The following is a 44,843-nucleotide window of genomic DNA, read 5'->3' on the forward strand; positions in this document are numbered from 1 at the left end:
TCATGGGCGGCTATATCGCCGCGTCGACGGCGCTTTGCGATTTCATCCGCTCGTTCGCCTCCGGCTTCATCTTCACCACGTCGCTGCCGCCGGCGCTGGTGGCGGGCGCTGTCGCCTCGATCCAGCATCTGAAGGTCAGCCAGTTCGAGCGTGCCCGCCATCAGGATCGGGTGCGCCGGCTGCGGGCGCAGCTCGATGCCAACGGCATTCCGCACATGCCGAACCCGAGCCATGTCGTGCCAGTCATGGTCGGCGACGCGGCCAAGTGCAAGTGGATATCGGACCTGCTGCTGGATGCCGGCGTCTATGTGCAGCCGATCAACTATCCGACCGTGCCGAAGAAGACCGAGCGGCTGCGCATCACGCCGACACCGCTGCATTCGGATGGCGATATCGAGCAGCTCGTCGGTGCGCTGCACGCCCTCTGGTCGCGTTGTGCGCTCGCTAGGGCCGTCGCGTAAGAGACGGCTTTCCAAGGTCTGCCGTGCCGGATTCGACGGGCACGGCTTCCGCCCGAAAATCGACATGCAATTCATTGCGGAAGCGTTGGTGTTAAGCCAGCTTCCGCAATGATTTTTACGACGATGCCGTCAGCCGCGGCTTCCCAGGGCCAGGCGGCATGCGAGGCCGGCAAAGACCGTCGCCAGCAGATATTGCGGCAGCTTCGGAATACGCTTGATCGCCGAAAGCCGGCCCCGGATGTGGCTGCCGAGCAGGATGACGGAACCGTTCACAAAAAAGCCGATGCCGTTCAGGATAGTGGCGAGCAGCGCCATCTGCAGGATCATCGATCCGCCGGGATCGACGAATTGCGGGAAGAGGGCGAGCACGAACAAGGCCATCTTCGGATTCAGCAGGTTGGTCGCAAGGCCCTCGCTGAAGATGTGCCGGCCCGAAAGCCGCTTGAGCCCGGCCGAGGGCGCGAAGGCGGAGCCCTGCGAACGCAGGGTTTTGATCGCCAGATAGAGCAGATAGGCGCAACCGGCCCAACGCACGATTTCATAGGCAACAGGAACGGTCAGGAACAGCCGCGACAACCCGAGTGCCGCGGCCATGGCATGGCAATAGGTTCCGAGCGCAATGCCGGCATAGGTGAGGAAACCGGCGGACCGGCCCTGGCTGACGCTGCGCGAGGCGATGAGAAGCATGTCGGGGCCGGGCGTGGCGGTGAGCACCAGCGCCGCAGCGGCGAAAAGAATGAGGGTGGAGAAGTCCGGCATAGTGATTCCCTTGAAAGTGAGGCCGGAATTCCTCCCTATCACGATCGCCGGAAATGGCAACCGGCTATTCGCGGGGCGAGCCGGACGTGCCGATCGGTGATCGCTTTATGTCGGTCATTGCTTACGCTGCCTTGTCGCGCTGGGCGATGAGGACGGCCGCGCGGCTGCGCGCTTCGGCATCCGTGGCGAAGACGGCATCCATGCTTTCGGCACTGCCGGTCGCGATCATCTCGTCCATGACGGCTTCGGCGATATCGGCCATTTCGAGGAAGCCGATGCGGCCATCCACGAAGGCATGGAAGGCGATCTCTTCGGCGGCATTCATGATCGCGCCCTGCAGGCCGCCACGCTCCAGTGCGGTGCGGGCAAGGCGCAATGCCGGGAAGCGGATCTCGTCCGGCGCCTCGAAATCGAGCCGCGCGAGCTTGGCGAAATCCAGCCGGTCGACGCTGAGCCTGGTGCGGGCGGGGTAGGTGAGCGCATAGCCGATCGCCGTGCGCATGTCGGGACAGCCGAGCTGCGCCAGCACCGAGCCGTCCGTATAGCCGACCATGGAGTGAATGACGGATTGCGGGTGGACGACGACTTCGATCTGATCCGGCCGCACGTTGAAAAGGTGCTTGGCCTCGATCATCTCAAGCGCCTTGTTGAACATCGAGGCGCTGCCAATGGAGATCTTGAAGCCCATCGACCAGTTGGGGTGGGCGCGCGCGGTGGCGGGCGTGACATTGGCCATCTGCTCGCGCGTCCAGGTGCGGAAGGGGCCGCCGGAGGCGGTGAGGATGATGCGCTCAACCGCATGCTGCTGGTCGTCTTCCAGCGCCTGGAAGATGGCGCTGTGTTCGCTGTCGACCGGGATCAGCCGGCCGCCGCCTTCGGCAACGGCGCGCACGAAGAGATCACCCGCGGAAACGAGGCATTCCTTGTTGGCAAGGGCGATATCGGCGCCGCGGCGGGCGGCCGCCAGCGTCGGCGCAAGGCCGGCCGTGCCGACGATCGCCGCCATCACCCACTCCGAGGGCAGGGAGGCGGCTTCGATCAGGGCATTCTTGCCCGCGCCGACCGCGATGCCCGACCCGGCCAAGGTATCCTTCAGATCCTGATAGCGCTCTTCGTTGGCGGTGACGGCCAAAGTTGCACCGCAGGCCCTGGCCTGCTCGGCCAACAGCTGGATATTGTCATGCCCGGTGATCGCGGCGATATCGAAGGCGTCACGTCCGCCCAGTTGGGCAATGACGTCGAGCGTATTCTGGCCGATGGAGCCGGTCGAACCCAATATCGTCAGGCGACGACGCGCCGTGCTGCCGGTGTTCATTCAGGTATCCGCATTTGCTGCTGCTTTCCCCCAAGGCTCTACAGGGGATTGCGTGGAGCGGCAAGTCCGCCGCTGGTGCAACCTCATTCCACCGCCGTTGCGCGCCAAAGGCGAACTCACTGATTTGACGATATTTTCGGTCTTTATTGAACCAAATGCGCCGTGCCGCGTTTTCTGACCACTCGAATGCGGAGGGCGACGGATGGTTTTCAAGGCGGCGACGTTCCACGGCGCGGAACTTTATCTGGAAAGCGAGCAGACCAGGCGCTCGGCGCTCGAATCCGCCGTTGCCAATGCGCTTGCCGTTGCCGGCGGAATCGATGCGTCCGACGTCAAGGTCACCGCCGCCGGCCAGGAAATCCGCCTGGATGGCTCGGTGGCGACCCAGCAGGAGGTGAGCCGGGCAACTGCCGTTGCCGAGTCGATCCGTGGTGTCAGGCTGGTCAGGAACAGGATTGCGGTGGGGTGATCTATCGGTTTTCAGCCCATGTTCATGCTGCAGGCGATACGCATTGCCGGTGCATCGCATTTTAGAGGCAAGCGCATGAAAAAGCTCATGATGGCCGTCGCCCTGATGGGCATTCTTTCGGCTGCAGCGGACGCATCCGCACAAAACCATCCCGCCACATTTCGAGAAATTGCCACCGATCCGGCCGCCGCTTCGGCTTTCAGAGCGATGACCGAGGGTCATCGGTTGCCGGACTGGACCCACGGCAAGACCGTCGAATCCCCAAGCCATGAGATCATGTTCGACGGACGGAAGGTCTATGTGCTGAGCGCCTGCAAGCAGCATGACTGCGGCTCGGAACAGATCGCTGTGCTCTACGACCCCGACGGGAAGATCATGTATGGCCTGCTGCTGGTTGCCGATCAGAAAAGCAGAACGGAAAAGCTGACCTGGCTGAACATCGGCGGCGGCAAGGAATCGATCGACGGCAGGACCATTCTCTACGCGGCGCTGACGGGCAGCCTGGAGAACCATCCGGATGCGTTCGATTATAAATAAGATGTCCGGCGGAAGGCCAATTTGAAGGTGAGGGATGGTGATCTCGACGCGATTCGAACGCGTGACCCCCAGATTAGGAATCTGGTGCTCTATCCTGCTGAGCTACGAGACCACTTGCGTTGATCCATACAAAAGCGCGGGCAGGAAGCCAAGCCCTTTTGCGTTGCAGTGACAATCTGGTTTCATCGTTTCCCGCGCTCCGGCAAGGTGCGCGGGAAATGAGGCACGGAGGCCTCAGGCGTTGAGGCGCTGTTCGGCAAGCCGTACCCAATAGGAAATGCCGTGGGCGATGGCTTCGTCGTTGAAGTCGTAGGCCGGGTTGTGCAGGCCTGCCGTGTCGCCGTTGCCGACGAAGATGAAGGCGCCGGGGCGGGCGAGCAGCATGTAGGAGAAGTCCTCGCCGCCCATCATCGGGTCGATATCCGGAATGACGTTGCCAGCGCCGGCGATTTCCTCGGCGACGGCGATCGCGTGATCGGTCTCGTCGGCATGGTTGAAGGTGACCGGGTAGTTGCGCTGGAATTCGATCTCGGCTTCCGCGCCGTGGCTGGCGGCGATGCCGGATACGATCTGCTTGAAGCGCTGTTCGGCGAGATCGCGCATTTCGGGATCGAGCGTGCGCACCGTACCGGCGAAGCTCGCATCGTTGGGGATGACGTTGTGCGCGTTGCCGGCATTGAACTTGGTGACGGAGACGACGACCGATTTCAGCGGATTGGCGCTGCGCGAGGCGACGAGCTGCAGGTTGGAGATGATCTGCGCGCCGATGGCGATCGGGTCGATCGTCTTGTGCGGCATGGCGGCATGGCCGCCGAGCCCCTTGATGGAGACGGTGAATTCGTCCGTCGCCGCCATGATCGGGCCCTTGCGGATGGCGAAATGGCCGACGGGCAGGCCGGGCATATTGTGCATGCCATAGACCTCGGCGATCTGGAAGCGCTCCATCATGCCGTCCTTGACCATGGCGTCGCCGCCGGCGCCGCCCTCTTCGGCCGGCTGGAAGATGACGGCGATGTTGCCGTTGAAGTTACGGTTCTCGGCGAGATATTTCGCGGCGCCCAAAAGCATGGCGGTGTGGCCGTCATGGCCGCAGGCATGCATCTTGCCGGGCGTTTCGGAAGCATAGGGCTTGCCGGTAATCTCGGTCAGCGGCAGGGCGTCCATGTCGGCGCGCAGGCCGACCGTGCGACCTTCGCCCTTGCCGCGGATCAGGCCGACGACGCCGGTGCGGCCGATGCCGGTCACCACCTCGTCGACGCCGAAGGAGCGCAATTTCTCGGCCACGAAGGCGGCGGTATTCTCAACCGCATAGAGAAGTTCGGGATGCGCATGGATATGGCGGCGCCACTCGGTCACTTCGCCCTGGAGTTCTGCGGCTCTGTTCAAGATCGGCATGCTGATGTTCCTGCTGCTCAATATCGGTTCTGGTTCAACTCACGGATCCGTCGCACGGCTTCGGCCAGCTCAATGAGGCCTTTGCGGCGTGCCGTCGGGAAATAAAGTCGTCAATCGCCTTTGCCTTCTCCTAGCCATATAGGTTAAATAGACGAAGCTTTCGAGAAAATTCCGGACTTCTGAAGGATAGATCGTGCCGACGAAGCAGAATCGTTTGTATGCCGCCCTGCGGCTCGTTCCTATGGCCGCAGCAGCATCCATGCTTTTCCTGTCGACCGCGCAGACGGCCGGAGCCAATCCGCATATTCTCGTCGATGTCAGCACCGGGCGCGTGCTCGACCAGCAGGAGGCGTTTCGCCGCTGGTATCCCGCCTCGCTGACCAAGCTGATGACGACCTATGTGACGTTCCGGGCCATCCAGTCCGGCCAGATCACGCTCGACACGCCCGTCGTGATGTCGAAGCTTGCATCGGCCCAGCCGCCGGCGAAGATGTACTTCAAGCCGGGCCAGAAGATGACGCTGGACAACGCGCTCAAGATGATGCTGGTCAAATCGGCAAACGATCTCGCCATGGCCGTCGGCGAAACCGTCGGCGGTTCGCAACAGAGCTTCGTGGCGCGGATGAATGCGGAAGCCGCCCGTCTCGGCATGCGCGATTCGCATTTCATCAATCCGAACGGCTTGCCCGGCAAGGGGCAGTATACGACCGCGCGCGATCTCGCCATTCTGAGCGTGGCGCTCCGCCGCGAATTTCCGCAATATGCCGGCTACTTCTCGCTGGAAGGCTTCACGAACGGCGTGAAGCAGGTGCCGAACATCAACATGCTCATCGGCCGCTTCGACGGCGCCGACGGCATGAAGACCGGCTTCATCTGCGCGGCCGGCTTCAACCAGATCGCCTCGGCAACCCGCAACGGCCGCACGCTGATCTCGGTCGTCCTCGGGACGGACAGCCTCGCGGCGCGCGCCGACGATTCCGCCAATTTCCTGGAAAAGGGCTTCCAGAACCAGCTTTCCGGCCGCGACACGCTGGCGACCCTTCGCCCCGATGCGCCGATCACGAGCGATGTCGCCGATGTCACCGCCGACATCTGCAGCGCCAAGGGCGCGCAGGCGCGCAGCGAGACCCGCGATCCGTTCGGCCGCACCAAGGTGCAGTCGCCCTATATTCATGAAATGGATCACGAACCGAATTTCGTCTATGCCGGCCTGATCGGCGGCCAGGATATCGCGACTGCCGCCAAGGGCGACAAGGACGATGCCGCGGCCAAGGGCGACAAGGCGATCAAGGGCGACAAGATCGCCGTGTCCGGCAGCGCCTCCAATGTGCCGATCCCGATGCCGCGTCCCACTTTCTGATATCGGATCTTACCCATGAGCGTTTCGCAGCAAAGAGTTCCGGTTGCCATCCTGACCGGCTTTCTCGGGGCGGGAAAATCGACCCTGCTCAACCGCATCCTCAAGGACGAGGCCATGCGCGAGGCGGCCGTCATCATCAACGAGTTCGGCGATGTCGGCATAGACCATCTGCTGGTGGAAAGCTCCGGCGATTCCATCATCGAGCTTTCCGATGGCTGCCTGTGCTGCACGGTGCGCGGCGAACTGGTGGATACGCTGGCGAACCTGATGGACGCCATGCAGACCGGCCGTATCCGGCCGCTGAAGCGCGTCGTCATCGAAACGACCGGCCTTGCCGATCCCGCGCCCGTCATGCAGTCGATCATGGGCAATCCGATCATCGCCGCCAATTTCGACCTGGACGGCGTCGTCACGGTGGTCGACGCGGTCAACGGCCTGCAGACGCTCGACAACCATGAAGAGGCGCGCAAGCAGGTGGCGGTTGCCGACAGGCTGATCGTGTCCAAGACTGGGATTGCTGGCGCCGCGCCCGAGGGCCTGCTCGAAAGCCGGCTGAGGGCGCTCAATCCGCGCGCGCAGATCTTGAATGCCGACAGTGACGAGGCCGGCCGGGCCGCCATTCTCATCAACGGTCTCTATGATCCGGCGTCGAAGATCGCCGATGTCGGCCGCTGGCTGCAGGATGAGCTGGAGGCCGACGATCACCACCATCACCATGACGACCACGATCATCAACATCACGATCACCATCATGGCGATCACGGGCACCATCATCATCACGGACACCACCACGGCCACCGGCACCAGCACGCCCATGACGTGAACCGTCATGACGGATCGATCCGGTCGTTCTCGATCGTGGAAACCCAGCCGATCGATCCGATGGCGCTGGAGATGTTCATCGATCTGCTGCGTTCGGCCCATGGCGAAAAGCTGCTGCGCATGAAGGCGATCGTTGCCGTGTCCGACCGGCCCGAGCGCCCCGTCGTGCTGCATGGCGTGCAGAACATCTTCCATCCGCCGGTGCGGCTGCCGGCCTGGCCCGATCCCGAGGACCGGCGCACGCGCATGGTGATCATCACCAAGGATCTGACGGAGGATTTCGTAAAGGGCCTGTTCGACGCCTTCCTCAGCAAGCCGCGCGTCGATACGCCGGATCGTGCGGCGCTGCAGGACAATCCGCTCGCCGTGCCGGGGATGAGGTTTTAGGGGCTTGGGGATGCCTCGCCATCGGGCGATGAGCGTTGCCGGAGAAATGCTGTCATTTTCTCATGGTCTTTCAATTCGCCGTAGGCCGCCTTGTCCGTTTTGAAGAAACGAATGATCGGCGGCTTTTCGTGAAGCTGGCCGGCGGGCATGGATTATCCTCTCTCCTTGGGGAGAGGGCATGGTGAGGGGGCTCACGCCGAGCGCGGACTATTTTGCCCTTCAAAGAATTTCAATTTGCCGTGCCTCCCCCTCATCCGCCCTTCGGGCACCTTCTCCCCAAGGGGAGAAGGCGGAATGCGGGCTTTCTTATCCCTTGCGGATCACGAAGCGATGGCCGCTTTCCGTCTTCTCGCTGGCGAGAAGCGTATGGCCTTTTTCATTGCAGAGATGCGGGATGTCGATGACGGCAAGCGGGTCGGTCGTCTCGACCGTCAAGGTCGCGCCGCTCGTCATGCCGCGCAGGCGCTTTTCGGTCTTGATCGCCGGATAGGGGCACTTCAGCCCGCGCAGATCGTAGATCTCGGTATCCGCGTTATTCACTCTTGGCCCAGAACTTCCAGAAAGGCGGCTTCTTGGCTTCGGTCTGTGCTGTCTCGACAGCCGGGCTCGGCGCATAGGCGAGCGGATTGAGGCCCGGATTCATCGGATTTGCCATCGGGATCGGCACATTTGCCGGAATGTTGGCGGCGACGACAGGGCCGGCGGGCTGCTGTCCAGCCATTGCCGGAGTTGCCGCTGCCGGATTGGCAGCCGCAGGGGTCGCCGTTGCCAGGCGAATGCTTGCCGTCGACGGATTGGTGCTCGGGCTGAGCACCGTACCGCCGCGCGCGACCTGCTGTGCCGACTGGTTGGACATCATCGCCTCGAGATCGGCGACCTTCATCATCTTGCCGGCGGCAAGAGCGGTGCCGGTCGGTGCATAGGCGAGATCGTGGCCCTTGCGCTGCTTGGCGACCACCGCCTTGCGCTCGGCTTCGGTCGGGTCGTACCACGCCATGTCGTCGTACTTCTTCATGGCGACGGCATAATCGGCCTGGTATTGCTTGTCATAGGTCGAAAGCGCCACCTGCAGGGCGGGCGGCGTGGTCATCACCGGGCATTTTCCGCCGGCGTTGAACGGGCCGCTGGCCTGCTGGTTGAAGACGTATTTCTTCTCGCAGACCTCGACCTCAGGCGGTCGCTTGGTGACTTCGAAATTGTCGTAGCCGACCTTCAGCATCTTCCAGAAGTCGATGTTGGGGCTGAGGCGGTGCTTCCACATGTTTTCCGCAGTCATGCGGAAGGGAAAAGCCTCGAGCTGGATGGCCTTCTGGCCGCCCTTGAAGGCGTCGCGGGCGAAGGCGTAGATTTCCAGCACCTGCTGGTCGGTCATCGAATAGCAGCCGGACGAGGAGCAGGCGCCATGGATCATCAGATTGGCGCCGGAGCGGCCGTTGGCGGCGTCGTAGCGGTTCGGGAAACCGGTGTTGATGGCGAGATAATATTTCGAATTCGGGTTCAGGTTGGCCGGCGTCAGCATGTAGAAGCCTTCCGGTGCCTGCCGGTCGCCTTCCTTGACCTTCGGGCCGAGACGGCCGGACCAGGCGCAGATCTTGTAGTCCGCGATGACTTCGAAGCGGTTGCTCTGGTTCGCCTTCAGGATCTCCATCGCACCTTCTTCCTTGAAGATGCGGATCATGATCGGCGAATTGCGGTCCATGCCTTTCTGGGCCATGTCCGCCAGGATATGGCTCGGAAGCGGCTGCTCGACCTTGTTTTTGACCGTCGACAGGTCGACCGACGCTGTATCCAGCGCGTCGTTGCAGCCGGCGAGGGTCAGCGCCATCAAAGAGACGTAGGCAAGGTGACGGATGCGCATTCTGACTTGGCCCATAAATGCGAAGAGTGGCAGCTCGATCTGTTTCGCCACTCCCCTCGAAGCATGAAACGGAATCATAGACGGTTTATACTTGAAAATTCCTTACCAGCCTATGACGTGCCCGCGGCGCGTCGGCAAGCTTTTCTTTCCCATAAAAGCTTCGATAACGGAAATGTGGCCAAGGTTTGGCCTCATTCCCGTTTTTCGCGATCACATTTTCTGAATGCGCCTCTGAGGAGCAGCTATCCGGCCGAAGCCGGACTGCGGCCGTATCGGCTCACCTTTGACCGCAGTCGCAAGGTGCGAGGCGGCCTGCCGGGGCCGACGGATAACCTAGAGATTGCGACCCATGGAAAGGAATTTCTGGCGCCGGTCGTTGCGCAGCTGTTCGCCCGAACGGCTGGAAAGCTCGCCGAGCGCGTTGGCAATCGTGTCGCCGGCCGAAGCGATGACCGTCGCGGGATCGCGATGCGCGCCGCCCAGGGGCTCGGGGATGATGCCGTCGATGATGCCGAGGCCCTTCAGGTCTTCGGCCGTTATCTTCATGTTGGTCGCGGCTTCCTTGGCGCGGGTGGAATCGCGCCACAGGATCGAGGCCGCACCTTCGGGCGAAATCACGCTGTAGATCGAATGTTCGAGCATGTAGACGCGGTTGCCGACGGCAATCGCGATGGCGCCGCCGGAACCGCCTTCACCGATGACGATGGAGACGATCGGCACTTTCACGCCGAGACACATTTCGGTGGAGCGAGCGATCGCCTCCGCCTGACCGCGCTCTTCCGCACCCACGCCCGGATAGGCGCCGGCCGTGTCGACCAGCGTGATGACCGGCAGCTGGAAGCGATCGGCCATTTCGAGGATGCGGATCGCCTTGCGATATCCTTCCGGCCGGGCGCTGCCGAAGTTGTGCTTCAGGCGGCTCTTGGTGTCGTTGCCCTTTTCCTGGCCGATGAGGGCGACGGGCTGGCCGCGGAAGCGGGCAAAACCGGCCTGGATGGCGGCATCCTCGGAAAATGTGCGGTCGCCGGCGAGCGGCGTGAATTCGGTGAACAGCGTACTGGCATAGTCGACGAAATGCGGGCGCTGCGGATGGCGCGCGACCTGCGTCTTCTGCCAGGCATTGAGCTTGGAATAGATATCGACGGTCGCCTCGCGCACGCGGACTTCAAGCCGGCTGACTTCGTCCGATGTGTCGATGCTTTCGTCTTCGCTCGCCAGTTTCTTGAGCTCGTGAATCTTGCCTTCGAGATCCGAGATGGGTTTTTCGAAGTCCAGATAATTGTGCATGAGGTGCGTTTCCGATCCTTTTGCCCGTGACGAGAGACGGCGGCTTTAGCCTGTATGCCGGTCCTAATCCTGTTTTTTTGCCTGTTTGGCAAGGGGGTGATGCGTCTGGACCAGCTGATGAAGGCGTTCTTCCAGTACATGTGTGTAGATTTGCGTGGTCGAAATGTCCGAATGGCCGAGAAGTTCCTGCACCACGCGCAAGTCCGCCCCGTTGGCGAGAAGATGGCTGGCGAAGGCATGGCGCATCACATGCGGCGAGATCATCGAAGGCGTCAGGCCGGCCCGGATCGCAAGATCCTTGAGGTCGCGCGCGAAGACCTGGCGCGGCAGGTAGCCCTGTTTGGACGCGGCGGGGAAAAGCCATGGGCTTTCGGGGGCGGGATGCCTGGCGCTTGCCGCAACCTCGGCCTGCAGCCGTCCGTAGGCTTTCAGGGCTGAAATGGCCGATTGCGATAGCGGCACCAGCCGTTCCTTGTTTCCCTTGCCGCGGATAATCAGGAAACGCCCTTCCTGATCCAGCACCTTTGCCGGCAACGAAACGAGCTCGCTGACACGCATGCCCGTGGCGTAGAGCATTTCCAGAAGCACCAGCATGCGCTGGCGCTGCAATCGATCCGGCCCTTCGGGCGCGGCCTCCTGCTCGGCCTGGGTGAGGAGCCTCGTCACTTCCTCGACGCCCATGGTCTTTGGAAGGGCACGGCCTTTCTTGGGCGCGTCGAGGATTCCGGTGGGATCGTCCGTGCGCAGGCCTTCGGCATAGAGGAATTTGTAGAACTGCCGCATGGCGGAAAGCCGCCGCGCCTGGGACGATGGCTTAAAGCCCTGGCTCGACAGGCTGGAAAGATAGGCGCCAAGATCGTTCGGTCCCGCTTCGGTCAGGCGGACGCCGCGCCCGGACAGAAAGGAATGGAGATCGTCGAGATCGCGCTCGTAGGATTGCAGCGTGTTGACCGCCGCGCCGCGCTCGGCGCTCATCATCTCCAGAAAGGCTTCCAGATGCGCTCGGCTCAGATCCCTCGCGCCGGCTTTTACGGTCGTGGCTTGTGCGCTCATGGTTTCAGCGAGCCGGTTGTTGGCGGATTGATGCGTTCGGGCGGAATGCGGATCGTCACGTCGCGCGGCTGCGGATCGACGAAGAGGACGAGCGCCCACATCGCTCCATATATCGATCCGGCGATGACCGCGCAGATGACAAGGAAGCGAAACAGTGTCGGCATTCGAAAACTCTCCTTCTCTCGTCCGTTGGCCCGGCGATGCGCTACAATTATGTCCTTCAAGGGTTAGCTGAAGGATATTGCAGACATGTTTACGCCGCGGCGTCTTGACGCTACCGGCGCATTTGACGATACCGTTTCCAAAGAAATTGTGAATGGGCCGATGAGTGAACACGTTCTGACTCTTGCCGAAAGCCTGAAAGACCGGGCGCGTGACGCGCTGGGTCAGCGCAATCTCGTTCTGGTCGGGCTGATGGGTGCGGGAAAATCTTCGATCGGCCGGCTTCTCGCTCAGCAGCTCGGCATTCCCTTCGTCGATACGGATGTCGAGATCGAGCGCGTCTCGCGCATGACGATCACCGAATTGTTCGCCGCCTATGGCGAGCAGGAGTTCCGGGCGCTGGAAACGCGCGTTATCAAGCGGCTGCTGCGCGGCGGCCCGCGCGTGGTCTCGACGGGCGGCGGCGCCTTCATCAACGACAGCACGCGCATGCATGTCAAGCGCGGCAGCCTCTCCGTCTGGCTCAAGGCCGATCTCGACGTGCTCTGGGACCGGGTCAACAAGCGTGACACGCGTCCGCTGCTCAAGACCGAGAATCCGAAGCAGACCCTCGAGAACCTGATGAATGCGCGCTATCCGACCTATGCGGAAGCCGATCTCACGGTTCTCTCCCGCGATGTGGGCAAGGAGGTCATGGTCAAGGAAGTCCTTGCCGCCATCGCCGAGGGAAATACAGCAGAAAGCAAAGCACCATGAATGCGATCACACCGGCCACCGCGGAACGTCTCGTGCGCGTGCCTCTCGGCGAGCGCGCCTACGACATCCTGATCGGCCCCGGCCTGATCGCCCGCGCAGGGCGCGAGATCGCCGCGCGGCTGAAGGGGCGAAGGGCTGCCGTCATCACGGATGAAAACGTCGGCCCGCTTTATCTCGACTCCCTGGTCGCGAGCCTTGAAGCCGAGGGTATCCAGGCATCCAGCCTCGTGTTGCCGGCCGGCGAGAAGACCAAGAGCTTCGAGCATCTCATGACCGTCTGCGATGCGGTGCTGACCGCGCGCGTGGAGCGCAACGACGCGGTGATCGCGCTCGGCGGCGGCGTCATCGGCGATCTCGCCGGCTTTGCCGCCGGGATCGTGCGCCGCGGCGTTCGTTTCGTCCAGGTTCCGACATCGCTGCTGGCGCAGGTGGATTCGTCGGTCGGCGGCAAGACCGGCATCAACACCCATCACGGCAAGAACCTGGTCGGCGTCTTCCATCAGCCGGATCTCGTGCTCGCCGATATCGATGTGCTGAATACGCTCAGCGAGCGGGAGTTCCGCGCCGGTTACGCCGAAGTCGCCAAATACGGCCTGATCGACAAGCCGGATTTTTTCGCCTGGCTCGAGGCCAACTGGAGGCAAGTCTTTGCCGGCGGCGCGGCGCGCATCGAGGCGATCGCGGCAAGCTGCCAGGCAAAATCCGATGTGGTCGTTGCCGATGAGCGTGAGAACGGGCCGCGGGCGCTCCTCAATCTCGGCCACACCTTCGGCCACGCGCTGGAAGCGGCCACCGCTTACGACAGCCGCAGGCTGGTGCATGGCGAAGGCGTGGCTATCGGCATGGTGCTGGCGCATGAATTCTCCGCGCGCCTCAATCTCGCAAGCCCGGATGATGCGAAGCGCGTCGAGGCGCATCTGCAGGCCGTGGGCCTGCCGACGCGAATGGGCGACATCCCCGGCGATCTGCCGCCGGCCGAAACGCTGATGGACGCCATTGCCCAGGACAAGAAGGTCAAGAGCGGCAAGCTCACCTTCATCCTCACGCACGGTATCGGCCAGTCCTTCGTCGCCGACGATGTGCCGTCTTCCGAAGTCTTGAGCTTCCTGAAGGAAAAGCATCCCTGATGACGGTCGAGGGCACGCTGGCTGTATTGTTCGAATATTGGCCCGAGATCGCCTCGATCGTCGTGCTCGTGCTGCTGTCGGCATTCTTCTCCGGTTCGGAAACGGCGCTGACCGCCGTTTCCCGAACCCGAATTCACACGCTTGAGGCCAATGGCGACGAAAATGCCGGGGTCGTGCGCCGGCTGATCGAGCGCCGGGACCGGCTGATCGGCACCTTGCTCATCGGCAACAACCTCGCGAACATCCTTGCCTCTTCGCTTGCGACCAGCGTGTTCCTCGGCCTGTTCGGCAATTCCGGCGTGGTAGTGGCGACGGCTGCGATGACGGTCATCCTCGTCATCTTCGCCGAAGTGCTGCCGAAAAGCTGGGCGATTTCGACGCCGGATCGCTTTGCGCTCAACGTGGCTGCGCCGGTGCGGCTGTTTGTCGCCATCGTCGGGCCGGTATCGAGTTTCGTCAACGCCATCGTCCGCTGGATCCTCGGCCTGTTCGGCATCAACCTCTCCAAGGAGGTGTCGATGCTGTCGGCGCACGAGGAGCTTCGCGGCGCCGTGGACCTGCTTCACCGCGAGGGATCGGTGGTCAAGGCCGACCGCGACCGTCTGGGCGGCGTGCTCGACCTCGGCGAGCTGGAGCTGTCCGACATCATGGTTCATCGCACGGCGATGCGCGCCATCAATGCCGACGATCCGCCGGAGGTGGTGGTGCGCGCCATCCTCGACAGCCCCTATACGCGCATGCCGCTCTGGCGCGGCTCGATCGACAACATCATCGGCGTCGTCCATGCCAAGGATCTGCTGAGAGCGCTGGCGGAGCCCGATGTCGAGCCGGAAAATCTCGATATCGTCAAGATCGCGCAGAAACCATGGTTCGTGCCCGACAGCACCAATCTGGAAGACCAGCTCAATGCCTTCCTGCGCCGCAAGCAGCACTTTGCCGTCGTCGTCGACGAATATGGCGAAGTGCAGGGTATCGTCACGCTGGAAGACATTCTGGAGGAGATCGTCGGAGACATCGCCGACGAACACGATCTCGATATCCAGGGCGTTCGGCAGGAGGCCGATGGTTCGATCGTCGTCGACGGCGTCGTACCGATTCGCGACCTCAACCGCGCGCTCGACTGGGATCTGCCCGACGAGGAGGCGACGACGATTGCCGGTCTTGTCATCCACGAATCGATGACCATCCCGGAAGAGCGTCAGGCATTCACCTTCTATGGGAAACGCTTCATCGTCATGAAGCGGGAAAAGAACCGCATCACCAAGCTGCGCATTCGCCCCGCCGAGGCGGAAGAGATCAAGCCCGAATAAGTTCCGTCTTCTGCAGGGTCACCAGCGCACCGCTTCGCCCGGCGCCGCAGGCTCCACGGCAAGCGCATGCAGGCCGGCATCCAGCTCCGGCTTCAGCAACTCGTTGATTGCCCGGTGGCGCGCAAGGCGCGGCATGCCGGTAAATTTGGCGGAAACGATGCGAATTCTTATATGGGTCTCGCCGGTTCCGGTCATGTCGGGCTGATGGCCGGCATGCAGGTGGCTTTCATTGATGACGGCGAGGCGCTCGGGCGCGAAAGCCTGGTTGAGCTTCGTCTCGATGCGGGATTTAAGTGTCGTTTCCATGTTCCCGCGTCGATCTCCGTTGCGAAAAAAAGGTTCTCACAAAGCCTGCAACATTCCCATTTGTCAATTCTTGTTGTGGGCCAATCGAGGCCCCATAATTAGGCCATCATGGGACTTGATTCAAAATATTTCGATCGCATCCGTACCCGCCGCAAACGCCCGCAGGAGCCCGAGCAGGGGCCGCCGACGTGCCAATGGGACGGCTGCGACAAGCACGGTACGCATCGCGCTCCTGTCGGGCGCAATGCGGAAGGGCAGTTCTTTTTGTTCTGCTTCGAGCACGTCAAGGAATACAACAAGGGCTACAACTATTTCTCCGGCCTCTCGGATGGAGAGATTGCGCGCTACCAGAAGGAAGCCATCACCGGCCATCGTCCGACCTGGACGGTCGGTGTCAACAAGGCCGCCAAGAACAGCCCGCTCCATTCCGACGTCCGCTCCGGCGCCTATTCCCGCGTCCGCGATCCTTTCGGCTTCGTCAAGGAAGGGGAGGGACAGGGTCGGGGACCGCGTTTCCCGCAGCAGCGCAAGCTGAAAACGCTCGAAGCGAAAGCGTTCGACACCATGGGGCTTGGCGCTGCCGCCACGGCGCCCGAAATCAAGCGCCGGTACAAGGAATTGGTCAAAATGCACCATCCTGACGCCAATGGCGGCGATCGCGGCTCCGAGGAGCGCTTCCGCGCGGTCATCCAGGCCTATCAATTATTGAAACAGAACGGTTTTTGTTAATTCCTGTCCTTGCTCTCCGCCTTCAATCAGGTATGGTCCAAATCGGCTGAAGCCGCGGGCAACCGCGGCAGGGTGCGCATTTGGCTGGCTGCACCTCGGCCAACTTTCCGGACGCGGCGTTTCTTGTCCGGGACTCTGTTCAAGGATGCTCGCAAGCGATCATTTCATCGCGCCGAGATTTTGCTTTAGTCCCGGAGAAGTATCGCCGCTGTTCCGACCGAACGGATGCGGGCAACAAAGCTGCGGCGTTTCGGATAACACGGCTGAGATTGATATGGCTGGGTGAGAGCACCCGCCCTGGAGACATGATGAGCAAGATTGACCTTGATATTTCCGAAGTTCCCGACACCACCGTTTCGGTCCGTGACGTTTTCGGCATTGATTCCGACATTCGCGTTCCCGCCTACAGCCAGGGCGGCGCTTACGTACCAGACCTGGATACGGACTATCTCTTCGACCGCGAGACCACGCTCGCCATCCTCGCCGGCTTTGCGCACAACCGCCGCGTGATGATCTCGGGCTATCACGGCACCGGCAAATCCTCTCACATCGAGCAGGTGGCCGCACGCCTCAACTGGCCCTGCGTTCGTATCAACCTCGACAGCCATGTCAGCCGTATCGATCTCGTCGGCAAGGACGCGATCGTCGTCAAGGATGGCCTGCAGGTCACCGAGTTCAAGGACGGCATCCTGCCCTGGGCCTACCAGCACAATGTCGCGCTCGTCTTCGACGAATACGACGCCGGCCGCCCGGACGTGATGTTCGTCATCCAGCGCGTGCTGGAATCCTCGGGCCGCCTGACCCTGCTCGACCAGAGCCGCGTCATCCGTCCTCACCCGGCTTTCCGCCTGTTCGCGACCGCCAACACCATCGGTCTCGGCGATACCACGGGCCTCTACCACGGCACGCAGCAGATCAACCAGGCCCAGATGGACCGCTGGTCGATCGTGACGACGCTGAACTACCTGCCGCACAACAACGAAGTCGATATCGTTCTGGCGAAGGTGAAGTCCTTCCGCACCGACAAGGGCCGCGACACGGTCTCGAAGATGGTGCGCGTTGCCGACCTGACGCGCGCGGCCTTCATGAACGGCGATCTGTCGACCGTCATGAGCCCGCGTACCGTCATCACCTGGGCCGAGAATGCGGAGATCTTCGGCGATGTCGCCTTTGCTTTCCGCGTCACCTTCCTCAACAAGTGTGACGAGCTGGAGCGGCCGCTGGTCGCCGAGCACTATCAGCGCGCCTTCGGTGTCGAGCTGAAGGAAAGTGCCGCCAACATCGTGCTCGAAGCCTAAGGAAGAGCCGACACATCATGTCAGGTCGCGGAGATAATTCCAGAGCGAAGCCGGGTGCCCCGGTGGACATGGAGCCGTTGCGCCGGGCGATCACCGGCTGTGTCCGCTCGATCGCCGGCGACGCCGAGGTCGAGGTGGCCTTCGCCAATGAACGCCCGGGGATGACCGGCGAGCGCATCCGCTTGCCGGAGCTTTCGAAGCGGCCGACGATGCATGAGCTGGCGGTGACGCGCGGCCTCGGCGATTCGATGGCGCTGCGGCTGGCCTGTCACGACGCCCGTGTCCATGCCGTCATGGCGCCTCAGGGCGCCGATGCCCGCAGCATCTTCGATGCCGTCGAGCAGGCGCGCGTCGAATCGATCGGTTCGCTGCGCATGAGCGGCGTTGCCGCCAACATCAGCTCGATGAATACGGAAAAATATGCCAAGGCAAATTTTTCCGGCATCGAACGGCGTGAAGACGCGCCGATCGGTGAAGCCATGGCCATGATCGTGCGCGAGAAGCTGACCGGCCAGAAGCCGCCGGAAAGCGCCGGCAAGGTGCTGGACCTGTGGCGTCCCTTCATCGAGGAAAAGGCTGGCGGCGACCTCGACAACCTGCTTTCGACCATCAACGACCAGCAGAGCTTTGCCCGCGTCGTCCGCAATATGCTGACGGCCATGGAAATGGCCGAGGAATATGGCGACGAGCAATCCGAGCCCGACAGCGAGGAACAGCCGAGCGAAGAGGACAAGCCGAACGGCGAAGATCAGGATAACGACGAGGCCAACCAGGACGAAGGCTCCGATGCCGCTCCTGCCGAAGACAGCGAAGCCTCGGACGAGCAGATGGAGGATGGCGCGACCGAAGACGGCGGTGAGATCTCCGACGAGGACATGAGCGAGGAAGGCGAGGAGGACTCGGAAACGCCGGGCGAGACCCGCCGTCCGAATACGCCTTTCGCCGATTTCAACGAGAAGGTCGATTATCACGTCTATACGGAGGAGTTCGACGAGACCACGACGGCGCAGGAACTGTGCGACGTGGCTGAGCTCGAACGCCTGCGCGCCTTCCTCGACAAGCAGCTCGCGCATCTGCAGGGTGCGGTGGGACGACTTGCCAACCGTTTGCAACGCCGCCTGATGGCGCAGCAGAACCGCTCCTGGGACTTCGACCTGGAAGAGGGCTATCTCGATCCGGCACGCCTGCCGCGCCTGATCATCGACCCGACGCAGGCGTTGTCCTTCAAGATGGAGCGCGATACGCAGTTCCGCGATACGGTCGTGACGCTGCTGATCGACAATTCCGGCTCGATGCGCGGACGGCCGATTACGGTTGCCGCTTCCTGCGCCGATATCCTGGCGCGTACGCTGGAGCGTTGCGGCGTGAAGGTCGAAATCCTCGGCTTCACCACCAAGGCCTGGAAGGGCGGGCAGGCGCGCGAGAAGTGGCTTGCCAGCGGCAAGCCGCAAACGCCGGGCCGGCTGAACGACCTGCGCCACATCATCTACAAGTCGGCAGACGAGCCCTACAGACGGTCTCGCAGCAACCTCGGACTGATGATGCGCGAAGGCCTGCTCAAGGAGAATATCGACGGCGAGGCGCTCATCTGGGCGCATAACCGTCTCCTTGGACGCCGCGAGCAACGCCGTATCCTGATGATGATCTCGGACGGTGCTCCGGTCGATGACTCCACGCTGTCGGTCAATCCGGGCAACTATCTGGAGCGGCACCTGCGCGCCGTGATCGATCAGATCGAGACCCGCTCGCCCGTCGAACTGCTGGCCATCGGTATCGGCCATGACGTGACGCGCTACTATCGCCGCGCCGTCACCATCGTCGATGCCGACGAATTGGCCGGAGCGATGACGGAGCAGCTCGCCTCGCTTTTCGAGGATCAGACGAGCATGCCGCGCTCGCGCATGCGCCGCGCGAGCTGAGCCCGCCGCGGCTCTTTTCGGCATCGGTCCCGCGGCCGGTGCCTTCTTCGCCTGGAGGCCCGGGTCGTCGGACCCTGCCGATTGCCGGGAACTATGCGTGCCTGCTGGCCGTGTTCGCCGGCCTGCTGACCGGCTGCAACTTCGGAAATGACGTGGATGCGGGCGGTCCGGCAGCTATCCAGGCCAGGATCATTTCCACTTTCAGACCGGGCTCCGATCAGACGCGCTTCGGTGCGCTGGAGTTTCTCGGCGGCCTGGAGCTCAGTTCGGACAATTCGCTTCTTGGCGCCATCTCCGCGGTCCGGTTTCGCCCTGACCAGCGGCATTTCATCTCCGTGCTGGATACCGGCCACTGGCTGACAGGCGCGATCGAACGTGACGACAATGGCCGGCTGAAGGGCATCAGCGATGCGCGAATCATGCCGATGATCGACCGCGACGGCAGCACCGATGCCGGCAAGGGATCGATGGATGCGGAGGGGCTGGCGCTGCGCGGCGATCATGTCCTTGTCAGCTACGAGCAATATCATCGCGTCGATGTCTATCCCGATCCCGGCTTCGAGATTTCACCGCCGGACGGCACCATGCCCCTGCCGATCCCGAGATGGCAGCTGCGCGCCAACCGCAGCCTCGAGGCGCTGATGATCGCGCCGCAATCGAGCCCGCTCGCGGGGGGTGCCGTCATCGTCGCGGAAGATAGCCTGGACGATGACGGCAATATGCTCGCCGCTGTTCTGGATGGGCCGCTACAGGGTCGCTTCACCGTTCGGCACTATGGCGGTTTCGATGTCAGCGACGGCGTTTTTCTGCCGGACGGGGACCTGCTGCTGCTGGAGCGCCGTTTCGGGCTGATGCACGGCCTTGGCGTGCGTATCCGCCGAATAGCCGGCGCGGATATCAAGCCGGACGCGGTCGTGGACGGCAAGGTGATCTTCGAGGCCAGCTCCAGGGACCAGATCGACAATATGGAAGGCATAGATGTCTTCCGGGCCGGCGACGGCTCCCTTCACCTCGTCCTGGTCTCGGATGACAATCACTCGATCCTGCAGCGCAGCCTGATGCTGGAATTCAAGCTGCATGATGAGAGCGTCGTGAGCCAGAATTAGAAGCGGCAGGGGTCGATTCCGCCTGCCGCCGTTCTCTCGTATTCAGGAATGCTCTTCCGCCGTAGGCGGCGCTGCGGACTATCGGCTTCTCAGGCCGTGGGTGCCTGCGACATCGGCTTCAGCATGTTCATCAACGCGCCATAGGGCAGCAGCATGACGAGGCCGACGGTCACCTTGACCGAGAAATCGCCGATTGCCCAGGAAATCCAGCGCGGTGCCGTCGTCGAGAACACACCGAGGATCGGAGCCCATTCGATCGCGAAGGGATCGTTCGGCCCGAAGAAGACGAAGAGGGGGGCGAAGGCGAAGGAGAAGAAGATCAGCGTGTCCAGCATCGAGCCGATCAGCGAGCCGAACAGCGGCGCGCGCCACCAGGCCATGCGGCGCAGGCGGTTGAAGACCGAGATATCGAGGAGCTGGCCGGCGAGATAGGCGGAACCGGAGGCGATCGCGATGCGCGGCTGTGCCGTATAGAAGGACAGCGCGACGCCGACGACGAAGCCGGCAAACACGACCTTGCGCGCGGCCTTCGGGCCGAACTGGCGGTTTGTCAGATCGGTGATGAGGAAGGCGACCGGGTAGGTGAAGGCGCCCCAGGTGAGGATATCCGCGAGATTGATGCCGGCGATCGTCGCCTGCAGCGGATACTGCACGAGGATATTGGAGGCGACGACGACCAGCGTCATCAGCAAGACGTAGATAAGGGTATGACGTGCTGTCAGCATTTTTTTATCCTGGGAGATGCCACCAGTTGAAGAAACCGGACATGGAAAAAGGCTTGTCCGGATACGATCCGTGCAAGCCTCTTAAGCCCGTATGACGTCGCTAAGTGCTATCGCTTAAGCAGCGACGACGGCAGCTTCAGCAGACTTCTTGACGATCTGACGACGCAGCAGGCGAGCGCGCATGCTGAGTTCGTTTTCGCTTGCCTTGATGAGGAAGGCGTCGAGACCGCCGCGATGTTCGACCGAGCGAAGCGCTGCAGCGGAAACGCGCAGACGATAGCGCTGGCCGAGAACGTCGGAGATCAGCGTGACCTGGCAGAGGTTCGGCAGGAACCGACGCTTGGTCTTGTTGTTGGCGTGGCTAACGTTGTTGCCCACGAGGACGGCCTTGCCGGTCAATTCGCACATGCGGGACATGGTACACCTACTTTTGTTTTTCTCGGCCACTGAATAAGCATCCCGAGCAAAACCCGGCGTGCAATCCAACAGGCCATAATTGGAAAGTTGCGGTTCTATAGTCAGAGCGGCCGGCCACGTCAAGCCAAACCTTGTGTTTTCCCGCAATTCCGTCAAAAAGCTGCTGTTCTCTGGCGCTCGCAGCGGGCGAGTAAAGCACTATATATCTTGCCTGATCCTCGTTGAAGGCCTTGATCATGGTTCAAATTCGCAAGTGGCTTGTTATTTCAGCGATCGTTGCGTCGATGCCGTCGGTGGCATTGGCCGACGTGCTGCGGCATGAAACGCGCTATCGCGTTTCGCTGGCTGGCCTGCCGATCGCCAGAGCGGATTTCAAGACAGAGGTCACCGGCAAGCAATTCACCATCCGAGGCGATATCACCTCCGCGGGTCTTGCCGATCTTGTCACCTCCATCGATGCCAGGACTGACGTGACCGGCGTCGTCGATGAAAACAGGCTGCAGGCGACTCACTACTCGCTGTTCTACAAGAGCGGCAAGAAAGAACGCACCTACGATGTCGCCTATACCAACGGCAATGTGACGTCGAATACGATCACGCCGGAGCCGAAGCGGCCGGACAGCTGGATCCCGCTTTCCGAAGGGGACCTGAAGTCGGTGCTCGATCCGATTTCGGGCATGATCTTTCCGATCACGCCCAACCTCAACCTCTGCAACCAGACGCTGGCCGTCTTCGATGGTGAGATGCGCATGGATCTGAAATTGTCGCCGAAGGGATCGCACCCGTTCTCGACCGATGGCTTCAAGGGCAAGACCATTGCCTGCGCGGTGCGCTTCACGCCGAAGAGCGGCTACAAGGGCACGCGCAAGGATTATCTCTATCTCGCCAAGAGCGACAACATGGAGATCTGGTTTGCCAAGGCCGATGCCATGAATGTATATGCTCCGGTCTACGTTCGCATTCCCACGCAATACGGGACGGTGACGATCACGGCCGTAAAATACGGCAGCTAGCGGATGGAGGGCGTCCGCAGCGATACGCTGGGGGCAGGGGTGAAATTTCGCGCGACATTGACGGGCTTCTCGGCCATCGTGATGTGGTCGTTTCTGGCGCTTCTGACGGTGGCGTCCGGCAGGATGCAGCCGTTTCAGCTGCTTGCCATCTGCTTCGCCATCGGCAGCATTCCCGGCATCGTCGTGCTCCTGCTGAGGCCGGAGCGCTTACAGCTGCTGCGCCAGCCCGCAAAGGTCTGGATAACAGGCATTGTCGGCCTGTTCGGCTATCACTTCCTCTATTTCACGGCGCTGCGGCATGCGCCGGCGGTGGAAGCGGGGCTGATCGCCTATCTCTGGCCGTTGCTGATCGTCGTCGGCTCCGCGCTCCTGCCCGGCGAGCGGCTTCGCTGGTATCATATCCTCGGCGCCTTGATGGGGCTGGCGGGTACGGTTCTGATCGTCGGCCGCAACGGCTTCCATTTCGAGGGCGCCTATGCCGTCGGTTACGGCGCGGCTTTCCTCTGCGCCTTCACCTGGTCCGGCTACTCGCTGATCACGCGCCGCTTCGAGGCCGTTTCCACCGACGTCGTCACCATATTCTGCCTCGTCACGGCCATTCTCTCCCTCTTCTGCCACCTTGGGCTGGAAGAAACGATCTGGCCGGAGAGCCTGACGCAATGGATCGCCGTACTCGGTCTCGGCCTTTTCCCCGTTGGCGCCGCCTTCTATGCGTGGGATTACGGCGTCAAGAACGGCGACATTCAGATTCTCGGCGCGGCGAGCTATGCCGCACCGCTGTTGTCGACATTGATCCTGACGCTGTTCGGCTTTGCCGAGCCGAGCTGGGGCATCGCGCTTGCCTGCCTGCTCGTCACCGGCGGCGCCGTGCTGGCCGCGCACCGCATGATCCTGCGCCGGGGCGATACCGAACAGGCGCAGGCCGAAGCGGCGGAATAGCTCCGCCGCCATCGATGCCAGCCATTCCCGACGTTATTTCTTGAAGACCTTTTCCAGGAAGGCCGCGAGCGATGGCCTCCAGACGTCCATCTCGTGCTGGAGATCCGGATATTCGTGATATTCGTGCTTGATTTTCTTCTCTTCCAGCGTCGCCTTGAGGCCTGCCACATCCTTGCCGACCACCTGGTCGTTGCTCCCGACCGTTACCGTGAAGTTGTGGAGTGCCTTGTTGATCTTGGCTGGCTCGTTCAGCACGGCGTCCACGGTCTTGTTGGGTACGGTCGTCGTGCTGACGCCGCTGAAGGTTGCGACCCAGCCGAAGGTGTCCAGATGCGAAAGACCGGAGACGAGGGCCTGATACCCGCCCTGTGACAGGCCGGCGACGGCCCGGCCCTCGGCGTCGTTCCGCACTCGGTAATGCTTCTTCATATACGGGATGAGATCATCGGTCAGCTCGCGATCGGCCGCTTCGGCATTCGCGGGATAGAAATTCGCGCGGCGATCGGCGGCGGGGAAATTCTCGGCGATCGCGTCCGGCACATCGGTCTCCGTATCGGGGATGACGACGATCATCGGCTCGATCTTCTTCTCGGCAAGGAGATTGTCGAGGATCTGCGGCGCGCGGCCCTGCCCGACCCAGGAACCGACCGTATCGCCGAAGCCGTGGTAGAGATAGAGCACGGGCAGCGGCTTGGAGGAATCGGTGTAGCCGGGCGGGGTGTAGACATACATCTGCCGTTCCGAAGCAAGCGCCTTGGAATGCAGGGTCACCAGCCGCAGGTCGCCATGCGGCACATTGCGGATATCGAGAATGCCGCCGGGCACGAGGACGAGACTGGTGTTGACCTGCCGCTGCGGTTTGGGTGCGTTGGTGCCGGTGTCGATGCTGCGGAAGCCGTCGACGTTGAAGTAATACTCGTAGAGATCGGGTTTCAACACCTCTGTCCTGACGCTCCAGGTGCCATCGTCACCCTTTTGCATGGCCATGGGATCACGCGAGCCGAGAGCGACGGAGACCGCCTTTGCCGTCGGCGCATAAAGGCGGAACGTGATCGACCCGTCCTTTTCGACCGACGTTACGAAGTTTTTCAAGGGCCGGTCTGCCGGCGGCGAGGCCGGTGCGTCAAGGGCGAGGACAGGGGCGCTCATGACACAGCCTGCCGCGACGAGCAAAGGAAACAACACGCGCACGAAGAAACCTCCTCCAGTTGAATCAATTCTCTCTCTCCCCGTGTAAAGCTGAGACAGCGCAGAGCTTTTTCAAGGCTGCCGTTCCGCGCCGTCTGGCCGCATCCTGCGTGATGTCAATGAAAGGCAAGGAGGCTCAGCCGGAAGCAGGCTTCCAGTCCGGCGGGGCCATTTCGAAGCTCGAAAATTCGAAGCCGGGCGCGACCGTGCAGCCGACGAGTGTGAACTCGCCGAGGCTTTCGGCCGATTGCCACCAGTTGGCCGGAATGACGGCCTGCGGGCGCTCGCCCCTTGCCAGATCCGTGCCGAGAACGAGCCTTTCGCTGGCCGTGCCATCGGCCGAGCGATGCAAGGCGAGGGGCGCGCCGGCATAGTAATGCCAGACCTCGGCTGCGTCGTGTACCCGGTGCCAATGCGAGCGCTCGCCGGCCTCAAGCAGATAGTAGATCGCGGTGGAATTGCCGCGTGCTCCGCCACTCTCATCGCGAAAGGTCTGCACGTACCAGCCGCCTTCCGGATGCCGCTGCATGGAAAGCGTTTCGATAATCTCTTTCGCCTGCATCAGAAATTGTCCTTGCGCTTGCGGATCTCGGCGAAGACCTCGTCATTGCCGCGGCTTTCCATCAGCAGGTGGCGGCGGATGGCGGGATCGGCGGCGCGCAGGAACGGGTTCGTCTCCTTCTCAAGCGCCAGCGTCGTCGGGATGGTGAACTTGCCTGCCGCCCTCAGCGCCTCGATATCGGCGGCGCGTACCTTCAGCCGCTCATTGTCGGGATCGATGGTCAGCGCGAAGCGGGCGTTGGAGAGCGTATATTCGTGGCCGAAGTAGACAGCCGTTTCGTCCGGCAGGACGGCAAGCTTCTGCAGCGAGGCCCACATATCCGCCGGCGTGCGCTCGAACAGGCGGCCGCAGCCGAGCGCAAACAGGGTGTCGGCGGCGAAGAGCAGCTTGTCGTCGACGAAGTGGTAGCAGACATGGCCGGCCGTGTGGCCGGGCGTCTCGATGACGTTGACCGTATGGCCGGCGAATTCGAAGGTATCGCCGTCGCCGACGGCGCGATCGAGGCCGGGAATGGCGACGGCCTCGTTGATGGGGCCGATGATCTCGCAGCCGAACTGTTCCTTCAGCGCCAGATTGCCCTCGACGTGATCGGTGTGATGATGGGTCGTCAGGATGTGGCTGAGCGTCCAGCCGCGACGATCTGCCGCCTTCAGGATCGCATCCGCATCCGGTGCGTCGATCGATGCCGTCAACCCGGTCTCGGGATCATGGACCAAGACGCCGTAGTTGTCGGAACGGCAGATAAATATCTCTAATTCCAATGGTTTCATGATCGAAATCGTCCTCGTCTTTTGGGTTGGTACAGAATGTAAGCCGTTCGGCCTTGAAGTCCAACGCTCGGCTGATAACATTTGTTTCGATGCACGCCGATATTGTCGATCTCCGTCAGTTCTATCATTCCGAGCTCGGTCGCTTGGCGGAGCAGTCGATTGCCATGGCGCTTTCCTCCATTTGGGCGCGCATGCCGGAGGAGCGTCTTGTCGGCCTCGGCTATGCCGTTCCCTATCTCGATCGCTTCCGCGCCGATACCGAACGCACCTTCGCCTTCATGCCGGCGGGGCAGGGCGCGGTGAACTGGCCGCTGGGCTCGGCATCGTCGACGGCCCTGATCTTCGACGAGGAGCTGCCTTTGCCCGACAGTTCGATCGACCGTGTGCTGATGGTGCATTCGCTGGAATTCGCCGAAAGCCCGCGCGAGACGCTGAAGGAGCTTTGGCGCGTGCTGGCGCCGGGCGGGCGGCTCGTCATCGCCGTGCCGAACCGACGCGGCGTCTGGGCGCGCATGGAGCATACGCCGTTCGGTTCCGGCCGGCCCTATTCGCGCGGCCAGCTGACCTCGCTGCTGCGGGAGACCAATTTCACGCCGGGCGCAACGGCCGAGGCGCTGTTCTTTCCGCCCTCGAAGCTGCGCACGGTGCTGCGCTTGCGCCGCGCCTTCGAGCGGGTCGGCCGCACCCTGTGGCCGGCCTTCTCGGGCGTCATCATCGTCGAGGCGCAGAAGCGGCTCTATCAGGGGCTGCCCGTTGCCGTTCGCGCCTCGCGCCGCGTCTTCGTGCCGGTGCTTGCGCCGCGCGGCATACCGACGACGCGCGATGGGGCCTGATACGATCGGCAAGGCCCTGACACTCGACAAATTTGTCAATCCGCATTAATGCGACGGGGTGTTTCAAGCCGGAATTTTCCGGCCCTTCGCAAGGTCGATCCCATGAGCATGGAAATGAGCAAGCCCGTCCCGCGTCCCGGCATTCTCGATATCGCTGCCTATGTGCCGGGCAAGGAGCATGCGCCGGGCGTTGCGCGCGTGTTCAAGCTCTCCTCGAACGAGACGCCGCTCGGCGCCAGCCCCAAGGCCATCGAAGCCTTCCGCAATGCCGCCGGACAGCTCGAGCGCTATCCGGACGGGCAGGCCAAGGAGCTGCGCCAGGCGATCGCCGACGTGCATGGGCTGAACGTCGCCAACATCCTGTGCGGCAACGGCTCGGACGAGCTGCTGGGCCTTCTTTGCCACACCTATCTCGGCGCCGGTGACGAAGGCATCATCACCGAGCACGGCTTCCTGGTCTACAAGATCCAGATCATGGCCGCCGGCGCGACGCCGGTGACGGTCAAGGAAAAGGATTGCACCGTCGATATCGACGCCATCCTCGCCGCCGTCACCGAGAAGACCAGGATGGTCTTCATTGCCAATCCCGGCAATCCGACGGGGACCTATGTGCCGGTCAGCGAGATCCGCCGCCTGCATGCGAGCCTGCCGAAGCACGTCATCCTCGTGCTCGACGCCGCCTATGCCGAATATGTCCGCCGTAACGACTACGAGGCCGGCCTGGAGCTTGTTTCCGCCAACCAGAACGTCGTCATGACCCGCACCTTCTCGAAGGTCTATGGTCTTGCTGCCCTTCGCATCGGCTGGATGTATGGCCCGGTCGACATCATCGATGCGATCAACCGCATCCGTGGCCCGTTCAACATGAACTCGGCGGCCATCGTTGCCGGAGCGGCCGCCATTCGCGACCAGGCCTTCACGGAAAAGGCCGTTGCCTACAACACGCTCTGGATCGACAGGATGACGGCTGCGCTCGAAGCCATCGGCCTCACGGTGACGCCATCGGTCGCGAACTTCGTTCTGATCCATTTCCCCGATAGCGACGGCAAGCGCGCGGCCGAGGCCGATGATTTCCTCACGAGCCGGGGCTACATCGTCCGGGCCGTGCGGGCCTATGGCTTCGCGAATTCGCTGCGCATGAGCATCGGCACCGAAGAGGCCAATCTCGGCTTCATCGACGCCCTGACGGAATTTATGGGGCGCAAGGCATGAGCACCATCCAGTTCGACCGTATCGCACTGATCGGCATCGGCCTCATCGGCTCCTCCATTGCCCACGACATCAAGCGGTTGGGCCTTGCCAAGGACGTGGTGATCTCGACGCGCAGCGCCGAGACGCTGAAGCGGGCCGAAGAGCTGCAGCTCGGCGACCGCTATACGCCATCGTCGGCCGAAGCGGTCAAGGACGCCGATCTTGTCATCGTCTCTGTACCTGTGGGTGCCTCGGAGAGCGTCGCCAGGGAAATCGCCGCTCATCTGAAACCGGGCGTCATCGTCACCGACGTCGGATCGACGAAAGCCTCGGTCATTGCGCAGATGCAGCCGCATATGCCGTCCAACGTGCATTTCATTCCAGGCCACCCGCTGGCGGGTACGGAAAAGTCCGGCCCGGATGCCGGCTTTCCGGGGCTGTTCAAGGGACGCTGGTGCATCTTCACGCCGGTTCCCGGCACCGACCAGGCCGCGATCAAGACGCTGCGCGCTTTCTGGGAAACCCTGGGCTCCCGCGTCGACGAGATGGACCCCGAGCACCACGACAAGGTGCTGGCGATCGTCTCGCACCTGCCGCATCTCATCGCCTACAACATCGTCGGCACCGCCGACGACCTGGAGACGGTGACCGAGTCGGAAGTCATCAAATATTCCGCGTCCGGTTTCCGCGATTTCACTCGCCTGGCCGCCTCCGATCCGACCATGTGGCGCGACGTGTGCCTGCACAATCGCGATGCCATACTGGAGATGCTGGCGCGTTTCTCGGAAGACCTTGCATCGCTGCAGCGTGCCATCCGCTGGGGCGAAGGCGACAAGATCTTCGAACTGTTCACCCGTACCCGCGCCATCCGCCGCTCGATCGTCGAGGCCGGCCAGGACGTCGATGCGCCGGATTTCGGCCGCCATGCCCTGGATACGAAGGAATAGGCATTCCTGTGCGACGGAGGGGCGCCGATGACCGTCAGACGCGGGCGCTTCGAGGACTTGCCGTGGCTCGTTGAGCACGATGACGCAGGCGAGGGCTGGATCGCACGCTGCATCCAGCACGGCGAATATTTCGTCGCCGAGCGGGATGGCGAATGCGTCGGCTTCCTGCGGTTCAGCCGCTTCTGGGGCAAGATACCCTATATGGACATGATCCGCGTGCTGCCTTCCCATCAGCGCGCCGGCGTGGGAACGACCCTTTTTCGAGCCTGGGAGAGCGCCATGATCGAAGAGGGTGCGCAGCACTTGATGACATCAAGCGAATGGGCGGAAGCCGAGCCTCAGGCCTGGCATCGCCGCAACGGCTTCCAGGCCGCCGGCAGCATCGATTTTCGCATTGTCCAGCCGAGCCCGGAGATATTCTTCCTGAAGGACATCTCCGGCGCGCGCAAAGGATAGGCTCTCAGATCGGCGGAATCTTGCCGAGCGGAATGAAGCCGCTGAGCGAGAGGCGGCCGCGATCGGCGGTCAGGTCGACGGAGACCTTGTCCGCGCCGCCGGCAAGCGCCTTCAGCATTTTCGTGGCTGTCTTGATGATGCTCTTGGCGGCGGGAAGCGTGGCGGTCAGGCTATCGCCCCAGGGGCCGATCTGATTGATCTCCAGTTTGAACTGGCCGGACAGAAAACCCTCATCGTCGAAATTGAACGGACCGGAAAGCGTCATGATGCGGCCATCGCCGATATCGATGACGGCCTGGTGCAGCACGCCCGCGGCGCCGCGAAGCCCTTCGCGATCGCTGCCATCGAGCAGGCCGGCCTTGCCTGATAGAGTCACGCTGGCACTGCTCGATGCCGTCGGCAGGGTCTGGGGAAAATCCTTGATCACGGCATTGGCATTTTCGATGCCGATGGCGAAATCCAGATCGCTGCCGTTCTGGCTGGCATGCATTTCGGTATGGGCGGCCGTCACATTCATGCTCTGGCCGGTGAAGGAGGAGACGATGCCCGCTTTCAGCCCGTCGATGGCGGTCTCGCTCTGCGCGACGCCGCGGCCCTTGGCGACGAGGTTCGATTGCAGATCGGTCCACTCCGCCGACACCGACAGGCCCGCGGCCGTCCGCAATTCGGCCGGAGATTTCAGGCTCCAGCTGACGTGGTTGGGCTGGAAGACCGGCGCCGAGGCGCTGAGCATGTCGAAATTGGCGGAGACGCCCTGTGTCTGATTGTCGACCGTCACCGTGTCGCAGGTCAGGCCGATGGAGAAGGGAAAGCCGTTGAAGGCCATGTTCTCGCACTTGCCGGCAACGCCGGCGCTGTTCTGCTGGCCGAGCGCCTTCAAGACATTGGCCCTGACGAAACCGGTCGCGTAATACCATCCACCGGTGTAAAGACCGGCCAGGACCACCACCAGCCCCAGCAGGATGAGCCACAGACGCTTGCCTCGACCGGTCGTTACGCTCTGGCTTGACGCTGCCATGATGTTCTCCAATGGTTGGACTGAAGCTTCACAGTGATTTGGCGTTGGATATGGACGAATTTTGGGTGTTTGGCTACGGATCGCTTATGTGGAATCCGGGCTTTGGTTATGAGGAACGGGCCGAGGCCCACATTTTCGGGTATCGCCGCTCGCTCTGCGTCCGTTCCTGGGTCCATCGCGGCACAGAGGAGAGTCCCGGTCTGGTGCTCGGTCTCGATCGCGGCGGCTCCTGCCGCGGCATCGCATTTCGCGTGCCGGTGTCCACCTGGGACGAGGTGCTGACCTATCTGCGCGAGCGCGAACTCGTCACCAACGTCTACCTGGAAAAGACGCTGCCGATCCGGCTTGCCGACGGACGGCGCGTCACCGCCGTCGCCTATGTCGTCGACCGCGCCCACAGGCAATATGCCGGCGCGCTGGATGCGATCGAGGCAGCCCATGTGGTGGAAGCCGCCAGCGGGCGGTCCGGCCCGAACGATGCCTATCTCTTCAATACGCTGACGCATCTGCGCGACATGGGCATCCGCGACCACTGGCTGGAGCAGGTCGCCGGTGAAGTGGAGCGGATGCGCAAGGCGTCCTGAGTCCCGTTCGCATGTTTGGAGGCGGATGCGCCGTCTCAGACCGCGGCGGTGACCGGCTTCGCCTTGCTGATTTCGGCCAAGCGGTGTGCCGCCGTCGGAGGAATGGGCAGGTTCGGGTTGTCGGCGATCGTCTCGACCAGCAGTTCGTCGCTGGCCTTTTCCGTCTGCTCGATCAGGCGCGCGAAGAAGGCGTCGGGATCCATGCCGGGCTCGATCGGCGGCAGGATGCGCACCTTGATATGGCCGGGATATTTGCGGAAGGTGCGGCGCGGCCAGAAGAGGCCGGGATGCATGGCGACCGAGACGACGGGAATCCCGAGATCGCGATACATGCGCGCGATGCCGTATTTGTAGACGGGCTCCGCTCCCGGCGGACGGCGCGTGCCCTCGGGGTAGATGATGAGCTGGCGGCCCGTGGAGAGTTCTTCGCGCGTACGCTTCAGGACGTCGAACATGACCTTGCCGCGGGCGCTGCGATCCACTGGAATCATACGCTGCTTCTTCGCATACCAGCCGAACAGCGGGATCCACAGCAGCTCGCGCTTCAGGATGTAGACCGGATCGTCGAGATAGGGCAGCAGCGCGAACGTATCCCAGAAGGACTGATGCTTGGGGGCGAAGATGAAGCTGCCCTTGGGGATATTCTCCAGGCCTTCAACCTCGAAGGTGGTGCCGACGATCTTTGCCATCAGCCAGGTGCTGGATTTCGCCCATGCCTTGGGGATCGCGTAGGCCGCCTTGCGCGGCATCAGGAAATAGATCGGCGTCAACACGATCATGCGAATGATCAGATTGGCATAGAAGGCTGTATTGAACAGGATCGAACGCAGGATAATCATCGAGGCTTTCCCAGTGCACCGGCTTGCGCCGGCATCCGAAGGTTTGCCTACACGATTACAGCGTCAATAAAAAGTCGGCGCGTGCGTGGTTTCGCGTCTTACTCGTCGTCATCGAGCGGTTGGCGCGAGCGCAGGCCGGTCGGGCGTCCAAGGCCCGTAATGTTGCGGGCTCCGGCGAGAAGCACCTTGGCGTATTCATAGATCATCGTGCGCAGCGCATTCGGATCCGTGAACCAGTTCTTTGTCTTCAAGTCGGAGTTGACGACCGGGTAGGGAATGAAATCGGTCGCGGGATCGACGTATTTCAGTTCCGCCAGGCTTCGGGGCATGTGGTAGTTGTTCGTCACCACCAGAACGCTCTTGTAGCCCCGGGCATGAATCCATTTCGCGGCTTCGCGGGCATTGCCGATGGTATCGAGCGCGTCATAGCCGACGTCGACGCAGCAGTTGAACAGATTGGCGGGGCTCTGCGTGAGCTTGCGGATCTGCGATGGCGTCGTGGTCGGATGCACGCCCGATATCAGCAGGCGGTTGCCGGCGCCGGTGCGCAGCAGCTCGACGGCCTGGTCGATGCGCTGATAGCCGCCGGTCAGCACGACGATGGCATCGGCCTTCGGGTCGAGAGGCGGCTTCAAAGTGGTGATCGAATCGGCGAAATGCAGAAAGCCGCCGAAAACGATGGCGACGAAGATGATGAAACCGAAGCCGCCCCAGCGCAGGAAACGCCGGAAAAGACTGCGGCGCACGGGTCCGTCGCCGCGGGTTCGCGCCCGCAGCGCATGCGAACTCACGGTCTTGCGAGTCGTCAGATCCATGCTCATGATTCGCTATTATACGACAATTGCGGCAAGGAACGGGCTGTCGAACGGTAAAAAAATATCACCGACGCGTCAATTCTGTACGGTATCCGTCCGCCCGGGATCGGAGCGGATCAGATCGATTTCGTAGATCGTGCGCATGACCGTGAAGCGTGCGGTGAGCGTCGTCAGCAGCGCAATGATGATCATGGTCGCGAGGATGCCGACATAGCCGAGGGCGCCGACGGAGAAGGTGCCGAAAAGCGCGGTTGCCTGATCGGTCTGCGGCGTGGCGATCGTGCGGCTCTGGAGGACGCCGGCGGTGGCGAAGAATAGCGCGGCGAGCGCGCTGCCGGCGGCTGACCCTTTCAGGCTGATCTTCAGGAAATGCTTCTGGAATTCATTGGCGACGAAGGTGCTTTCGGCTCCGACGAAATGCAGCACTTCGACGATGTGGCGGTTGCCCGAGAGCGCGCCGCGCGTGGCGAAGACCACCGTCAGGACCATGGCGGTGAAGACCAGCAGCAGGACGCCGGTGCCGATGAGAACGGTCGTATGCGCCATGGAGACGAGCCGGTCGACCCATGTGCGGTGGTCGTCCAGCGTCGCCTGCGGGATCTGCGCCTTGAGCAGGCTGCGCATCGCCTCGAAATCCGGAGGATGCGTCTCGTCGATGGTGATGATGACGAGGCGCGGGACGGGCAGTTCCTTGATGTCGAGACCGGCGCCGAGCCAGGGCTCCAGCAGGCGGGCCGTGGCCGCCTCGTCGACGATCTGGCCGGACTTGGTGCCGACGAAGCTCAGCGCGATATCGCGGGCGCTCGCCAGCGTCTTTTCCATGTCGAGATTGTCGTCCGGCTTGATCTGGATGGTGATCTCGCGGGAAATCTGGCTCTCCCAGCTTGCCGCCGTCGAGCGCACCATGCTGACCGCGCCGAGCGTCAGGCAGGCGAGAAAGGCCATGATGGCAATGACGACGATCAGCGCATTGCCCTGAATGTTGGAGGAGGGCACGATTGGCCCGGTCGGGCGCACGCGCATTTCCGGGCGCTTGCGCTCCGCGGGGGGTGCGGGCGCTTGTCGTGCCTGCGGCGCCTTGGCGTTCTGGGTGTTCCTGCGGGGGCCGGGCTCAGTCATAGATATCGAGATGCCCCCCCGATAGAATCATGCGCCTGGCTTCGATCTGGTCCATCAGGGCAAGGTCGTGGGTGGCGATGACGACGGCGGTGCCGAGGCGATTGAGCTCCAGAAACAGGTTGAGCAGGCGGCGCGCCATCGGCGGGTCGACGTTGCCCGTGGGCTCGTCGGCAAGCAGGATTTCCGGGCGATCGATGAGGGCGCGCGCGATTGCCGCGCGCTGCTTCTCGCCGCCCGAAAGCACGGGTGGCAGCACGTTGATGCGCTCCCCGAGGCCGACCCATTTCAGCAGCTCCAAGACGTCGGTGCGATAGGAGCTTTCGTCCTTGCCGCGCACGCGCAGGGGCAAGGCGACGTTTTCGTAGGTCGTGAGATGCTCGAGCAGCCGGAAATCCTGAAAAACGATGCCGACGCGGCGGCGCAGCAGCGGCAGCTCGTTGCGGGGGATCGAGGAGATTTCCCGGTCGAACATGCGAATCAGTCCGCGCGTCGGCTGCAGCGACATGAAGAGCAGCCGCAGCAGGGTCGTCTTGCCGGCGCCGGAGGGCCCGGTCAGGAACTGGAACGATTTTTTCGGTATGTCGAAGCTCAGGTCACGGAGGATTTCCGGACCCATGCCGTAGCGCAAACCGACGTTCTCAAAGTGAATCAACGGGCAGTCCAGTCTTCCGCAGTGTTCAATCAGGCGACTTGTTAACCAATGGCGTTAACAGCCGGTAAATTTTTCTGGAAAGGCGCCCCATTCATGGCGATCTTTGCGAAGCATTAACCATTAAAATTTACGACTGGGCAGGATTCGTTTCAATGCCCAGTTTGGTAATGGGCGTCGAAACCATGTGGATCACCGAAACGGGAGGTCATCATGGGCGCTTTTCGCCACCGCCAGCAGCAGGCGGGACTGGTTTACGACCTCATTCCGCCCGAGCGGGGATCAGGCGCGAGCCAGCCGCATCGCTTCATGCCGAAGCCTGATATCGTCGATGCCGAATTCGTGACCGTCTCCGGCGCGCGCGGGAGACCCGCATCGGGCGTCAGCATGCGCTATGGCGGTCATCAGCAACCAAGACCGCAGCCAACGCCGCGCAAGACAGCCGCGTCGCGCCTCCTCTCGGTCCTGCGCGGCGTCGAGGGGATTTTGCAGCAGGCATCGCGGCGCAGTTTCGTAGCGCTGATCGTTTCCCTCGCAATATTGATCTTCGGTCTCTCCGGCGGATTCTCCACCCTGTCCGGCGCACCGGCCGAGGCGACGGGCGAACCGCTGCAATTCTCGCATGTGACGCTGACGCCGCGCGACGAGAACGGTCTGCGCGTGCTGAAGCTGAACGGCATCATCGAGAATGTCAGCGGCGCCACGCTTTCCATTCCGCAGGTGCGTGCCGACCTCTTTGCCGGCGACCAGCTGGTCAGAAGCGTCGTCGTGGACACGCCGATCGATCGTCTCGGGCCGCACCAAAGCCGCGGATTCTCGACGCGATTGCAGCATCCCGGTGGAAAAACGCCGGATGTTCGGCTTTCCTTCATGCCTTAGGGGGTGTGTCGGGCTTGCTGATTGTGCTACGGGCTAAGGCTTGATCGGCGGCCACGGGCCGCGAAGCCATGGAGCATGCCAATCAATGCCTGTCGTACGCGGGAAGAACATCGAGCCGCTTTTCACTGCCGAGCAGATTGCCGAGCGCAATCACGCCCTGGCGAAGGAAATTGCCAGCGGGCCGACGAAAGATCTCCTCGTCATCGCAGTTCTCAAGGGCTCGTTTATTTTCGCGGCGGACCTGTTGCGCGCGCTGCATGAGACCGGGCTCGCGCCCGAGGTCGAATTCATCACTCTTTCCAGCTACGGCGCCGGCACGGTTTCCCAGGGCGTTCGCATCGTCAAGGACATCGACAGCGACGTCAGGGGCCGCGACGTCCTTCTGGTCGACGATATCCTGGAATCGGGCCGCACGCTGCGTTTCGCCAAGGAGCTGCTCTATGAGCGCGGCGCCCGCAACGTTACGCTGGCTGTCCTGCTCGACAAGAGCGTCAAGCGTCAGGAAGAACTGGAGGCCGACTATGTTGGCTTCGAATGCCCCGATTATTTCGTTGTCGGCTACGGCATGGATGTGGCTTACGCCTTCCGCGAGCTGCCCTTCGTCGGGGTCGTCACCGGGGACGCCAAGTCTTAAATCCGGGTTAACACAGGCGGCGCGCCGCCTGTCCCATTCTGCTCCAGCGATGACGACTCGTTAACCACGGAGCCTAATCACCTGTCCGCCGTTTACCTATCGCAAACGGAATTCTGGTGATTTCGGTCGCGGAACATGACGGACCACGGAGCAAGGACCATGGCAAAAATTCTGATCACGGAAGACGAAGATTCGCTTCGCATCTTCGTCGCGCGCGCGTTGCGCCTGGACGGTCACGAGACCGAGGAGGCGGCCGACGGCGCGGAAGGCCTGGAGAAGCTGAAGCAAGGCGGCTACGACCTGCTGCTGTCTGACATTCGCATGCCTGTTATGGACGGCATCGAGCTTGCCCATCAGGCGCATTCGACATGCCCGGGCATGAAGATCCTGCTGATGACCGGCTATGCCGAGCAGCGCGAGCGTGCAGACGACCTTATGGAAAAGATCGTCGACGTCGTCGCCAAGCCTTTCGCACTGCCCGATATCCGCAAGGCCGTCGCCCGCGCGCTGGCCGCCTGAGATTTATCCTTGCTCAGCACGGTTGTTGCCGTGCTGACTCCATCCTGGTCATGTGCGGATAGGCCGGAAGCGGCCTCACTGGGCCAGATTGAGCAGGCGCTCCAGATAGCGTCGTTCCTCGGTAAATGTAGGATTGTTGCTCAGCCGCTCGCGAATGGCGTCGAGAATTTGGCGCGCGCGCTCTGCTTTGATGATGTCCGGAACCATATTGTTGTTGGGGTTGTCCGAGAAGCCGCCTTCATTGCGCGAACGGCCGAGCGGATCGCGCCCGTTCGGGCCTCCCTGGCCCATCTGTCCCGGCATTTGCCCCTGACCCTGGCCTTGACCCTGCTGCATCTGGGCCATGAGCTGGTTCATCATCTCGCGGGTGCCCTTGCGCAGGGCGTCCAGCGCGCGCCCCTGTCCCTGCACGGCGCCTTCGCCGTTGCCTTCGGCGAGCTGGCCTGAGGCGCCCTTCATCTCCTGCTGTGCCTTGCCGTAATTCTGGTTCGGCTTCATGCCCAGCGAGCCCAGGTTTTTCTGGAGTTCGCCAAGCTGCTTGCCGAGGTCCTCCTGCTGCTGGCGCAGCTGCTTGAGGGCATCGCGCAGCTGATCGGCCGTCATCCCGTCGGTTGGGTCGTTGCCCTTCTGACCCTGTTGGTTCTGGCCCTGCTGCTGATCCTGCTGGCCCTGATCCTGCTGGCCTTGATTGCGCTGCCCCATATCCGGGCGCATCTGGTCGTTGAGGCCGGGCAGCGGCTGATCCATCAGGCCGTCGCCATCCTCGTTGGGATCGCCGCGCTGCATGCGGTCGCGCATGGCCTGATCGAGCTTGAAGGTCTGATCCATCAGTTTCTGCTGATCGCGCATGATGCGCCCGAGCTTGTCCATCTGCTCGCGCATCTTGTCATTCGCCTGGTTCTGCTGCTGCTGCCCAGGTTGCGGCTTGCCGGCCTGCAGGCTGTTCATCAACTGCTGCAACTCGGACAGCATCTGCTGCGCGGCTTCGCGGTTGCCGGAGCGGGCGAGGTTTTCGATCTGGTCCATCATGCGCTGCAGGTCCTGCTGGCGCAGGATGTTGGCGGAGCGCTGGTTGGGCTGGGCCGGCATGTTGCGCATGCGCTCGGCCAACTCCTTCATATAGGCGTTCATCGCCTTGCGAAGCTCATCGGTCAGCTTCTTGATCTCATCGTCGGAAGCGTTGCGCTGCAAGGCGTCGGAAAGCTTCTGCTGGGCATCGCGCAGGGCCTTTTCCGCATCGGTCAGCTGTGCGTCTTCCATGCCGAGCGCGATCTGCCAGAGGTAGTCGGCCGTATCCTTCAGCGAGGCTTCGCTGCTCGCAAGCTTCATCCGCGTCAAAGCCGATTTGATCGCGAGAAAATTGCCGAGATCGGGAATGGCTTCTTCCGGCCGGATGGTGAGCGACTTGTTGAGCTCGATTGCCTCCGGCATCTTGCGGGTATCGAGCGCGAAGACCTGGCGCTCTTCCGCCACGGCGGCGGCGAGCGGCTGGGTGAAGTTGCGTGACGGAAGCACCATCTCGTAGGGCGCGCTACGCCCGGTCTGGCCGGCGCCGTCCTTGGCGACCAGAGTGATGCGGACGCGCTTGCCGGTCAGCGGATCCTGTGTCAGATCGTGGCTCGCCAGCCCCTTGCCGTTGCGGCGGTCGCGACGCGGAATCTCCAGCTTGTATTCCGGCAGGCCGTAGAGCGGCGTTGCGGCGGGATCGGATTCGACCGGCACGATCTCGGCATGGGCTTCCTCGACGCCGTAGTCGTCCTTGACCCGGAAACCGAGTTCGAGCGCACCGCTGGTTGCGGCGTGCGGAATGCCGTCAAAGGTGATCTCGGGCGGCTTGTCGACGACGACGTTGAAGGACCAGGACCGGCCATTGACGGTCAGTTCGCCGCCCTTGTCGAGCTTGAGGACGTGGGTGCGGGCGATCATTCCATCCGCGGCGGGCGTATTGGCGCTGCCGTTTACCACGGGCGCCGCAACGGGAATGGCTGCGGGGTTTGCACCATCCTGGCCCTGCTTGTCGATATTGGCTGTTTGTGCGGGGACTTCGACGCCCGTGTCGGCACCGTTTGGCTTGAACAGCACTTTCTCATCCGTCGCGGCACCCGAGACCCGTACCGTAAGTTCGGAGAATTGCGGTACGTTGAGGCCGTTGCCGGGATTGGGAGCATTGCCGGTCAGATAGACCGGCGCCTCGCCGGTGTAATAGGGCGGGGTGACCCAGGCATCCACACGGACATCCGGGTTGCTCGACGTGGAAGCGGGAGCCGTGAAGGCATCGCTCAGCGAGCCGCCGCTGTTGGACATCGAAAAGCTGAAGGCCGTCACCAGAAGCAACGCCGGAATGGCGCGCAGGGCAAAGCGGTCGTAACGCGCGATATCCGGCCGTGGAAGGCCCGCATCCAGGGCGGCGATGCGCTCCGCCATGCGCGTCTGGTGCTCGCGCCAGAGCGCACGGGCAAAAGGCGTGTCGAGCGCCGGCTCATCCTCCTGCACCGTCACGGGCTGGTGCGCGAGGCCGTTACGCTCCTCCAGCAGCCGATCGGCCTCGGCAACGCTCGGCCAGCGCAGGCGGCGCAACGGATAGAGGGTCACCGCGAGGCCGGCGAGGAAGACGGCGAGCAGCAAAAAGCGCAGGATATCCGGCGCGATGCGGAAGATGCCAAACCAGGCAGCAGACAGGAACAGGGCCAAAATGGACGCCGGCAGCAGCAGACGCGGCAGAAGCTGTTCGGAAACCAGCACGAACCGGGCAAAGAGCCGCTTGACCGCAACCATGCGCGCCAGCGCCGGACGGGTGGCAAAAGCGCCCTTCTTAGGGTTGCTGGGGCTGGTCATCGGTCCGGTCTTCTCCCGATCTGACGTTGATGGCTGGAGTATGATGCCGAAAAATGTAAGCGGTTTTCGGACGACATCATGCCCTACTTCTTTGATTCCAGAGCGGATTCAGATTTTAGATCGGTTTGATCTGAAATCATCCGGCTCTAGCGGCCCGTTGGGGATGGCGGGAGCGTCCCACACGCCCACGCACGCAGCGCCCGGCGAGACGCCTGCCGATCAAAGATAACATTCTTTGTGGCGAAGACGAGGGCAAGCGGCGCGAAAGGCTGTTTTTTCATCGGAGTTCGCCGAAACGTGATCGCTCGGACAGGGCGGATTTTCTGCCCGTCCCGTCTGAAGTTCATGGATGGAAACCCATCATCCCTCAAGCCATGCCGGAAGAGAATCCAGTGCAATCAGCTCCTCATAGCTACCGCGCGGGCGGATGACATGGAACTCGTTGCCCTTGACCAGCACTTCCGGAACCAGAAGCCGGCTGTTGTAGGTGCCGGCCTGCACGGCACCATAAGCGCCACCCGAGCTGACGGCGAGAAGGTCGCCCGGCTGCGGCATCGCCATTTCGCGATCGAGCGCCAGGTAGTCGCCCGTCTCGCAGACCGGGCCGACGACATCGGCCTTGATGCGCTGGGCGTGGGCATCGCCGATCGCAACCGGCCGGATCTCGTGATAGGCCTCGTAGAGCGTCGGGCGGATCAGGTCGTTCATGGCGCCGTCGACGATGACGAAGGTCTTGTTGCCGCCATCCTTCACATAGATGACCTCGGTCACGAGGATGCCGGCATTGCCGACGATCAGGCGGCCCGGTTCGGTGACGATCTTGCAGTTGAGGCCGCGCAGCTGGTTCTTGACGATCTGCGCATAGGCGTCCGGCAGCGGCGGCGGATTGTTGTCGTCGCGATAGGGAATGCCGAGGCCGCCGCCGATATCGACGTGATGAATGTCGTGGCCATCGCCGCGCAGCGTGTCCACGAGGTCGCGCAGCAGCTTGAAGGCGTCGTCGAAGGGCTGCAGCTCGGTGATCTGGCTGCCGATATGCATGTCGATGCCGGTGACCTTGATGCCCGGCAGGCTGGCGGCACGGTTGTAGACGGTGCGGGCGCGCTCCCAGGAAATGCCGAACTTGTTTTCCTTCTTGCCGGTCGAAATCTTTGCATGGGTGCGGGCATCGACGTCCGGATTGATGCGGAAGGAAACGGGCGCCACCTTGCCGGCGCGCACCGCGCGCTGGTTCAGCACTTCCAGTTCCGGCTCGGATTCGACATTAAAGCAGTAGATGCCGGCTTCGAGCGCCACGTCCATTTCCTGCGCCGTCTTGCCGACGCCGGAGAACATGATGCGGCTTGCGGGGATTCCCGCGGCCAGCGCGCGGCGCAATTCGCCCACGGAGACGACATCGACGCCGGCGCCGAGCCGGCCGAGCGTCTTCAGCACCGCCTGATTGGAGTTGGCCTTCATCGCATAGCAGACCATGGCATCGACATCGCCGAAGGCTTCCGCGAAGACGCGATAGTGGCGCTCCAGCGTTGCCGTCGAATAGACGTAGAAGGGCGTGCCGACCGCCTTGGCGATCTCGGGAACCGGAACGTCCTCGGCATAGAGGATGCCGTCGCGATACTGAAAATGATTCACGGTCGCCGCCTAATCAAAGAATAGGATCGAGGAAGAACTTCTTGTCTTCGGTGCCTGGCTGCTTGGTCGGCTTGCTGACGTCGCCGCCCTTGGTCGCCGATGCGCTCGGCGGATCGAGATCGCCTTTGCGGCCACATCCGACAACGGCAAGGCCGACGACCGAAAGCACGACGGTCAGGCGGATGATATGCGGCATGTTGATCTGCATCGAAATCCTCTTGGGCGATTTGAGCATGATGCCGAAAAGTGTGAGCGGTTTTCGGATAACATCATGCTCTACGTCTTTGATTGTAGAGCTGGACGATTTTCGGTCGAAGCGACCGAAAATCGTCCAGCTCACGCGCGAAAGTCACTCTTCTTAGCGAAGTTTCCCGCGCTTGTGCACCCCGATTGTTTGAGTGCGGTTTCGTCGTCGTCTCAGTTGCGGCCGCGCCAGAAGGCGATCTGCTTGCGCACTTCCGAAGGCGCCGTGCCGCCAAAGCTCTTGCGGCTGGCAACCGAGGCCTCGACCGTCAGCACGTCGAAGATCTTTTCGGTAATGGAAGGATGGATCCCCTGCAGGTCTTCCAGCGACAGTTCCGCCAGCTCGCAGGACTTGCTTTCGGCAAGCGCCACGGCGCGTCCCGTGACGTGATGGGCATCGCGGAACGGCAGGCCGGCTTCACGCACCAGCCAGTCGGCAAGATCGGTGGCGGTGGAGTAGCCGGAGCCGGCGGCAGCCTTCATGCGGGCGGTGTTGATCGTCATGTCGCGCATCATGCCGGTCATGGCGGCAATCGCCAGTTCCAGGCTTTCGGCTGCGTCGAAGACCTGTTCCTTGTCTTCCTGCATGTCCTTGGAATAGGCGAGCGGCAGGCCCTTCATGATGGTCAGCAGCGCCACCAGCGAGCCGTTGATGCGGCCGGTCTTGGCGCGCACGAGTTCGGCGGCATCCGGGTTCTTCTTCTGCGGCATGATGGAGGAGCCGGTGGAGAAGGAGTCGGACAGGCGCACGAAGCCGAATTGCGGCGTCGACCAGATGACGATTTCTTCGGCCAGCCGCGATAGGTGCATGCCTGATATGGCGGCGATCGACAGGAATTCGAGAGCGAAGTCGCGGTCGGAGACGGTGTCGATCGAGTTGCGGGTCGGCTCGCGGAAGCCGAGCGCCTTCGCCGTCATGTGACGGTCGATCGGGAAGCCGGTGCCGGCAAGGGCGGCGGCGCCGATCGGTGATTCGTCCATGTGCTCGATGGCGTGGCGCACGCGCGAACGGTCGCGGCCGAACATCTCGACATAGGCCATGCAATGATGGCCGAAGGTAACGGGTTGCGCCGTCTGCAGATGCGTGAAGCCCGGCATGACGGTTTCGGCGTGTTCCTCGGCGCGGTCCAGGAAGGCTGCGATCAGCTCGGTCAGCGCCTGCTCGCACTTCTGCAGCTCTTCCTTCACCCAGAGGCGGAAGTCGAGTGCCACCTGGTCGTTGCGCGAGCGGGCGGTGTGCAGGCGTCCGGCCGCCGGGCCGATCAGGGTCGCAAGCCGCGCCTCGATGTTCATGTGGATGTCTTCGAGGCGGCGGGAGAACTCGAAATTGCCGCTCTCGATCTCTGACAGGATCGTGTTCAGCCCGTGAACGATCTTGTCTTTATCCTCGGTTGAAATGATGCCTTGATGGGCAAGCATGCTTGCATGCGCGATTGAGCCGCGGATATCCTGTGCAAACAGCTTCTTGTCGAAACCGATCGATGCATTTATCTCCTCCATGATTGCCGCGGGGCCGGAAGCGAAACGCCCGCCCCACATCTGGTTGGAGGATTTGGTGTCCGTGCCGTCAGTCATGAGATGCCCACCTGGAGAATGTAATGACAGCAAAGAAGCCGTTCGGTCTGCCGTCCATGAAACTCGTTCTGCTTGCCGCCGTCGCAGGGGTAATTGCCGGCGCGGCAGCGGTATACGTGAAGGAGGCGGGGTATGGCAATGGCGTTGGTGAAACCGCCTCGGCCGATCAATGCGGAGCCGCAAAGGATCGCGCCGCGGCGTTGACGCCCTTCACCAAGGGGCAGGTTGCCGCCATGAGCCTGCCGCCGGCGCCGATCTCGCTCAAGGATGTTTCCTTCAAGGGAGCCGAGGGGCAGCCGCTGTCGATCGGCAATTTCGCCGGCAAGACCGTGCTGCTGAACGTGTGGGCGACGTGGTGCGTGCCGTGCCGCGAGGAAATGCCGGCGCTGAACGCGCTCGAGAAGAGCACCGGCAACGACAAGTTCGAGGTGGTCGCCATCAATATCGACACCGGCGACGAAGAGAAGCCCAAGGCCTTCCGCACGGAATATGCGATCGACAAGCTCGGCTATTATCGCGACAACACCATGGGCGTGTTCAATGTGTTGAAGAAGCAGGGGCTGGCCTTCGGCCTGCCCGTCACGCTTCTCATCGACGGCAAGGGTTGCCTGCTGTCGGCCATGAACGGGCCTGCCGCATGGGATAGCGACGATGCGAAGAACCTGATCAAGGCGGCCGTGGGGATCTGAGCGGTCTCTTTGCTCGATCATCCGCCCTCGCCCTTCGAGGGTCGCTGCGCTCCCACCTCAGGGTGAGGGCTAACCTATTACGCTTGATGAAACTTCCGCCATTCTCAACACCATCCGTTCGGTTGGCGGGTGGCTTTGTCCCGCCCCCATGGTGAGGTGCGCCGGCGCCAGAGCTTAGGAGCGTAGCGGCGGCGGCAGGGCTCGAACCATGAGGATCGGCCCGGAGGTCGCCGCAAAAATTACCGGGTCGGAACCGGTACTTCGCCGCGGTAGTCGTAGAAGCCGCGGCCGGATTTGCGGCCGAGCCAGCCGGCTTCGACATATTTCACCAGCAGCGGGCAGGGACGGTACTTCGAATCGGCAAGCCCGTCGTGCAGCACCTGCATGATCGACAGGCAGGTATCGAGGCCGATGAAATCGGCAAGCTGCAGCGGTCCCATCGGGTGGTTGGCGCCGAGCTTCATGGCGGTGTCGATGGCATCGACGGTGCCGACGCCTTCATAAAGCGTATAGATCGCCTCGTTGATCATCGGCAGCAGGATGCGGTTGACGATGAAGGCGGGGAAGTCCTCGGCGACGGTGATCGTCTTTTCCAGCGAGGTGACATAGGCCTTGGCGGCGCTGAAGGTCGATTCCTCGGTGGCGATGCCACGGACCAGCTCCACCAGCTTCATGACCGGGACCGGATTCATGAAGTGGATGCCCATGAAGCGTTCCGGGCGGTCGGTGGCGGAGGCGAGGCGGGTGATCGACAGCGACGACGTGTTGGTGGCGAGAATGGCCTCCGGCTTCAAGACCGGACACACCTGCGCATAGATCTTGCGCTTGACGCTTTCGTCTTCCGTCGCGGCCTCGATGGCGAGATCGACCTGCGCGAGATCGTTGAGATCATTCGAGCCGGTGATGCGGCCAAGGGCGGCCTTGCGCTCCTCATCCGTCATCTTGCCGGAGGCGACCTGGCGGGCAAGATTGCCGTTGATGGTGGCAAGACCGCTTTCGATGCGGTCCTGCGCGAGATCGTAGATATGAACCTTGTAACCGGCCATCGCGGATACATGGGCTATCCCGCAGCCCATCTGGCCCGCGCCGATAATACCGATCGTCTTAAGCGAACTCATTGCCAACTCCCCGGCGCGCTCCTGGCGATGCGCTATGCTCTTAATTCAAATTTGCCGGGCCATTTCTAGCCCGGCAAAGATTGATAGACCTATAAGAGACGATTTTCCAGTCTCTCGCAACTGCGAGAAACTTAATCGTGGCGCTCAGAGCGCCTTTTGCAGTTCGGGCAGTGCTTCGAAGAGGTCTGCGACGAGGCCGTAGTCGGCGATCTGGAAGATCGGGGCTTCCTCGTCCTTG

At 62.4% G+C, this 44,843-nt stretch carries 48 protein-coding genes and 1 tRNA gene; 23 read left to right on the forward strand and 26 right to left on the reverse strand.

Annotated elements, in window-relative coordinates:
• A partial coding sequence (locus ACQZ6J_RS31870) for an aminotransferase class I/II-fold pyridoxal phosphate-dependent enzyme (RefSeq protein WP_449086966.1) occupies positions 1 to 461 on the forward strand: 461 nt, incomplete at its 5' end.
• A gap of 129 nt (positions 462 to 590) precedes the next feature.
• On the opposite strand, the gene ACQZ6J_RS31875 is transcribed toward ACQZ6J_RS31870, so the two are convergent.
• The gene (locus tag ACQZ6J_RS31875; RefSeq protein ID WP_449086967.1) at positions 591 to 1,220 is read right to left on the reverse strand and encodes a LysE family translocator; all 630 of its coding nucleotides are present in this window, start codon (positions 1,218 to 1,220) and stop codon (positions 591 to 593) included.
• Between the two features lie 121 nt (positions 1,221 to 1,341).
• Positions 1,342 to 2,535 carry a 1-deoxy-D-xylulose-5-phosphate reductoisomerase gene (gene dxr / locus ACQZ6J_RS31880; protein ID WP_449086968.1) on the reverse strand — a complete coding sequence of 398 codons (1,194 nt, stop codon included), beginning with the start codon at positions 2,533 to 2,535 and terminating at the stop codon, positions 1,342 to 1,344.
• Positions 2,536 to 2,737: 202 nt separating this feature from the next.
• Between dxr and ACQZ6J_RS31885 the strand changes: the two genes are divergently transcribed.
• Positions 2,738 to 3,004: a BON domain-containing protein gene (locus ACQZ6J_RS31885; RefSeq protein ID WP_449086969.1), complete on the forward strand. Its 267-nt coding sequence runs from the start codon at positions 2,738 to 2,740 to the stop codon at positions 3,002 to 3,004.
• Positions 3,005 to 3,079: 75 nt separating this feature from the next.
• Positions 3,080 to 3,541, forward strand: a complete 462-nt coding sequence (locus ACQZ6J_RS31890) for an Ivy family c-type lysozyme inhibitor (RefSeq protein ID WP_449086970.1) — start codon at positions 3,080 to 3,082, stop codon at positions 3,539 to 3,541.
• 35 nt (positions 3,542 to 3,576) lie between these two features.
• Here ACQZ6J_RS31890 and ACQZ6J_RS31895 read toward each other — a convergent pair.
• Positions 3,577 to 3,653 (reverse strand) — tRNA-Arg (locus tag ACQZ6J_RS31895).
• Positions 3,654 to 3,775: 122 nt separating this feature from the next.
• Positions 3,776 to 4,936, reverse strand: coding sequence for a M20 aminoacylase family protein (locus ACQZ6J_RS31900; RefSeq protein WP_163986992.1), 1,161 nt, complete (start codon positions 4,934 to 4,936; stop codon positions 3,776 to 3,778).
• Positions 4,937 to 5,129: 193 nt separating this feature from the next.
• Between ACQZ6J_RS31900 and ACQZ6J_RS31905 the strand changes: the two genes are divergently transcribed.
• The gene (locus ACQZ6J_RS31905) at positions 5,130 to 6,296 is read left to right on the forward strand and encodes a D-alanyl-D-alanine carboxypeptidase family protein (RefSeq protein ID WP_449086971.1); all 1,167 of its coding nucleotides are present in this window, start codon (positions 5,130 to 5,132) and stop codon (positions 6,294 to 6,296) included.
• A gap of 15 nt (positions 6,297 to 6,311) precedes the next feature.
• Positions 6,312 to 7,505, forward strand: a complete 1,194-nt coding sequence (locus ACQZ6J_RS31910; protein WP_449086972.1) for a CobW family GTP-binding protein — start codon at positions 6,312 to 6,314, stop codon at positions 7,503 to 7,505.
• Here the strand turns inward: ACQZ6J_RS31910 and ACQZ6J_RS31915 are convergent.
• From ACQZ6J_RS31915 to ACQZ6J_RS31940, 6 genes are all read right to left on the reverse strand, one after another.
• A complete protein-coding gene (locus ACQZ6J_RS31915; protein WP_449086973.1) occupies positions 7,502 to 7,654 on the reverse strand; it encodes a hypothetical protein in 153 nt (50 codons plus the stop codon). The genes ACQZ6J_RS31910 and ACQZ6J_RS31915 overlap by 4 nt on opposite strands.
• Before the next feature lie 157 nt (positions 7,655 to 7,811).
• On the reverse strand, positions 7,812 to 8,045 hold the full coding sequence (locus ACQZ6J_RS31920; protein WP_449086974.1) for a sulfurtransferase TusA family protein: 234 nt from the start codon (positions 8,043 to 8,045) through the stop codon (positions 7,812 to 7,814).
• Entirely contained in the window at positions 8,038 to 9,363 is a 1,326-nt protein-coding gene (locus tag ACQZ6J_RS31925) for a L,D-transpeptidase family protein (protein ID WP_449086975.1), read from the reverse strand. The genes ACQZ6J_RS31920 and ACQZ6J_RS31925 overlap by 8 nt, the downstream gene beginning before the upstream one ends.
• Positions 9,364 to 9,696: 333 nt before the next feature.
• Positions 9,697 to 10,650, reverse strand: coding sequence for an acetyl-CoA carboxylase carboxyltransferase subunit alpha (locus tag ACQZ6J_RS31930; RefSeq protein ID WP_163986986.1), 954 nt, complete (start codon positions 10,648 to 10,650; stop codon positions 9,697 to 9,699).
• A 63-nt stretch (positions 10,651 to 10,713) separates the two neighbouring features.
• Positions 10,714 to 11,703 (reverse strand): site-specific tyrosine recombinase XerD, encoded by a 990-nt coding sequence (gene xerD / locus ACQZ6J_RS31935; protein ID WP_449086976.1) that lies wholly within the window; start codon positions 11,701 to 11,703, stop codon positions 10,714 to 10,716.
• A complete protein-coding gene (locus ACQZ6J_RS31940) occupies positions 11,700 to 11,867 on the reverse strand; it encodes a hypothetical protein (RefSeq protein ID WP_204326564.1) in 168 nt (55 codons plus the stop codon). The genes xerD and ACQZ6J_RS31940 overlap by 4 nt, the downstream gene beginning before the upstream one ends.
• 160 nt (positions 11,868 to 12,027) lie before the next feature.
• Between ACQZ6J_RS31940 and ACQZ6J_RS31945 the strand changes: the two genes are divergently transcribed.
• From ACQZ6J_RS31945 to ACQZ6J_RS31955, 3 genes are read left to right on the forward strand one after another with little or no spacing between them, the layout of a single operon-like run.
• Positions 12,028 to 12,621, forward strand: a complete 594-nt coding sequence (locus ACQZ6J_RS31945) for a shikimate kinase (protein ID WP_449086977.1) — start codon at positions 12,028 to 12,030, stop codon at positions 12,619 to 12,621.
• A complete protein-coding gene (gene aroB / locus ACQZ6J_RS31950) occupies positions 12,618 to 13,748 on the forward strand; it encodes a 3-dehydroquinate synthase (protein WP_449086978.1) in 1,131 nt (376 codons plus the stop codon). Before ACQZ6J_RS31945 ends, aroB begins: the two co-directional genes overlap by 4 nt.
• Positions 13,748 to 15,058: an HlyC/CorC family transporter gene (locus ACQZ6J_RS31955; RefSeq protein ID WP_163986982.1), complete on the forward strand. Its 1,311-nt coding sequence runs from the start codon at positions 13,748 to 13,750 to the stop codon at positions 15,056 to 15,058. The genes aroB and ACQZ6J_RS31955 overlap by 1 nt, the downstream gene beginning before the upstream one ends.
• 18 nt (positions 15,059 to 15,076) lie before the next feature.
• On the opposite strand, the gene ACQZ6J_RS31960 is transcribed toward ACQZ6J_RS31955, so the two are convergent.
• A complete protein-coding gene (locus ACQZ6J_RS31960; protein WP_163986981.1) occupies positions 15,077 to 15,364 on the reverse strand; it encodes a BolA family protein in 288 nt (95 codons plus the stop codon).
• Between the two features lie 108 nt (positions 15,365 to 15,472).
• Between ACQZ6J_RS31960 and ACQZ6J_RS31965 the strand changes: the two genes are divergently transcribed.
• The 4 genes from ACQZ6J_RS31965 to ACQZ6J_RS31980 all read left to right on the forward strand — a co-directional run bounded on the left by ACQZ6J_RS31965 (position 15,473) and on the right by ACQZ6J_RS31980 (position 20,416).
• Complete coding sequence (locus ACQZ6J_RS31965; RefSeq protein ID WP_163986980.1) at positions 15,473 to 16,093, forward strand: J domain-containing protein; 621 nt, start codon at positions 15,473 to 15,475, stop codon at positions 16,091 to 16,093.
• 308 nt (positions 16,094 to 16,401) lie between these two features.
• The gene (gene cobS, locus ACQZ6J_RS31970) at positions 16,402 to 17,391 is read left to right on the forward strand and encodes a cobaltochelatase subunit CobS (protein WP_163987355.1); all 990 of its coding nucleotides are present in this window, start codon (positions 16,402 to 16,404) and stop codon (positions 17,389 to 17,391) included.
• Between the two features lie 17 nt (positions 17,392 to 17,408).
• On the forward strand, positions 17,409 to 19,310 hold the full coding sequence (cobT, locus tag ACQZ6J_RS31975; RefSeq protein ID WP_163986979.1) for a cobaltochelatase subunit CobT: 1,902 nt from the start codon (positions 17,409 to 17,411) through the stop codon (positions 19,308 to 19,310).
• Between the two features lie 152 nt (positions 19,311 to 19,462).
• A complete protein-coding gene (locus tag ACQZ6J_RS31980; RefSeq protein WP_449086979.1) occupies positions 19,463 to 20,416 on the forward strand; it encodes an esterase-like activity of phytase family protein in 954 nt (317 codons plus the stop codon).
• A gap of 89 nt (positions 20,417 to 20,505) precedes the next feature.
• Here the strand turns inward: ACQZ6J_RS31980 and ACQZ6J_RS31985 are convergent, their stop codons facing one another.
• Together ACQZ6J_RS31985 and rpmB are read right to left on the reverse strand one after the other, a co-directional pair.
• Complete coding sequence (locus ACQZ6J_RS31985) at positions 20,506 to 21,141, reverse strand: queuosine precursor transporter (protein ID WP_163986978.1); 636 nt, start codon at positions 21,139 to 21,141, stop codon at positions 20,506 to 20,508.
• Positions 21,142 to 21,255: 114 nt separating this feature from the next.
• Complete coding sequence (gene rpmB, locus ACQZ6J_RS31990; protein ID WP_163986977.1) at positions 21,256 to 21,558, reverse strand: 50S ribosomal protein L28; 303 nt, start codon at positions 21,556 to 21,558, stop codon at positions 21,256 to 21,258.
• A gap of 236 nt (positions 21,559 to 21,794) precedes the next feature.
• Between rpmB and ACQZ6J_RS31995 the strand changes: the two genes are divergently transcribed.
• Together ACQZ6J_RS31995 and yddG are read left to right on the forward strand one after the other, a co-directional pair.
• Complete coding sequence (locus ACQZ6J_RS31995; protein ID WP_163986976.1) at positions 21,795 to 22,571, forward strand: DUF3108 domain-containing protein; 777 nt, start codon at positions 21,795 to 21,797, stop codon at positions 22,569 to 22,571.
• Between the two features lie 39 nt (positions 22,572 to 22,610).
• Positions 22,611 to 23,510, forward strand: coding sequence for an aromatic amino acid exporter YddG (yddG, locus tag ACQZ6J_RS32000; RefSeq protein ID WP_449086995.1), 900 nt, complete (start codon positions 22,611 to 22,613; stop codon positions 23,508 to 23,510).
• A 33-nt stretch (positions 23,511 to 23,543) separates the two neighbouring features.
• Here yddG and ACQZ6J_RS32005 read toward each other — a convergent pair whose 3' ends face one another.
• The 3 genes from ACQZ6J_RS32005 to gloB form a co-directional block, all read right to left on the reverse strand.
• Positions 23,544 to 24,659, reverse strand: a complete 1,116-nt coding sequence (locus ACQZ6J_RS32005; protein ID WP_449086980.1) for an esterase — start codon at positions 24,657 to 24,659, stop codon at positions 23,544 to 23,546.
• A 175-nt stretch (positions 24,660 to 24,834) separates the two neighbouring features.
• Complete coding sequence (locus ACQZ6J_RS32010; RefSeq protein WP_449086981.1) at positions 24,835 to 25,260, reverse strand: cupin domain-containing protein; 426 nt, start codon at positions 25,258 to 25,260, stop codon at positions 24,835 to 24,837.
• Positions 25,260 to 26,030 carry a hydroxyacylglutathione hydrolase gene (gloB, locus tag ACQZ6J_RS32015; protein WP_449086982.1) on the reverse strand — a complete coding sequence of 257 codons (771 nt, stop codon included), beginning with the start codon at positions 26,028 to 26,030 and terminating at the stop codon, positions 25,260 to 25,262. Before gloB ends, ACQZ6J_RS32010 begins: the two co-directional genes overlap by 1 nt.
• Positions 26,031 to 26,083: 53 nt before the next feature.
• Between gloB and ACQZ6J_RS32020 the strand changes: the two genes are divergently transcribed.
• The 4 genes from ACQZ6J_RS32020 to ACQZ6J_RS32035 all read left to right on the forward strand — a co-directional run bounded on the left by ACQZ6J_RS32020 (position 26,084) and on the right by ACQZ6J_RS32035 (position 29,457).
• Positions 26,084 to 26,863 carry a class I SAM-dependent methyltransferase gene (locus tag ACQZ6J_RS32020; protein WP_163986972.1) on the forward strand — a complete coding sequence of 260 codons (780 nt, stop codon included), beginning with the start codon at positions 26,084 to 26,086 and terminating at the stop codon, positions 26,861 to 26,863.
• 102 nt (positions 26,864 to 26,965) lie between these two features.
• Positions 26,966 to 28,075, forward strand: a complete 1,110-nt coding sequence (hisC, locus tag ACQZ6J_RS32025; protein ID WP_449086983.1) for a histidinol-phosphate transaminase — start codon at positions 26,966 to 26,968, stop codon at positions 28,073 to 28,075.
• Positions 28,072 to 29,001: a prephenate/arogenate dehydrogenase family protein gene (locus tag ACQZ6J_RS32030; RefSeq protein WP_449086984.1), complete on the forward strand. Its 930-nt coding sequence runs from the start codon at positions 28,072 to 28,074 to the stop codon at positions 28,999 to 29,001. Before hisC ends, ACQZ6J_RS32030 begins: the two co-directional genes overlap by 4 nt.
• Positions 29,002 to 29,028: 27 nt before the next feature.
• On the forward strand, positions 29,029 to 29,457 hold the full coding sequence (locus ACQZ6J_RS32035) for a GNAT family N-acetyltransferase (protein ID WP_449086985.1): 429 nt from the start codon (positions 29,029 to 29,031) through the stop codon (positions 29,455 to 29,457).
• 4 nt (positions 29,458 to 29,461) lie between these two features.
• Here the strand turns inward: ACQZ6J_RS32035 and ACQZ6J_RS32040 are convergent, their stop codons facing one another.
• Positions 29,462 to 30,475 carry a DUF2125 domain-containing protein gene (locus ACQZ6J_RS32040; RefSeq protein WP_449086986.1) on the reverse strand — a complete coding sequence of 338 codons (1,014 nt, stop codon included), beginning with the start codon at positions 30,473 to 30,475 and terminating at the stop codon, positions 29,462 to 29,464.
• A 50-nt stretch (positions 30,476 to 30,525) separates the two neighbouring features.
• On the opposite strand from ACQZ6J_RS32040, the gene ACQZ6J_RS32045 reads away from it, so the two are divergent.
• Positions 30,526 to 31,059, forward strand: a complete 534-nt coding sequence (locus ACQZ6J_RS32045) for a gamma-glutamylcyclotransferase (RefSeq protein WP_449086987.1) — start codon at positions 30,526 to 30,528, stop codon at positions 31,057 to 31,059.
• A gap of 35 nt (positions 31,060 to 31,094) precedes the next feature.
• Here the strand turns inward: ACQZ6J_RS32045 and ACQZ6J_RS32050 are convergent, their stop codons facing one another.
• The 4 genes from ACQZ6J_RS32050 to ftsE form a co-directional block, all read right to left on the reverse strand.
• Positions 31,095 to 31,898, reverse strand: coding sequence for a lysophospholipid acyltransferase family protein (locus ACQZ6J_RS32050; protein WP_449086988.1), 804 nt, complete (start codon positions 31,896 to 31,898; stop codon positions 31,095 to 31,097).
• Positions 31,899 to 31,996: 98 nt separating this feature from the next.
• Positions 31,997 to 32,719, reverse strand: coding sequence for a YdcF family protein (locus tag ACQZ6J_RS32055; protein ID WP_163986965.1), 723 nt, complete (start codon positions 32,717 to 32,719; stop codon positions 31,997 to 31,999).
• Between the two features lie 69 nt (positions 32,720 to 32,788).
• Entirely contained in the window at positions 32,789 to 33,832 is a 1,044-nt protein-coding gene (locus tag ACQZ6J_RS32060; RefSeq protein WP_449086989.1) for a cell division protein FtsX, read from the reverse strand.
• Positions 33,825 to 34,484, reverse strand: coding sequence for a cell division ATP-binding protein FtsE (gene ftsE, locus ACQZ6J_RS32065; protein WP_075853762.1), 660 nt, complete (start codon positions 34,482 to 34,484; stop codon positions 33,825 to 33,827). The genes ACQZ6J_RS32060 and ftsE overlap by 8 nt, the downstream gene beginning before the upstream one ends.
• A gap of 210 nt (positions 34,485 to 34,694) precedes the next feature.
• Between ftsE and ACQZ6J_RS32070 the strand changes: the two genes are divergently transcribed.
• The 3 genes from ACQZ6J_RS32070 to ACQZ6J_RS32080 all read left to right on the forward strand — a co-directional run bounded on the left by ACQZ6J_RS32070 (position 34,695) and on the right by ACQZ6J_RS32080 (position 36,513).
• Positions 34,695 to 35,360 (forward strand): hypothetical protein, encoded by a 666-nt coding sequence (locus tag ACQZ6J_RS32070; protein WP_449086990.1) that lies wholly within the window; start codon positions 34,695 to 34,697, stop codon positions 35,358 to 35,360.
• Positions 35,361 to 35,445: 85 nt separating this feature from the next.
• Complete coding sequence (hpt, locus tag ACQZ6J_RS32075; RefSeq protein WP_449086991.1) at positions 35,446 to 35,994, forward strand: hypoxanthine phosphoribosyltransferase; 549 nt, start codon at positions 35,446 to 35,448, stop codon at positions 35,992 to 35,994.
• A gap of 159 nt (positions 35,995 to 36,153) precedes the next feature.
• A complete protein-coding gene (locus tag ACQZ6J_RS32080; protein WP_163986962.1) occupies positions 36,154 to 36,513 on the forward strand; it encodes a response regulator in 360 nt (119 codons plus the stop codon).
• Between the two features lie 75 nt (positions 36,514 to 36,588).
• On the opposite strand, the gene ACQZ6J_RS32085 is transcribed toward ACQZ6J_RS32080, so the two are convergent.
• From ACQZ6J_RS32085 to argH, 4 genes are all read right to left on the reverse strand, one after another.
• Positions 36,589 to 39,348, reverse strand: a complete 2,760-nt coding sequence (locus ACQZ6J_RS32085; RefSeq protein ID WP_449086992.1) for a TIGR02302 family protein — start codon at positions 39,346 to 39,348, stop codon at positions 36,589 to 36,591.
• Positions 39,349 to 39,708: 360 nt separating this feature from the next.
• A complete protein-coding gene (lysA, locus tag ACQZ6J_RS32090) occupies positions 39,709 to 40,980 on the reverse strand; it encodes a diaminopimelate decarboxylase (protein WP_449086993.1) in 1,272 nt (423 codons plus the stop codon).
• 13 nt (positions 40,981 to 40,993) lie between these two features.
• Complete coding sequence (gene lptM / locus ACQZ6J_RS32095; RefSeq protein ID WP_163986959.1) at positions 40,994 to 41,188, reverse strand: LPS translocon maturation chaperone LptM; 195 nt, start codon at positions 41,186 to 41,188, stop codon at positions 40,994 to 40,996.
• 209 nt (positions 41,189 to 41,397) lie between these two features.
• A complete protein-coding gene (argH, locus tag ACQZ6J_RS32100; protein ID WP_163986958.1) occupies positions 41,398 to 42,798 on the reverse strand; it encodes an argininosuccinate lyase in 1,401 nt (466 codons plus the stop codon).
• A gap of 23 nt (positions 42,799 to 42,821) precedes the next feature.
• On the opposite strand from argH, the gene tlpA reads away from it, so the two are divergent.
• Positions 42,822 to 43,487 carry a thiol:disulfide interchange protein TlpA gene (gene tlpA / locus ACQZ6J_RS32105; RefSeq protein ID WP_449086994.1) on the forward strand — a complete coding sequence of 222 codons (666 nt, stop codon included), beginning with the start codon at positions 42,822 to 42,824 and terminating at the stop codon, positions 43,485 to 43,487.
• Between the two features lie 239 nt (positions 43,488 to 43,726).
• On the opposite strand, the gene ACQZ6J_RS32110 is transcribed toward tlpA, so the two are convergent.
• Positions 43,727 to 44,605 (reverse strand): 3-hydroxybutyryl-CoA dehydrogenase, encoded by an 879-nt coding sequence (locus tag ACQZ6J_RS32110; protein WP_163986956.1) that lies wholly within the window; start codon positions 44,603 to 44,605, stop codon positions 43,727 to 43,729.
• Positions 44,606 to 44,843 lie beyond the last annotated feature (238 nt).

It is taken from the genome of Rhizobium sp. A37_96, from assembly GCF_053521765.1.

What these genes read in the sequence shown, in the direction of transcription:
- ACQZ6J_RS32010 (WP_449086981.1), bottom strand. Translation starts at nt 25,260, where the DNA reads ATGCAGGCGAAAGAGATTATCGAAACGCTTTCCATGCAGCGGCATCCG.
- ACQZ6J_RS31995 (WP_163986976.1), top strand. Translation starts at nt 21,795, where the DNA reads ATGGTTCAAATTCGCAAGTGGCTTGTTATTTCAGCGATCGTTGCGTCG.
- ACQZ6J_RS32055 (WP_163986965.1), bottom strand. Translation starts at nt 32,719, where the DNA reads ATGAGCATGGATCTGACGACTCGCAAGACCGTGAGTTCGCATGCGCTG.
- ACQZ6J_RS32085 (WP_449086992.1), bottom strand. Translation starts at nt 39,348, where the DNA reads ATGACCAGCCCCAGCAACCCTAAGAAGGGCGCTTTTGCCACCCGTCCG.
- cobT (WP_163986979.1), top strand. Translation starts at nt 17,409, where the DNA reads ATGTCAGGTCGCGGAGATAATTCCAGAGCGAAGCCGGGTGCCCCGGTG.
- ACQZ6J_RS32060 (WP_449086989.1), bottom strand. Translation starts at nt 33,832, where the DNA reads ATGACTGAGCCCGGCCCCCGCAGGAACACCCAGAACGCCAAGGCGCCG.
- hisC (WP_449086983.1), top strand. Translation starts at nt 26,966, where the DNA reads ATGAGCATGGAAATGAGCAAGCCCGTCCCGCGTCCCGGCATTCTCGAT.
- ACQZ6J_RS32080 (WP_163986962.1), top strand. Translation starts at nt 36,154, where the DNA reads ATGGCAAAAATTCTGATCACGGAAGACGAAGATTCGCTTCGCATCTTC.
- ACQZ6J_RS31930 (WP_163986986.1), bottom strand. Translation starts at nt 10,650, where the DNA reads ATGCACAATTATCTGGACTTCGAAAAACCCATCTCGGATCTCGAAGGC.
- dxr (WP_449086968.1), bottom strand. Translation starts at nt 2,535, where the DNA reads ATGAACACCGGCAGCACGGCGCGTCGTCGCCTGACGATATTGGGTTCG.
- ACQZ6J_RS32030 (WP_449086984.1), top strand. Translation starts at nt 28,072, where the DNA reads ATGAGCACCATCCAGTTCGACCGTATCGCACTGATCGGCATCGGCCTC.
- ACQZ6J_RS32035 (WP_449086985.1), top strand. Translation starts at nt 29,029, where the DNA reads ATGACCGTCAGACGCGGGCGCTTCGAGGACTTGCCGTGGCTCGTTGAG.
- xerD (WP_449086976.1), bottom strand. Translation starts at nt 11,703, where the DNA reads ATGAGCGCACAAGCCACGACCGTAAAAGCCGGCGCGAGGGATCTGAGC.
- rpmB (WP_163986977.1), bottom strand. Translation starts at nt 21,558, where the DNA reads ATGTCCCGCATGTGCGAATTGACCGGCAAGGCCGTCCTCGTGGGCAAC.
- ACQZ6J_RS32045 (WP_449086987.1), top strand. Translation starts at nt 30,526, where the DNA reads ATGGACGAATTTTGGGTGTTTGGCTACGGATCGCTTATGTGGAATCCG.
- ACQZ6J_RS32110 (WP_163986956.1), bottom strand. Translation starts at nt 44,605, where the DNA reads ATGAGTTCGCTTAAGACGATCGGTATTATCGGCGCGGGCCAGATGGGC.
- tlpA (WP_449086994.1), top strand. Translation starts at nt 42,822, where the DNA reads ATGACAGCAAAGAAGCCGTTCGGTCTGCCGTCCATGAAACTCGTTCTG.
- ACQZ6J_RS31960 (WP_163986981.1), bottom strand. Translation starts at nt 15,364, where the DNA reads ATGGAAACGACACTTAAATCCCGCATCGAGACGAAGCTCAACCAGGCT.
- ACQZ6J_RS31985 (WP_163986978.1), bottom strand. Translation starts at nt 21,141, where the DNA reads ATGCTGACAGCACGTCATACCCTTATCTACGTCTTGCTGATGACGCTG.
- ACQZ6J_RS31900 (WP_163986992.1), bottom strand. Translation starts at nt 4,936, where the DNA reads ATGCCGATCTTGAACAGAGCCGCAGAACTCCAGGGCGAAGTGACCGAG.
- aroB (WP_449086978.1), top strand. Translation starts at nt 12,618, where the DNA reads ATGAATGCGATCACACCGGCCACCGCGGAACGTCTCGTGCGCGTGCCT.
- ACQZ6J_RS32050 (WP_449086988.1), bottom strand. Translation starts at nt 31,898, where the DNA reads ATGATTATCCTGCGTTCGATCCTGTTCAATACAGCCTTCTATGCCAAT.
- ACQZ6J_RS31875 (WP_449086967.1), bottom strand. Translation starts at nt 1,220, where the DNA reads ATGCCGGACTTCTCCACCCTCATTCTTTTCGCCGCTGCGGCGCTGGTG.
- ACQZ6J_RS31955 (WP_163986982.1), top strand. Translation starts at nt 13,748, where the DNA reads ATGACGGTCGAGGGCACGCTGGCTGTATTGTTCGAATATTGGCCCGAG.
- cobS (WP_163987355.1), top strand. Translation starts at nt 16,402, where the DNA reads ATGAGCAAGATTGACCTTGATATTTCCGAAGTTCCCGACACCACCGTT.
- gloB (WP_449086982.1), bottom strand. Translation starts at nt 26,030, where the DNA reads ATGAAACCATTGGAATTAGAGATATTTATCTGCCGTTCCGACAACTAC.
- ACQZ6J_RS31885 (WP_449086969.1), top strand. Translation starts at nt 2,738, where the DNA reads ATGGTTTTCAAGGCGGCGACGTTCCACGGCGCGGAACTTTATCTGGAA.
- ACQZ6J_RS32005 (WP_449086980.1), bottom strand. Translation starts at nt 24,659, where the DNA reads ATGAGCGCCCCTGTCCTCGCCCTTGACGCACCGGCCTCGCCGCCGGCA.
- lptM (WP_163986959.1), bottom strand. Translation starts at nt 41,188, where the DNA reads ATGCAGATCAACATGCCGCATATCATCCGCCTGACCGTCGTGCTTTCG.
- argH (WP_163986958.1), bottom strand. Translation starts at nt 42,798, where the DNA reads ATGACTGACGGCACGGACACCAAATCCTCCAACCAGATGTGGGGCGGG.
- ACQZ6J_RS31890 (WP_449086970.1), top strand. Translation starts at nt 3,080, where the DNA reads ATGAAAAAGCTCATGATGGCCGTCGCCCTGATGGGCATTCTTTCGGCT.
- ACQZ6J_RS31915 (WP_449086973.1), bottom strand. Translation starts at nt 7,654, where the DNA reads ATGCCCGCCGGCCAGCTTCACGAAAAGCCGCCGATCATTCGTTTCTTC.
- ACQZ6J_RS31925 (WP_449086975.1), bottom strand. Translation starts at nt 9,363, where the DNA reads ATGCGCATCCGTCACCTTGCCTACGTCTCTTTGATGGCGCTGACCCTC.
- ACQZ6J_RS31940 (WP_204326564.1), bottom strand. Translation starts at nt 11,867, where the DNA reads ATGCCGACACTGTTTCGCTTCCTTGTCATCTGCGCGGTCATCGCCGGA.
- hpt (WP_449086991.1), top strand. Translation starts at nt 35,446, where the DNA reads ATGCCTGTCGTACGCGGGAAGAACATCGAGCCGCTTTTCACTGCCGAG.
- ACQZ6J_RS31945 (WP_449086977.1), top strand. Translation starts at nt 12,028, where the DNA reads ATGAGTGAACACGTTCTGACTCTTGCCGAAAGCCTGAAAGACCGGGCG.
- ACQZ6J_RS32040 (WP_449086986.1), bottom strand. Translation starts at nt 30,475, where the DNA reads ATGGCAGCGTCAAGCCAGAGCGTAACGACCGGTCGAGGCAAGCGTCTG.
- ACQZ6J_RS32070 (WP_449086990.1), top strand. Translation starts at nt 34,695, where the DNA reads ATGGGCGCTTTTCGCCACCGCCAGCAGCAGGCGGGACTGGTTTACGAC.
- ACQZ6J_RS31965 (WP_163986980.1), top strand. Translation starts at nt 15,473, where the DNA reads ATGGGACTTGATTCAAAATATTTCGATCGCATCCGTACCCGCCGCAAA.
- ACQZ6J_RS31910 (WP_449086972.1), top strand. Translation starts at nt 6,312, where the DNA reads ATGAGCGTTTCGCAGCAAAGAGTTCCGGTTGCCATCCTGACCGGCTTT.